Raw genomic sequence first — 57,671 nt, forward strand, 5'->3', positions numbered from 1 at the left:
GGTCGCCGGAAAACGTATGCAGCGCCGCGGATGCGGTGCGCCGCCAGTCGAGGCCGAAATGCTGATAGAAGCGGTGGTCTTCGGTCGCGATCAGCGCGCTCACCACGTTCGGCGAGATGTCCTTGAGCTTGACCCACTCGCGGTTGGACGGCTTGAACTCGGCGAGCAGCTTGCCGTCGGCCGAGAGAATTCGCGCCGGCTGCTCGATCTTCGCCTTGCGGATGTCGCCGATGCCCGGCGTGAACGGAATCAACAGCAGCACATACAGGAGCAGCAGCACCGGCAGTGCGGCGCACGCCCACGCCACGCCGCGGCGGGTAGGATGGCGCAGGTGCCACAGCGCCTGCGCGATGTGCGGGTTGATGAAGGTCAGCCCTTTGTCGAGGGCCGCCAGAAACGAGGGGATGAGGCGCTTCACGCTTGCTACCGTCTGCCGGGAAAGGCGCAATCCTACCAAGATGCGCGGCGGCGGCGGATTTTTGCGTGATGGACGGCAACCCGGGTCGGCCAAACCCGCACGGTGGCCCGCAACAATCGGGGGCCACTATAATGTCGCCAAATTCCGACAAGAGGTGCTTCATGATCATCAAACCGCGCGTGCGTGGCTTTATCTGCGTTTCCACCCATCCGACCGGCTGCGAAGCCAACGTCCGCGAACAGATCGAGTACGTCAACGCACGCGGCCCCATCGCCAATGGCCCGAAAAAGGTGCTCGTGATCGGCGCATCCACCGGCTACGGCCTCGCCGCGCGCATCAGCGCCGCGTTCGGCTGCGGCGCCGACACGCTCGGCGTGTTCTTCGAGCGCGCCGGCAGCGAAACCAAGGCGGGCACGGCGGGCTGGTACAACAGCGCCGCGTTCGAGAAATTCGCCACGGAAAAAGGGCTGTACGCGAGCAGCATCAACGGCGACGCGTTCTCCGACGAGGTCAAGCAGCGCACCATCGAGGTCATCAAGCGCGATCTCGGCCAGGTCGACCTCGTCGTCTACAGCCTTGCGGCGCCCAAGCGCACGCATCCGAAGAGCGGCGAAGTGTTCAGCTCGACGCTCAAGCCGGTCGGCCAGGCCGTGAACCTGCGCGGCATCGACACGGACAAGGAAGTCATCAAGGAAACGGTCCTCGAACCGGCGACGCAGACCGAGATCGACCACACCGTGGCGGTCATGGGCGGCGAAGACTGGCAGATGTGGATCGACGCGCTGCTGGAAGCCGGCGTGCTCGCGGACGGCGCGAAGACCACCGCGTTTACCTACCTCGGCGAGAAGATCACACACGACATCTACTGGAACGGTTCGATCGGCGCGGCCAAGAAAGACCTCGACCAGAAGGTGCTGGGCATCCGCTCGAAGCTCGCGGCCAAGGGCGGCGACGCGCGCGTGTCGGTGCTCAAGGCGGTGGTCACCCAGGCCAGCTCCGCGATTCCGATGATGCCGCTGTACCTGTCGCTGCTCTTCAAGGTCATGAAGGAGAAAGGCACGCACGAAGGCTGCATCGAGCAGGTGTACGGTCTGTACAAGGAGAGCCTCTATGGCGCGGCGCCGCATCTGGACGACGAAGGCCGTCTGCGCGCCGACTACAAGGAACTCGACCCCGAAGTGCAGGAGCGCGTGCAGGCGCTATGGAATCAGGTGACCAACGAGAATATCTACGAACTCACCGATTTCAGCGGCTACAAGACCGATTTCCTGCGGCTGTTCGGCTTCGAGATCTCGGGCGTGGATTACGAAGCGGACGTCAATCCCGACGTGCAGATTCCGAAGCTCGTGCAGGTTTGAGTGGCGTTTGAGGTTTGGTGTTTGACGCGCGGCGGGCTCGCTCGATGCGGGCTCGTCGCGTGGTTGCACTGTTGGTTTCGTCGCGGGCTGACGGCTGCCGTGACTCAAGTTGCGAGGACCTGCGTGCGATGCCATTCGAAGCCGCCGAAGCCACTATGTGGCAACTCGTCCAACGCCATACGGGCCGGGTCGGCTACCGGCGCGGCATGAAATCGGAAGGGTTGTCGGCGAGTCCGCCGGTCATCGACTGCTCCGGCTGGACCGCCCTGCTTCTGTCGCGAGCGCTGCAAGCGCACAACGTGGCGGCCGCCCGCACGGTGTTCGCCGACGACGACATCGCCGCGCTCCACACGTGGTCCGAGCGCATCATCCACGAGATCGGGCAGCGCACCGGCTTCGTCCTGCAAGGCACCGCCCTCACAGCCGATACGTTGCCGCGATGCGCGACCATCGGCCTGAAGATCGGCAATCCCGCCTGGGCGGCCAACCATCCCCGGCCGCGAGGCATCACGCATATCGTGCAGATCGTCCGCCGTCCGGACGACGACGCACCGTTCGTCTCCGAATCGTTCGATGGTTCCGTGGCCGGCATCCGGCTCACGCCTCTTGGGGAGTGGCTGGCGCGCGCCCAGCCGACGCTCGACGCGAACGAGGCGTGGGCCGTCGACGCCTTCCGGCTGGCCTCAGGCGCGGCGCGCTCGCATCAGCAGGGAAACGCCCCCTGAAGCGCACGCAGAATCGCGAGGCCGATCGGAAAATCGTCCGAAATGCCGGGGTGGTTGGCAAAAAACGCGTCGAGCAACGGATAGACGGTCTGATTGCCGATCGCGAGCGTTTGCGGCGGGCAGAACAACTGCGGCCGCTTCTTCGCGACCAGGTCGCCGTTCGCCCAACCGTACGCGTTGATCGTGCCGGTGATGTACGCGGCGTAGACCGAGTTGTTATCCGTATGAGCCCACTGTTTGTACTGGGCCGCCGTCATTTCGGCGTTCGCATTGAGAGCGAAGAACGCTGTCAGCAAAGCCAGCGCGAATTTCGATAACCGCATCGTTGAACCTTCAATCCGTGTCGCAAAAGCGGCCATTGTAGGGGAGTCGGGACGTGGTGCGCAGAAGCGTTGCGTACGTGCGAATCTGTAAGCTTTTCCGGTGGGTTTTTGTCAGTAGCGCGGACACGGAAAGGACGGGTGCGGCGCAGGACGCGCCGCGTCGGTCGCTCGGTTCGCCTCGGCGAAAACGGAGGTGTTCGCATGCCGTGCGAGGCGCGGCCGAGCGGCCGATTGCCTTATGGCGTGCCGTTGCGGCAGTAGTCGCGATAGCCTTCGCGCCCGGCCAGCCGAGCCATGTAAGCGCTAACGGCCGGAAAATCTTCGTGCTGCAGCGGCGTGTCGAGCCAGCGGTTGACCGACAGCGCGATCGGAATGTCCGCGAGCGAGAACGCCTGCCCCGCGATGAACGCGCCCGTGCGCTCCAGTTGTCCTTCGACGATCGCCATGTGCTTCGTCCAGTTCGCGCATGACAGCGCGATCTGCTGCTGATCCTGATGGGCGGGAGAATGCCGCACCAGCGCGAGAAATGCGTAACTCCACGAGCGATTCAGCTCACTCGCCTGCCAGTCGATCCATTGGTCGCAGCGCGCTCGCTCGCAAGGATCGCCCGGATAGATCGCCTCGCCGTGATAGCGGCCCGCCAGATAGCGGATGATCGAATTGGATTCCCACAGCACGAAGTCGCCGTCGCGGATCACGGGCACCATCGCGTTCGGATTGAGCGCGCGAAATTCCGCGACGTCCGTCGCGCGAAATCCCGAACCCCGGTCCTCCTGCTCGAAGGACAGCCCGAGTTCCGCGCAGGTCCAGAGCACCTTGCGGACGTTGATCGATGAGGTCTTGCCGAGTATCTGGAGCACGGCTCGTTCGTCGTGGATGGATGATCTGATGAAAAGGCTGGGACGGCTGACTCCCCCCTCACCCCTTCAGCGTCGCCTGCTCGCGAATCATGTCGTACAGTGCCTGCGCCGCCGGCGACAGTTGCGCGGTCTTCCGTGCGACCAGCACGAGCGTGCGCGACACCGCCGGCTGTGTCAACTCGATCATGCGAACCGTAGGGTACGCGCCCTTCTGCAGCGCGAGCGCCGGCACCACGGCCGCGCCGACGCCTTGCGCGACCAGCCCCACCGCCGTCGAGCTGCGCTGGACCTCGTAGAACGAGCGCAACGCGAGCCCGCTCGTTTCCAGTGCGCCATCGAGCAGCGCGCGATTGCCGCTAACCTCGCCCGCAAAGATCAGCGCATACGCGTGCAATTGCCGCCACGCCATGCGCCGCCGCTTCGCGAGCGGATGATCCTGGTCGCAGATCAGCACGTAACGGTCCACCGTCAACGGCACATTGACCAGATCCGGATGCGGATCGCGCGCGATACTGATGCCGAATTCGACCTCCCGCCGCAACACGGCCTCCTCCACCGCCGCCGACGCGTGATCGAGAATCTTGATGCGGTTATGCGGATAGCGCGCTGCATACGCCTGCAGAATGCGCGGCAGATACTGCACGCCCACGGTCGGTACGCAGGCCATCGACACGTCGCCGCGCCGGGCCGTCCCCGTCTCGCGGATTTCGACCAGCGCGTCGGCGAGTTCGCCGAGCAAGCGGCGCGCTTGCGGCAGGAAACTGCGGCCGATTTCGGTGAGCGCCATCGACCGGGTGGTCCGCTCGACCAGTGTGACGCCGAGAAACGCTTCGAGCTTTCGCAGCCGTTGCGTGATCGCCGTTTGCGTGACGTGCAGCGAATCGGCCGCGCCCTGAAAGCTGCCGCGATCCGCAATCGCGACGAAGGCCTGGACGCCGAGCGTGTCGATTTTCATTAGAAAAATGAAGGAATCGGAATGATAAATTCATTTTACTCCGGTGACGTATCGAGCCGAGAATGCGCTTTTTGAACGCAGCCGCAAACCGGCCGTTCAGCATGACCCGCACACAAAGGAGCATCAGATGACAGCGACAACGGCTTGGCAGGCGAAACAGTACATGCTGTTCGAAAACGAGCGCACCCGTCCGGTGAGGGATCTGCTCGCCGCGGTCCCCGCGACGCACGTGCGCCACGCGGTCGACCTCGGCTGCGGCCCCGGCAATTCCACCGAAACGCTCGCGGCGCACGCACCGGGCGCGGCGATCGTCGGTCTGGACAGCTCCGCCGACATGATCGCAGCGGCCCGCCAGCGCCTGCCGCAATTCCGGTTCGACGTGAGCGACATTTCGACGTGGGACGCGCCGGGACCGTACGACCTGATCCTCGCCAACGCGGTGCTGCAATGGGTGCCCGGCCACGAGCGACTGTTTCCTTCGCTCGCGCAAAAGCTCGCGCCGGGCGGCAGCCTCGCCGTGCAGATGCCCGACAATCTGGACGAACCCGCGCACTGTCTGCTGCGCGAGGTCGCCGCGCACGGCCCGTGGGCGCTCAAGCTCAAGGGCGTCGAGCGGACCATGCGCTTTGGCGCCGACTGGTACTACGGTTTGCTCAAGCCGCTGTGCACGCGAGTCGACGTGTGGCGCACCGTCTACCATCACCCGCTCGCAGGCGGGGCCGGCGCGGTGGTCGAATGGTTCAAGGGCAGCGCGTTGCGGCCGTTCCTCGCCGCGCTCGACGACGCCGAACAGCAGGCCTTCCTGCAACGCTACCAGGACGAAATCGCGAAGGCCTATCCGGCGCTCCCCGACGGCACGGTGCTGCTGCCGTTCCCGCGGCTTTTCATCGTCGCGACGCGTTAGCCGCGCCGGCCGCGCCCGAGCGGCGGCACCTGCGCCCGAGCAGGCGGAAAGCGTATGCCCGCCTGCCGCAAACAGTGCGCCAGGATACGCTGGAAATTGCCGCGCCTGAATTTTGCGTGATATTGTTGCTGAAAGCGGAGGACGACGTCCCGCCGTCCTCTCCGGGCAATTTACAGCAGCGAGCGTCGCCATGAGTGATGTACGCCATCATCTGAGTCCACGTGACCGTCTGGAGCTGTTGTGCTGGCTCACATGCGGCAGCCTTGGCGCCTATTACCTGAACGAAGACTGGCCCGACGCGGCGTTTCATGTGCAGTCCGCGCACAAGTGGCTCGACCGCCGCGCGCGCGAGGCCGACTGGCTGAGCATCGCGAAGCTGTCGGCCACGGCGCTCGACATCGCGCAGCGGCACGCCCGCTTCGTCGATACCGATTGGGCGCGTGACGCGGTCGAGGAAATTCTCGATACCGACGACCTCGACCCGCAAGCACGGCTGGTCAGGCAAGTACTGGCGGATTGCCAGAATGCGCTGGCGGATCGCCGGCTCGCGGATTGAGCCGGCGCGGGTGCGGCGCGTTCAGAAGTTGTGCCGCAACCCGACGATCACGGAAAGCTGCTTATCCGAGTCTGAGTTGACGATATTCGGAATCTGCGCGAGGTTCTGCGTCGCGCCCGTCGACGGATCGATCGCCAGCCCCGCGGCCGAAGACTTCTGCCCGATCGCCACCGCGTACACCGCGGTGCGCTTCGACAAGCTGTACACCGCCCCCAGATTCACCTGATGTACTCGCGTCGACGCGCTGCCCGACGGCCTGGCGTCGTTGAAAATATAGGCGAAGCCTAGCTGCAAATCGGGCGCCAGCGCGTACGTGGTATTCAATTCGGCGATATCGAACGAAATATCCGCGCCGTCGGGCCGCGCCGCACTCGCGAAGTACTGGCTCTGCGACAGCCGCGTATGCGTGTAAGTCAGCGCCACGTTCGCCTTGCCGAACGCATACGAGCCCCCTGCCCCGAATATCCGCACCTTGCTCGCGTCCTGCAGCAGGCAGTACGACGCGCCGGGGTTCGCGCAACTGAAGTCGCCGATATAACCGTTGGCGCCGCCCAATGCCGCGTCGAGCGGCTGGTTCAACTCCAGATACCCCGCGCTCAGCGACAACGGCCCATGCACGTAATTCGCCGCGAGCGCCCATCCCTTGTTGCGTGAAAAATCGCCCGCGACGCCGCCGAGACTGAACAGCCCGCCGAACGTGAAGCCGCCGAAGCTCGGGCTGATGTACTTGATCGAGTTGTTGAAGTTGAACGCCTCGTTCAGATTGTCGACGTCGCCGAAATGCGAGCCGTACAGCGTCGCCCAGTTATTGCTCGACACATAGGCGCCGAGGAAATCGGAGAACGGATCGTACTGGCGGCCGAAGGTGAGCGCGCCGTACGTGCTGTTGTTCAGACCGACCCACGCGTTGCGGTTGAACAGCGTGTTCGATTGCAGCATCGCGCCGTTGCCGATCAGGAAGCTGTTTTCCAACGTGAAATTGACCGTCGTGCCGCCGCCGATGTCCTCCGTGCCCATCAGGCCCCAGCGCGACGGCACCAGATTGCCGCCCGCCAGCTGATAGTTCGCGTGGCCGCTGGTACTGCCGTCGGCGTGCGTCGTCTGCTGGTTGTTCGTGTAGACGAGGCCGGCGTCGACCGTGCCGTACAGCGTGACTGAAGATTGCGCGTGTGCGCCCATCGCGAGGCCGAGCGCGGCCAGCGCAAGCGCCGAGCGCTTGACGAATTTGTCTGCCATGTTTTTGCCGGAAAGTGAGGTGAGCTGTGGTGAGCGTGGACCGATACGGAGAGACGCTTACTGGCCGAAGCCCGCGTAGATGTCCGGCCGCTTCTTGCGCAGGATGAGACCGATCAGCACGCCGACGAGCGCCACGGCGAACACGATCCAGGGGAAGGACCTGACGATCGGGCTATCGGAGCCGCTCAACGCATCGAGATTGCGCACGAGGATCACGCCGATATACAGCAGGCCGAGTCCGCCGAGCAGCGGCGCGAGGAACGAGTGCCACACGCGGGTATCCTTGCGCGTCTTGCGGAAGAATGCGATCACCGAAAAACTCGTCACCGCCTGCAGCATGACGATGCCGATCGTGCCGAGGGCCGAGCTCCAGCTGAACACGACGTTGAACACGTCGCTGCCCGACGCGATGAACAGTCCGAGCAACACGCACACGGACAGCGTTTGCAGATAGCTCGCGACATACGGCGAACGGTATTTTTCATGCACGCGGTTCAGCGCTTGCGGCAGGATGCCTTCGAGGCTCAACGCGTGGATATAGCGCACCAGCGTGTTATGAAACGACAGCAGACTCGCGAAAATACTGCTGAGCAGCAGGAAGCTCATCACCGTCGTGACCGCGCCACCGAGGTACTTGCCGGATTGAATGAACCAGAAATCGCCGGGCTGTTTGGTCGCGACGTCGACCACGTCGGCGAGACCGTACGCGCAGACGATGGTCCACGTGACGAACGCGAAGAACACGAGAATCAGCATGACCGACACGTACGTTGCGCGCGGCACGGTCACTTTCGGATCGCGGCATTCCTTGCCATAGATCGCGGTGGCTTCGAAACCGATGAACGACGCGAACGCGAACATCACGGCAATGCCGAGGTGGCCGCTGAAAACATGCTGCGGCGAGAACGGCGCGAGCGTGAGGCCGTTGGGCCCGCCGCCGTGGATCACGATCGCCATCGCGAGCAGCATGAGGATCCCGAGTTCGAGACACATCAGCACGCCGAGCAGGCGGCTATTCAGATCGATGCCGCGAATGCCGGTGAATTGCACCACCGCCACGCAGATCAGCGAATAGCCGTACCACGGCAGCGCGGTATGCAGCAGCGGCGACAGGATCACCGTGCAGAAGAATCCAAACAGACCGTATAGCGCGATCTGGATGAACGTGTACGACATCAGTGCGACGAGCGCGCCGGCCATGCCCAACGGCCGCCCGAGTCCTGCGGCGATGTAGGCGTAGAACGCACCGGCGCGCACCACGTGCCGGCTCATCGACGCAAAGCCGACGCTGAAGATCAGCAGCACGAGCCCGGCAATCACGAACGCGCCAGGAATGCCCGCGCCGTTGCCGAGACTGATCGCGGGCGGCACCGCGCCGAGCATGCCGGTCAGCGGCGCCGCCGCGGAAATCACGAGAAACACGATCTGCCACAAGCCCAGCGTATTGCCCTTCAATTCCACGGGGTTCTCCGCGTCGACCAGACTGGTCGGCGAATAGGGTTCATTCATCGCTGCCTCTATGTTATTGGCTAGTCTGAAACTCGCCAGAACCCTTGCACTACTTGGTTATGGCGCTCGCTTGACCGACCTCAAATGCTTCGGGGTGAGCGCATGGTAGGTAGCTAAAAAATAAAGCGACTTCGCCAACTGCGCCAAATTTTCGATAAAGCGCGCCAATGCGGGCGAACCCTGAATTCGCCAGCCTGCAGCAGATACTTAGGAAACCCGATGTTATTTTTCCGGTGTGGTCGGCGCGAGGTCGCACGATACTTTCAGAATGAAAGCAGCATGCGTGTGCGCCGCGCGACTATTTTTTCCAGCTGCGTGTGGCGCGCCATAACACGGTCGCGTCGGCATAACCGACTGCCCGTGCGATTGCCGCATTGGTGAGCCCGTCGCGTTCGAGCAAACCCGCGACGCTGCGCTGCCGCTCCTCGCGCAGAATCTGCCGCACGGACGTGCCTTCCTGCGCGAGATGCCGTTGCAGCGAGCGATGCGAGAGGCCGAGGTCTTTGGCAATGTCCGCGACGATCAGCTTTTCATGCGCAAGCCGCCGCGTAACCAGATCGCGCACCTGTTCGACGATGCTGTGCGGCATCGCATCGTTCGCAATCAGATCGGTTGCGTGGCGCTCCATCATGCGCGCCATTTGCGTATCGGCGCTTTTGAGCGAAGCGTCGAGATCCTGCGGCCGCAGAATCACGCCATTGAAAGGCTGCTGAAAGCGCACCGGTACGCGAAAGATGCGCGCATAGGGTTTGAGATCGGCCGGCGCCGCGTGTTCGAAATGCACTTCGACCGGATTCCATGCGGCGCCGCGCACGAGCCGGATCATGTTGCACATGGTCGACAGGCTGTACTCCGCGTCCTGGCGGCGCGGCCAGATTTGCGGACTGGCGATCTGGTAGGTCCAGATGGGCCACTCGTCGTCGCGCAGCACTTCACAGCTTGTCGTGTTCTGCCACGAGGCGAGCGCGAGCGTGAACTTGCGCATTGCCGCGTTCAGCGTGGGTGACGAAAGAAAGACGAGGCCCGCCGGCCCCAGTTCCGTCAACTGCAATTCGCTGCCGAGCCGCAAGCCGAGCGACGCTTCGCCGAGCACTTCGGCCGCGCGCTCGAAGGCCGCCACGTAACGCGTGAGCGGCAGGATTTCATAGGGATTGGACAATAGCCGCCGGCTCATGCCGAACGCTTCGAGCAGCGTGTCGCAATCGGCGCCCGATTGATCGAGTGCGCGCACGACCGGTCCCATCACCGCCGCGCGAATCATCGGGAAACTGCCATTGAGCGTGACTTTTTTCATGTTGAGCGTCTCCTCTCCAGTCTGCGCTGTCGTGTTGCCCGAGTCGTTTCCTCTGGCGCACTTTATCGCTCAATTGGCGCGATAAGCAAGCGCGAAAATATTATTGGGTTCCTACGATTTGCCATCGACTCAGCGTGCGCCGCGTGTCACCGGTGCCGATCGGCACGCTGTCCGGTCCAGCAAACATCTTTACGGGAATCTTATGAACACGAATGCCACGAAAGCTGCCCGCCCCCTCGTTCATCCGCTCGACCCATTGAGCGGCGACGAAATGCAACTTGCCTGCGATCTCGTGAAGGCCGCCGAAAAACTCGACTCGCACGCCCGTTTCCCGATGGTCGAATTGCGCGAGCCGCCCAAAGCCGAAGTGGTCGCGTTCAAGACCGGCGACTATTTTTCGCGCACCGCATTCGTGCTCGCGATCGACCGCTCGAATGGCGCGACGATCGAATTCGACGTGGACCTGAGAGAAAAACGCATCGCGTCGCGCCGGGTGTTGCCGTTCGACCAGGCGCCTTACGGTCAGCCGCCCATCATGATCGACGACTTCATGAACGCCGAGCAGATCGTCAAGAACGACGAAGCGTGGCGCGTAGCGATCATGAAGCGCGGCCTCAGCGAAAAGGACCTGGAGCGCGTGCAGGTCGATCCGTTCTCGGCCGGCTGCTTCGATCGCGAACACGAAAACGGCCGGCGTCTCGTGCGCTGCGTGAGCTACTACCGCGAGACGCTGACCGATAACGGCTACGCGCACCCGATCGAAGGCGTGCTTGCGGTGGTCGATCTGCTCGAAAAGAAAGTGATCGAACTGATCGACGACGGCCGCATCATTCCGATTCCGCGCGCCAAACACAACTACGACACGCCGAGCCTCGGCCAGCCGCGCAGCACGCTCAAGCCGCTGTCGATCGATCAGCCCGACGGCCCGAGCTTCACGATCGACGGCTGGCACGTGAGCTGGCAGAACTGGACCTTCCGCGTCGGCTTCACGCCGCGCGAAGGGCTCGTGCTGCATCAACTGTCGTGGGACGACGGCAAGCGCGCGCGGCCGATCATCTACCGCGCGAGCGTCACGGAAATGTGCGTGCCCTACTCCGATCCGAGCACCAACCATTACTGGAAAAGCGCGTTCGATGCGGGCGAATACGGGCTCGGCAAACTCGCGAACCAGCTCGAACTCGGATGCGATTGCCTCGGCACGATCCGCTATTTCGACATCCCTTCCGCCGACGACTTCGGCAACGCGTTCGTGATGAAGAACGCCGTATGCATGCACGAGGAAGACTACGGCACGCTGTGGAAGCACTATGAATTCCGCACCGGCGTGTTCGAAATGCGCCGCTCGCGCCGTCTCGTGATTTCGTTCTTTGCGACGGTCGGCAATTACGACTATGGCTTCTACTGGTATCTGTATCAGGACGGCACGATCCAGCTCGAATGCAAGCTGACCGGCATCGTGCAGACCTCGGCGGTGGCGGACGGCGACACCTATCCGTGGGGCGGCATGATCACGGAGAACCTCGGCGGCCCCACGCACCAGCACTTCTTCAATGCGCGCATGCACATGATGGTCGACGGCGAGCGCAATACCGTCACCGAACACGAATTCGTGCCGCGTCCGATGGGCGATACGAATCCGTACGGCAATGTGTTCGATACGACGAAGCAGGTGCTCAAAACGGAGAGCGAAGCCGCGCGCCTCGCGAATGGTCGCACGGGTCGCTACTGGAAAGTCATCAACCCGAACGTGAAGAACGCCGTGGGGGCAAATCCGGGCTACAAGCTGATTGTCAACGACTCGCCGCTGATGCTCGCCGACGAGCGTTCGAAGGTGCGTCAACGCGGCGGCTTCGCGACGCGTCACGTGTGGGTCACGCCGTTCGATCCGGCCGAGCGCTATGCCAGCGGCGACTATCCGAACCAGCATTCGGGCGGCGACGGCTTGCCGCGTTATATCGAGGCGAACCGCAACATCGAGAACGAAGACCTCGTGTTGTGGCACAGCTTCGGCCACACGCACGTGTGCAAGCCCGAAGACTTTCCGGTGATGCCCGTCGAGTACGCCGGCTTCATGCTCAAGCCGAACAACTTCTTCGCCGGCAATCCGACGATGGATCTGCCGGCCGAGCGCGATCTCAACAGCGTCGAAGACGGCAAGCCGACGGATCATGGCTGCTGCAAGCACTGATCCGGCGCTGCGCGGCGCGCGGCGCGTCGGCGATACGGCAAGCGTGCTTGCCGTGTGCGCGGCCGGCTCGGCTTGCGTGCTGATCGCTGGCGGCGCCGCTGCGTTGTCGATGCGCGCGGGCCTCCATCCACACACCAGCGCGCTGTGGATGAGCGCGCTGGCGCTGGCGACGATGATGGGCGCGCCGCTGCTGATAGCGCGCTCGACTCGCCGCACCACCGTCGCAACCGCCGCAACATTGATCGTCACGATGAGCGCGATGAATGCGCTACCGGCGTATCTGAGCGGATTGCAGCAAGGCGGCCTGCTCGCCGCGTTGATGATCGCGGCGGGCGGCGCCCTGCTGTTTTACTGGCGGCAATTGAGCGGCACGGTCCCCAATGAGCGTCATCACACGAATGAGCCTACGCAATCGACGCGCGCAGCAAGCACGACAGCGCTGCTCGCGTTACTTGCGGGCATGTCGAGCGGCAGTCTCGCGCGCTTCCAGTTGTTTGCTGTATGCGGCGCGGGCGACGTGCAACCGCTCTGGCACATTGCGCTCCTGCTGGCGGCGGTATGCGCGCTGGCCTGCTACGCCGACCGCTCGCGCAACGACCGGATGCTCACGGCGTTGTACGTTGCACGCGCGCTGCTGATCGGGACGCTCGCCACCGTCGATAACCCCGCGCTCGCCCCGCTCGCGGCAAAGCTATTTCTGTTGCTCGACTGCCTGACGATCCCAGCCCTCGCGAATCTGCAAGGCAACGCGAAGCGCGCGCTGAGCGCGAGTTGCCCCGGCATCGCGCATCACGTCGGCATGCTGGCAGGCGCCGCCTTGTCGACCACCCCCTACTTTTTCGGCGACGGATTCGTCGTGCTGTTCGGCATCAGCGCGGCCGCGAACCTGCTTTGCGCCGCGTCGCTCGCCACCCATTGGCGCGGCACGAAACCGTTCCACTTGCGCGCACACCGGTATCACAGCGAGGCTCACTCATCCGGATAGCGTCGCACCGCTTGCACCCACGGACCACCGACCCACGGACTCAAGACGCACTCAACGGAGACGAAGCACCATGCGCGAACACCACGAACACCACGAACACCATCAAGCAGCGGCGGCGTTGCCGCAGACCATGTTCATCAACGGCGAGAAAACCCGCAGCGCCGCAGGTAAAACCTTTCCGGTCTTCAATCCGGCTACGGCCGAAGAACTCGCGCAGATTCCCGATGCCTCGGACTCGGACATCGATCACGCGGTGAGAACCTCGAAAGCCGCGTTCGAATCCGATGCGTGGCGCAGAATGCCGCCGGCCGCGCGCGAGCGTCTGCTGCTCAAACTCGCCGACCTCGTCGAACAGCACACCGACGAACTCGCCGAGCTGGAAACGCTGAACCAGGGCAAGCTGATCGGCTTCTCGAAGATGCTCGAAGTGTCGGGCAGCGTTCAATGGCTGCGCTACATGGCTGGCTGGGCAACCAAAATCGAGGGCACCACCTTCGATCTGTCGATTCCGTTTCCGCCGGGCACGCGCTACAACGCGTCGACCCGCCGCGTGCCGGCCGGTGTCGTTGCCGCTATCGTGCCGTGGAATTTCCCGCTGCTGATGGCGGTGTGGAAAATCGCGCCGGCGCTCGCGTGCGGCTGCACCGTCGTGCTCAAGCCCGCGGAAGAAACGCCGCTGACCGCGATCCGCCTCGCCGAACTCGCGCATGAAGCGGGCTTCCCGCCGGGCGTGTTCAACGTGGTCACCGGCCGCGGCGAAACAGCTGGTGCGGCGTTGGTTAGGCATCCTCTGGTCAACAAGGTCACGTTCACGGGATCGACCGAGGTGGGCCGCATCATCGGCCGCCAATGTGCCGGCGATCTGAAGCGCGCGTCGCTGGAACTGGGCGGCAAGAGCCCGGTGATCGTGCTCGACGACTGCGACCCGCGCAAGGCGGTCGAAGGCGCGGCCGGTGCGATCTTCTTCAATCACGGGCAGGTGTGCACGGCGGGTTCGCGCCTCTATGTGGCGCGCTCGATCTACGATGAAGTCGTGCAAGGCGTCGCGGCGGTGGCCGACGGCATCGTACTCGGCTCGGGCTTCGATGCGGCGACGCAGATGGGACCGATGGTGTCCGCACGGCATCGCGACAAGGTGGTCGGCATGATCGCCCAAGGCAGGCAGGAAGGCGGCGAGATCCTGTCACGCGAGGCGCGCGTGGCCGGCGACGGCTACTTCGTGCGCCCGACCGTGATTGCCAACCGCGCGTGCAAGCCGCTGTCCGTCGTCACCGAAGAAGTGTTCGGGCCGGTGCTCGTCGCGATGCCTTATGACGATCTCGACGACGTGCTGGCGCAGGCGAACGCGTCCGAATACGGACTCGGTGCGAGCGTCTGGACCAATCAGCTCGACAAGGCACTGCGGCTCGTGGATGGGATCGAAGCAGGCACCGTATGGGTCAATACGCACAACATGGTCGACCCGGCGATGCCGTTCGGCGGCTTCAAGGCTTCGGGCATCGGTCGCGAACATGGCAAGGCGATCATCGACGCGTATACCGAGAGCAAGTCGGTTTGCATCGCGTATTGATCGGACATGGCCCGCGCACCGCTTCGTCTGCGTGGCGAATGCCATAGCGCAAACAGATGAAATGTCGGGACCTTGCGCCACCGCGCATCATGTCCCGGTCGAATATTTCGAACCGCGAAATGCCCGCGCCCACGCGGTGATACACCCGGCGCAGAGGAAGTCCCTCACCCCTCCACCATCGCCTTCAACCTCGACAATGCGTGATCCCACTGCTGCGAAATCGCATCGAGCGCGCGGCGCGCTTCGTCGAGATGGGCCGGCTCGAACGCCCACAGGCGCTCACGACCCACCTTCACGTCGCGCACGAGGCCCGCGTTCGCGAGCACCTGCAGATGCTGCGTGACCGACTGCCGCGTGATCTCCGTGCCCGCGGTCAGTTGCGCGATCGACATCGCACTGCCCGCACATAACACCGCGATCAGCCGCAGGCGCGTTTCGTCGCCGAGCGCCGCGAAAATCGGCGCGGAGTTCTTCAGCGCCGACGTTTTCAGACTCGCATTGGCCGACGTGGTCCTAGCCCTTGGCGACATGCTTTTCGATGTTGACCAGCTGATGATCCCACCCGCCGCTGTTCATGCGGAACGCCTCGTCGCGGCGCGCGGCCGGAATCCGGTCGAAGCCCGATTCGACGACACGCAGCAAGGTGCCCGCCTCGACCTCGCTCAACTCGAATACGACGAGCGTGGTCGGCTCCGACGAGTAGTCGACCGCAGCGTCGATCGCGGCCGGATGCCAGCGCCACGACAGATGATGCTCGGGCTCGACGCGCTCGATCAGCAGGTCGATCACGAGATGCTCATAGCCAGGGTAAGTCAGATTGGCTTGCACGGTCTGGCCGGCGATGAACTGCTTGCCGGCCAGATTCATGCCGAACCATGTGCCGAATTCCTCGGCATTGGATAGCGCACGCCAGACCCGCGAGCGCGGCGCCTTCAGCAGAATCTGCTTTTCGATGCGATCGGTCGATGTGTTCATATGCAGCCTCCTGACTGCATATTAGAAAGCCGCCGCGCAATATGCAAGGAGGTGACTGCGTATTTTTCAAGCGGATTGTCGTAGGATCTTCACGGTTCGTCGCGCTCCTTCTGCCCGTGAAGCAGCGTGCATCCGGCAAATTCATGAGCATGACCTGTGCGGCTGGATACGCCGGGCGTTTGCGCCGCGGCACTGCCGCGACGCGTGCGTCCCCATCCACGTCCACGCCCGGCGGCCGCCCTGTCTGAATCGTGAGAGCCCACGCGGCGCTCGGGCGCCGCCGCGTCCCGTCTTTCCCGTGGCATCACTCGGTGGCGTGGGCGTGCATCACACCGGCTTGCATCGACCACGCCATCCACGGACGGCGCAGCGCGACGATCGCGACAAACGCGCAGGCGGCCAGTGCGCCGAACGTCGCAAAGCCCATCTGATAGCTGCCCGTGCTTTCCTTGGCAATGCCCATCACGACCGGCAGATAGAAGCCACCGATACCGCCCGCCGCGCCGACGATGCCCGACATCAGACCCGTGCGGCCCGCCCAGCGATGCGGCACCAACTGGAAGGTCGCACCGTTGCCGAGACCAAAGGCCACGTACAGGCACAACAGCAGCGCGATGCCGCCGGAGAGCGAAGGCATCGCCGCGGCAAACACGAAGTCGCACAACGAAATGATAGCCAGCAGCACGGTCAACGCGCGCACGCCGGACACCTTGTCGGCGATCAGCCCGCCGAGCGGCCGCACCATGGCGCCGGTGGCGGCGAGCAACGCCATGAACAGACCGGCGTCGATCTTCGACAACTGATACAGGTTGGTGAGCAGCAGCGACACATACGAGGACATGCCGACGAAACCGCCGAACGTGATGCTGTACACGAGCATGATGACCCACGTATCGCGTTCGCCGAGCACCGAGCGATAGCGTTTCGGCAGCACGGAGATCGCGAGCAGCGCGCCGATCACCGGCAACAGCAGCACACCGGTCTTGCCCGCACCGAACAGCCCGGCTTCGACCAGCAGCACCAGCACGATCAAGCCGCCCAGCGTCACCGCGAAGCTGCCAAATGCGCGCAGCACGCTGCCGGATTTCACCCCCGCGTCGTTGGCCCAGAAATACAGCGTGATCGCGGCAATCGCGAGCAGCGGCAGTGCACCGCCGGCGGCCATCTGCCAACCGTAGTGCGTCGCCAGTTGCGGGAACAGGAAGCCGTCGAGCACCGCGCCGATATTGCCGGCCGCGGCGAGGCCCAGCACCAGGCCCTGTACTTTCGGCGGATAGTTGCTGCCGGCCATCGGCAGCGCCACCGCGAAGCTCGCACCGCCGACGCCGAGGAACACGCCGAGCACGAGCAGCATTTCGTACGACGGCACGGACTGCAGCAGCGGCAGCACGATGGTCGGCACCGCCGACAGCAGCACGCCCATCAACGCAATGCGCTTGCCATGCGCCGATTGATACAGATTGCCGAGCGTCACGCGCAGAATCGCCGCCGACAGCACCGGCACCGCAACCAGCAAGCCCTGTTGCGCGGGCGTCATCGCAATGCTCTTGCTGATGAACGGCGCGAGCGGTCCATACAGCACCCACACGGTAAAGCCGGTGTCGAAATAGAGAAAACACGCCACCAGCGCGCGCCAGTCTCCGCTCTTAAGGGAGCTCATCACGTTGTTCATCAGGCATCCTCATAAAACTGATTTTTCGACTATCCGGCAACGGCGTCGCTCGCCATGCACCAGCCAGTCACACTATTGAAAACCGATCTGAACATGCAACGTCCATGCCATCCGGGTCCGTCTTCTAAAACTTTCCTGCTTACTTTTCCTGAAACCTTGCGCGCCTGGTCGACCCCGCGTCGGTGCAGTGCGCAGGTTCAATAAACGTCGCGTGCATAGCGCTTTTCGCGCGCGAGACGGCTTACGTATTCAGCCGCCTTCTCGTCGCTCATGCCGCCGTGCGTGGCGACCACCTCCTTGAGCGCCGCATCCACATCGCGCGCCATCCGGTTCGCGTCGCCGCACACGTAGAAATGCGCACCGTCTTCGAGCCAGGCCCACAGTTGCGCACCTTGCTCGCGCATGCGGTCCTGCACATAGATCTTGTCGGCCTGATCGCGCGAGAACGCGAGGTCGAGCCGGGTCAGCACGCCGCTGTCGCGCATCGCTTCGAGTTCGTCGCGATAGTAGAAATCGGTGGCCGCATGCTGCTCGCCGAAGAACAGCCAGTTGCGGCCCTTGTCGCCACGTGCGCGGCGCTCGTGCAGGAAGCCGCGAAACGGTGCGATGCCGGTGCCGGGGCCGACCATGATCATCGGCGTGCCGGCGCTGTGAGGCGGACGAAAATGCGCTGACTTCTGCACGAATACAGGCACGTCGGTCTCGCTCGCGCGGTCGGCGAGAAAGGTCGACGACACGCCCTTGCGATGACGCCGCGCGTTGTTGTAACGCACCGCCGAAACGGTCAGATGCACTTCGCCCGGATGCGCTTTCGGGCTCGAAGCGATCGAGTACAGACGCGGTTGCAAACGCTTGAGCATGCCGGTCAATTCGGCGGCCGAAAGGCTCACTGGAAATTCGTGCAGCACGTCGGCAAGCTGCTGACCCCACAACCATTGCTTCAGATCCGCCTTGCGTTCGAGCGTCAGCAGATCGCGCAGCGCGCCGTTGCTGCTGCGCGCGGCGATGAACGCGAGCGCGTCCGCCCCCGGCCGCGCGATTTCGTAGTGCTTGCCGAGCGCATCGGCAAGCCGCATGTCGCCCGCGCCCGCCACGTTCACCGGCGCATCCGCGCTCAGGCCGCTCAGCGTGAGTAATTCGTCGACCAGTTCGGGGCAGTTGCTCGGCCAGACGCCGAGCGCATCGCCCGCTTCGTATTCGAGGCCCGAATCGCTGGTATTCAGTGAGAAATAACGCGTGTCCTTCGCCGCGCCCTGGCGGTTCAGGCGCAGATTGCTGACGAGCCGCGACGCGGCCGGGCGCGCTTTGGTCGGCACCGCGCCGGGCACCACCGCGTTGATCATGCCGCCCGGCGGCACCGCATGCAGCGCCGCGTCTTCTTCGTTGATGCGCACGATGATGCGTTCGAGCCACGCATCGGCGCTCTGCTGATGTTCGCCGTCGCAATCCACGCGGTCCATCAGACGAAGCGCGCCTTGCGCGGCGAGGCGTTCGTCGAGACGGCGGCCGTATCCGCAGAACTGATCGTAGTTGCGGTCGCCGAGCGCGAGCACCGCGAAGCGCACGCCGTCCAGACGCGGCGCGTCGCCAGCGCTCAATTGCGTCCAGAAGCTCTGCGCGTTATCGGGCGGATCGCCGTCGCCGAACGTGCTCGTCATCAGCAACACGTATTGCGCCTTGGCAAGGGCCGAGACCGGATAGTCCGCCATGCACGCGGTGCGAATTTCGAAGCGCGACTCCATCAGACGCGTCGCATAGCGCTCGGTCAGCGATTCGGTGTTGCCGGTTTGCGAAGCCCACAGCAAGGTCACCTTCGGACGCACGCGCACGATCCGTACGCCGGATGCCTGCGCCGAGGCGGTATCCGCTTGTGCAGACGTGAGTGCCGATACGGCCGCAGGCACCGCTGCGCTGCGGCTGTAGAGACCGGCCAGCAGACCGTCCACGTGAAGGCGGTTGGCCGTCTCGAACGGTGCGCTGCGCGGCAGAACCGGCACGCTGTCGATCCCCTGCGCTTCGGCCGAACGCAGGCCGCTGACGAAGCCAGCCAGATAGGCGCGCTCGGCGTCGCTCAGCGACGGCGCGGGCGCCGGCGGCAATTGCAGAAGGCTGGTGAGTGCATCGATACGGGGCATGTCCTGATCCTTGATGCTGGCGGTAACGGCAACCTCGTCGGCGGGTACTTCGTCATGGTCTTGCGCAACCGGCTCGACGGCATCGAGCGGCACCGGACTCAGCGCGACCGCGCAGAACTTCAGTTCGGGCTGCTGAGAAACTGGATCGATCGCGTCGCTCGTCACCGCGTTGATGCACAGGTCGTCGCCGAATACATCGTTCCAGTGCATCGGCGCGAAGCAGTTGCCCTCGCTCACGCGTTCGGTGACGACCGCAGGCAGCACCGCGCGGCCACGGCGCGAACGGATCTCGACCGGGTCGTTAGCCTTGATGCCGAGCGTGGCGGCGTCTTCGGGATGAATCTCGACGAACGGCCCCGGGTTCAGCTTGTTGAGCATCGCGACCTTGCCGGTCTTGGTCATGGTGTGCCACTGATGCTGCAGGCGGCCCGTGTTCAGCACGATCGGGAATTCGCGGTCGGGCAATTCGGCGGGAGCCGCATAAGCGCGGGCGAAAAACATCGCCTTGCCGCTCGCGGTCGGAAACACGAGCCGCGGACGGCTGCCGTCGGGCAGCTCCTTCAGTGTCTGGCTCACGCCGTCGTTGAGGTAGCGAACCGGATTGCGCCCGGCCGAACCGGCGGACGCCAGCGGCCATTGCAACGGCGTTTCCTTCAGGCGGCGATGGCTCGCACCCCGCAGGTCATAGCCGGTTTTCGGATTCGACGCGCGCGTGATCTCGGCGAACACCTCGTCGGCGCTCGCGTAGCCGAACGCGTCGGCAAAGCCCATTTCACATGCGACGCGCGCGATGATCTGCCAGTCGGGCAACGCGGCGCCGGGCGGCTCGATGCCCTTTTGCATCAGCGTGAGGTTGCGCTCGGAGTTGATCATCACGCCTTCGGCTTCGGCCCACAGCGCGCCGGGCAACAACACGTCGGCGTAGCGGTTGGTCTCGGTGTCGAGGAACGCGTCCTGCGCGATCACGAGTTCCGCCGCGCGCAAACCGGCGATGGCGTTCTGGCGGTTGGCGACGCTCGCCACCGGATTCGTGCAGATGATCCAGCACGCCTTGATCTCGCCCGCGGCCATGCGCGCGAACATGTCGATCGTGCCGTTGCCGACTTCCGTCTTCAGCGTGCCGGGCGCAATGCCCCACAGGTCTTCGACGAACGCGCGGTCCGCGTCGACCAGCACCGAACGCTGGCCCGGCAAACCGGGCCCCATGTAGCCCATTTCGCGGCCGCCCATCGCATTCGGCTGGCCCGTCAGCGAAAACGGCCCGCTGCCGCGCCGGCAGATCGTGCCGGTCGCCAGATGCAGGTTGCAGATCGCGTTGGTGTGCCACGTGCCGTGCGTGCTTTGATTCAGGCCCATGGTCCAGCAGCTGATCCACTCCTTCGCGGTGCCGATCATCTGGGCAGCGCGGCGGATGTCGTCGGCGGCGAGGCCCGTGATGTCGGCCACCCGCTCGGGTGTGTAGTCAGCGAGAAACGCGGGCAGCGCGTCCCAGCCTTCGGTGGCCTCGGCGATGAAAGCGGCATCCGTCTGCCCGTTTTCGTGCAGCAGATGCAACAGGCCGTTGAGCAGTGCGAGGTCGGTGCCGGGTTTGATCTGCAGGAACAGATCGGCCTTGTCCGCGGTCGCGTTGCGGCGCGGGTCGACCACGATCAGTTTCGCGCCGGCCTTCACGCGGTCCATCATGCGCAGGAACAGAATCGGATGACAGTCGGCCATATTCGCGCCGATCACGAAGAACAGGTCGGCGTGGTCGATGTCCTCGTACGACCCCGGCGGGCCGTCCGCGCCCAGCGAGAGCTTGTAGCCGCTGCCCGCGCTCGCCATGCACAGGCGCGAATTCGATTCGATGTTGTTGGTGCCGACAAAACCCTTCGCGAGCTTGTTGACGAGGTACTGCGCCTCGATCGACATCTGACCGGACACGTAGAACGACAACGCGTCCGGTCCGTGTTCGTCGAGCAGGCCTCGCAAACGCGCGGCGGTGGTGCTGATCGCCTGGGCCATCGGCAGCGGCACCGGGTCTTCGTCGCGTGCATGACGAACGAACGCGCTTTCCAGACGACCGGACTTGCGCAACGCGACATGCGCGGACTGCCCCTTCGTGCACAGCCGTCCGAAGTTCGACGGATGCTCCTTGTCGCCGGAGATCTTCACGACCTGGCCGCCCTCGACGTGCAGCACCATTCCGCAGCCGACGCCGCAGTAGGGGCAAACCGTTTTTACGCTAGTGGAGGACATGGCGGGCTGCATCGTTCGAAGAAGGCGTTGGCGGAAATTCAATGGCTTAAACAGCGACCCACACGTGGCCGTCTTCCAGGCGGGTAGCGAACGCACCGACGGAATACGACGGGGTCTCCAGGCATTCGCCCGTGCGCAGATCGAAGTGATGCTTGTAGATCGGCGAGGCGACCACGACGCGCTCGCCGAGACTGCCGATCAGGCCGCGCGAGAGCACCGCCGCCTGCGAGCCCGGATCGAAGTTCTCGATCGCGTACACCGTGTTGGCGCCGCCCTCGTCCACGTGGAAAACCGCCACCTGTTCTCCGTTGACCAGCGCGCAGACGCCCGTGTTGGGCACGATGTCGTCGAGCGGGCAGATGGCGGTCCAGGGGCGTGGTACGCGATCGTTGTTCATGGCGAAAGTCCTCGCTAGGTGAGCAATGAGTGGTACTGCAAAAAGTCAGACGGTCTCGACGACCACGGGAATCGCCGCCAATGCCGCTTGCCGCTCGACGGGCGTCGCCGGGCGGATCTGCCCGCGCTCCTCGACGAAGCGCACGTTGCTGTCGGGCTCGCCGCTGTTGACGAAATGACGGAAGCGCTTGCGCGTGGCGGGATCGGTGACGGCCTTCTTCCATTCGCACTCGTAGGTGTCGATCACGTGGCGCATCTCCGCTTCGAGTTCGGCGGCCACTTCCAGGCGATCGTTGATCACCACGTCGATCAGATAGTCCAGCCCGCCTTCGAGGTTGTCGCGCCAGACGCTGGTGCGTTGCAGACGGTCGGCGGTGCGCACGTAGAACATCAGGAAGCGGTCGATGTAGCGGATCAGCGTGTCCTTATCGAGGTCCGACGCGAGCAGTTCGGCATGACGCGGTTTCATGCCGCCGTTGCCGCACACGTAGAGATTCCAGCCCTTCTCGGTAGCGATGACGCCGACGTCCTTGCCCTGTGCTTCCGCGCATTCGCGCGTGCAGCCCGATACGCCGAACTTGATCTTGTGCGGCGTGCGCAGGCCCTTGTAGCGGTTTTCGAGTTCGACCGCGAGGCCCACCGAATCGCCGACGCCGTAGCGGCACCATGTCGAACCGACGCACGACTTCACCGTGCGCAGCGACTTGCCGTACGCGTGGCCGGATTCGAAGCCCGCCGCGATCAGCTCTTCCCAGATGAGCGGCAGTTGTTCGACACGCGCGCCGAACAGATCGACCCGCTGACCGCCCGTGATCTTGGTGTAGAGGCCGTATTTCTTCGCGATCTGGCCGACCGCGATCAGGCCGTCGGGCGTCACTTCACCGCCCGCCATGCGCGGCACGACCGAGTACGTGCCGTCGCGTTGAATGTTGGCGAGGTAGTAGTCGTTGGTGTCCTGCAGCGACGCGTGCTCTTTCTTCAGCACGAAATCATTCCAGCACGACGCGAGAATGCTCGCCACCACCGGCTTGCAGATATCGCAGCCGAGGCCATGCCCGTGCTTCGCAAGCAGTTCGCCGAAGCTGCGCACGCCCTCGACACGCACGATGTGATACAGCTCCTGACGCGAATACGCGAAGTGCTCGCAGACGTGGTTGTTGACCGCGAGCCCCTGCTTCTTCATCTCGGCCTTCATCACCTGCGTGACGAGCGGCACGCAACCGCCGCACGAGGTGCCCGCGCCGGTCGCGCATTTGAGCGCGCCGATGTCGGTCGCGCCCGCGCAAACGGCCGCGCACAGATCGCCCTTCGAGACGTTGTTGCACGAGCAGATTTGCGCGGCGGCGGGCAAGGCCTCGACGCCGAGCGCGGGCTTCGCGTTGCCGTCCGCTTGCGGCAGGATCAGGAATTCAGGCGCTTCCGGCAGTTCGATGCGGTTCAACATCATCTGCAGCAACGTGCCGTATTCGCTCGCGTCGCCCACCATCACGCCGCCCAGCAGATACTTGCCGCATTCGGACACCACGAGCTTCTTGTAGACCTGCTTGCGTTCGTCGCTGAACTGGTAGGAACGGCTGCCCGGCGTATTGCCATGCGCGTCACCGATGCTCGCCACGTCGACGCCCATTAGCTTGAGCTTGGTGCTCAAGTCGGCGCCGGCGAATTCGGCCGTGGGCCCGGCTGCGGGTTCGGCTGAACCTGCGAGCAATTGCTTCGCGACCGTGCGCGCCATGTCGTAACCCGGCGCGACGAGACCGAACAACTGGCCGTTCCACAGCGCGCATTCGCCGATCGCATAGATGTGCGGGTCGCTGGTGCGGCACGCGTTGTCGATCACGATGCCGCCGCGCGCGCCGAGCGTCAGGCCGCATTCGCGCGCGAGGTCATCGCGCGGACGGATGCCTGCGGAGAACACGATCATGTCGGTGTCGAGATGGCTGCCGTCCGCGAACTGCATGCGGTGCGTGCCCGTTTCGCCGTCCACGATCACCGAGGTGTTCTTCTGCGTGTGAACCGTCACGCCGAGTGCTTCGATTTTGGTGCGCAACACGCGGCCACCGCCCTCGTCCACTTGCACGGCCATCAGGCGCGGGGCGAATTCGACCACGTGCGTTTGCAGGCCCATGTCGCGCAGCGCCTTCGCGCATTCGAGACCCAGCAGGCCACCGCCAACCACCGTGCCGGTTTTCGAACGCGTGCCGCATTCCTGCATCGCTTCGAGGTCGTCGATGGTTCGGTACACGAAACAATCGGCGCGCTTGCGGCCAGGCACCGGCGGCACGAACGGATAGGAGCCCGTGGCGAACACGAGCTTGTCGTACGGCAGCGTCTCGCCGGTCGAGACCGTCACGGTGCGCGCATCGCGGTCGACCGCCACCGCCTTCGCGTTCAGCTTGAGCATCACGTTCTGGCGCTCGAAGAACCCCGGTGCGACGAGCGACAGGTCGTCCGCGTTCTTGCCCGCGAAGAATTCGGACAGATGCACGCGATCGTAGGCCGGCCGCGATTCCTCGCACAGGACCGTGATGTCGAGACCGTGCGCGGCATCTTGCGCCAGGCTCTCGACCAGTTTGTGGCCGACCATCCCGTGACCGATAACGATGATTTTCATGAGCGCGGTGTCCTCAATGTGCTGAGCGTCGGGCGTCGCCGTCTGCATCGGGCGAAGCGATTGCGAAAATAAAAACGGCGTCCCGCGAATCCAGTCGATGACTGAATCCGGGGGACGCCGTTGTCCTGATCGGTCCTGCAGGCGAATGCTCTGTGTTGCGCTCGCGCCGGATCGTCGTTGATCCGATGACGACGCTTAATGCAAAGCCCATGCCAATCGTGCGAAATGCGCCGGAAAAGGCCGTCGTGCAGGGCTCGACGGCATATGGAAGGGCGTGACAGCGAGCCCGGCGCGCGGCGCGTTTTGATGCGCAGAGGCACATGGATGGTGCGACGCAGCACCTTGTGCGTGCGGGAGCGGGGCACGTGCGCGGTGCGCTCACGGCGCTTTTTCAGCGCGGCGGGCAAGACGTGGTGTGGGATCGGGCGAGCAACCTGCCTGTCTGGCGCAGTCCTTGCGTTGACCGTTGCGAAGTCATTGCGGCGACGCAGTCGCAATGAGAAGACGAAGCGCAGTGGCGTGCTTCGTTTTGCATGCGCTGGACCCGAACCGGATTTGAACCCGGCTCGAACCGGCGACGAAAACAGATCGCAGTAACGGACAACGGCGTCCCCTCGTGAACATCACGAGCGGACGCCGTTTTTATTTGACGCCGACGGTACGTTCACCGCCGGCGGAGCCACCAGGACAGAAAGCTAAGGATACCGTGATGAATACGAACACCGGCAAAGTCACGCTATTGAGCGCCGGCCCGGGCGACCTCGACCTGCTCACGCTCAAAGCCGCCAAGGCGCTCGCGGCCGCCGACGTCGTGCTGCTCGACGATCTCGCGAATTCGGGAATCGCGACGCTCGCGCCGCAAGCTCGCGTGATTCGCGTCGGCAAGCGCGGCGGCTGCCGCTCGACGCCGCAAGCGTTCATCGAACGCCTGATGCGGCGCTACGCGCTCAAGGGCTTGCACGTGGTGCGGGTCAAAGGCGGCGAAGCGCTGCTGTTCGGCCGCGCCGGCGAGGAACTGGCGGGGTTGCGCGGCGCAGGCATCGCGGTGGAGATCATCAACGGCATCTCGTCGGGCTTTGCGGCCGCGGCGGGCCTCGGCATTTCGCTCACGCATCGGCGTCACTGCCACGGTGTGAGCTTCGTCACCGCCCATACGGAGGATCACGGCGAACCGGATTGGGCCGCGCTCGCCGCGACCCGCACGACGCTGGCGATCTATATGGGAATGCGGCGTATCGCCAGCATCGCGAGCGCGTTGCTGGCGAGTCTGCCCGCCGATACCCCCGCTGCGGTCGTGCAATGGGCGGGCGGTGTCGACGAGCGGCGGCTGGTGACGCGGCTCGACCGCCTCGCCACCGACGCGACGAGTGCGGGCTTCGCCAGTCCGGCGGTGATTCTGGTGGGCGCCGCCATCGGCGAGAGCGTGGAGCGCGTGTGGGTCGAAGGTGAGCCCATGCAAGGCGAGCCGCTCGCGCACGAGGTCATCGCGCATGCCGCGTGAAGCCACGCGCGAGCCGCCTCGACGCCCCCGGCGTCATACCTTCACACCTTCATACCCCGATAGGCAGTCTCGCGACAAAACACGTGCCCTCTTCTACCGACGAGCTGACCTCCAGCGTGCCGCCATGCGCGAGCACGATCTGCCTGCAGATATAAAGGCCCAGCCCCAGACCGCCGCCGGGCTTGCTGGTGGGCGGCCGCCAGTAAGGCTCAAAGACCTTGCTCAAGGTATCCGGCGCGATCGCGTTGCCGCCGTTCGTGACGCTGAGCACCAGCTCCGCCTGCTCGACGTGCGCCCACACCCGCACCGGAAAGTCCGGCGCGCCATGCGTCATCGCGTTGCCGAGCAGGTTCGACAGCAACTGCTGCACACGCGCACGGTCGCAGCGCACCGGTAGGTCGAGGGCGATATCGTCGGCGAGGATTCGCTCCGGATTGGCCATGCGCACCTCGGCGATCACCACGCGCAACGCGGCGGCCAGATCGTCGACCGCGTCGATCGACACACCGATGCCGGAGCCGAGCCGGCCGCGCGCGAAGTCCATCACGTCGTCGATCAGGCGCGCCATGCGCGACGTGGTGGTTTTCAAACGCTGGCCGATGCTCACGAGATCGGGCTCGTTGCCGCGCAGCGACAGCAACTCGGCCGTCGCGCTGATCGCCGAGAGCGGATTGCGCAGGTCATGCCCGAGCACGGCGATGAACTGCTCGCGCAGGCCGGCGGTTTCCCGCTCGCGCGACAGCTCCGCTTCGGCCGCCTGCTGGCGTCCTTCGGCGGCGAGCTGGGTCGCGATCAGCTCGGCGAACACTTCGAACATGCCGAGCGTGCGCGGGTTCGAGGGTTCGGCCGGCGCCGGACCGATCGCGCAGAGATTACCGAAGTAGCTGCCGTCGGGAAGAATGATCGGCACGGAAATATAGCTGCCGAGCTTGTAGATTCGCGCAGTGTGATGGCCGCGATAGACCGGATCGTTGTCGAAATCGTCGATCACGATCGACGCGCGCGCGGCGCGCGATTCGAAACACAGCGTGGTGTGCAGATCGAGCTGGCCGCCGGCCGCGAGCCCGAAGTTCAGTTCGTCCCGAACCGCGCAGGCGGTCCACGCGTGTTCCGTGACCCGGGCCACGGCCGCAAAGCCCATCCCGGTGTGCTTGCAGATCAGGCGCAGGATGGACGGCACGGCGTCGATGCGCTGGACCGCCTCGATGTCGCGTGCAAGGCCGGCGTCGAGGCCGGTTCCGAACGGTAATTTATTCATAGACCGGCGCAGCCGGAGTTCCTTGCGTAGATGGCCTGAAAACCGAAATGGCGACGCCAGATTCTAGCGGGACTTCAAATTGCTCACTGGTTGATACCCACCAGGAGAAGCCGGATGTCCCTTCGCCACAGCGCCCGCCTGCTGATCGCCGACGACGACGCGGATCTGCTCGCCGCCTACGCGCTCTATTTCAGTGCGCATGGCTTCGACATCCGCACCGCGCACAACGGCCTCGATGCGCTCGCCGAGTACTGCGCGTGGCACCCGCAAGCCGCGCTGCTCGACGTCGAGATGCCGCGGCTCGACGGCCGCGCGGTGGCGCGGCGCATCCGCTACGTGGCTGACACGCCGGCGCCGACGCTGGTCGCTGTCAGCGGTCTCGAACAGACGGAGGAAAAGAGCGAGTCGCTGCGTTCGGGGTTCAATCATCACTTCGTCAAACCGGCGCCGATGGATGTGATTCTCGCGGCGTTGACGAAGCGTTTCAGACGAACCGGCGATTGAACCGGGGCGGCATGCGCCGGGGTGACGGTGTGGGTACTGCCGTTGCCCGAGCGGCCTGCCCGCACAGCGCGTGAATCAATCGCCGAAGGCCAGTTCCGCTTCGACCGTTTGCCCGACCCGCAGCCACGCGCCGGCCCCGCTCGCGACCAGCGCGTTGTTGCCGAACGTGATCGCGCCGTCACGCTGCGGCTGGGCCCGGTAGACGCTCATCGTGTCGCTCGGTTCGTTCGGCCAGTCGGGGTTGGGCGCGCCCTTCGCCTGGTCGATGGTCGGCATCGGGCAGCGTGCGCACAGCTTGACCAGTTGCAGTTGCACGGGCGGCTCGGCATCGGTATCGCTCGCGATGCTCAGCGTTTCGACATAGTCCTCTTCGTATGCGTCGAGCCCCGTCAGCACGAGATTCGGACGGAAGCGGTCAATTGGCACGGCCGGCGCGCCCTTGCCGGTGAGACGCGTGTTCAGATCGTCGAGCGAAGCCTGGCCGATCACCAGCAGCGGGAAACCGTCGGCGAACAGCGTCGTGGCGCCGCCGGTGCTGTCGGTGTAGTCGGGGTCGACCGTCCGCTCGCGCTCGGGATTGAAGCGCAGGAGCCGCGCCGGCATGCCGAGAAACTCGGAGAACCAGGCCGCGCTCGCATCGCCGGTATCGATGCCGTAGGCGGCGTCGTGCCAGACCTTCGTCTCGACTTTGCGCGACGCGTCGAGCCGCGCGGCGTCCAGCGGCGTGCGCAGCTCGCTCATGCCGGGCGCGCGCAGCACCAGTTCCTCTGCACCGAGTTCGGTCTTGATGAGTGCCATGCGCGGATACGCGCGCTGCGTGAACATCGCGCCGTCCGGATCGGTGACCATCCAGCTTCGATCGTATTCAAGGCCGGTCGCGAAGAGGCGCGCTTCGCGCAGCGCAATTCCCGCGCAGGATTTGACCGGATAGATGAACAGTTCGCTGATTGTAGGCATGGTGTAGGGGACGTGTAGTGCGCACGGGGCCTGTGCGCAAGGCTCGATTGTAAAGCCCCTTGCTCGCAGGCTTCCAGTCGGCGTGCGGCGTGCGTCGGCCGCTGGGTTTGCAGTTCGATGCGCCGTGGCTTCGCGCACACCTTTCTGGATTAAAAGGCGTGCCCGTCCCGGCGGTGCCGACTAAATCCTGTCGCTTGCGGACGAAGGCCAGTTCCAGCGGCGCGTTTGACCGCCTGTTGCACGAGGGTTGATGGGGTTTGATTTCGGCGCATCGATCGCGCCTCCCGCTGTGTTCGCCGCGCCGTTGAAAGCCGGCCGCGTGCCGCCGCCGTTTCGTCCAGCCTCGCTTGGACGTAGAATCCCCCAAGCATGGCGCGCCTCGCCTGGCCCGATGCGCGGCCAGAGAGCTGGCGGCCCGAAGCATCCCGGCGATGTACGCGCACGCCGCCGCATCACCGGATAGAACTTGTAGAAGCATCCTTACCATCACCGAGACAGGAATTTCATTATGCTGAGCAAACCCGTGTTGACCGTTGCCGAAACGACCCGCATCCTCGAAGCCGCGCGTGCGGAGGCCGAGAAGAACAAATGGGCCGTCGCGATCGTGGTGGTCGACGACGGCGGTCATCCGCTCGGAATGTTGCGGCTCGACGGCGGTGCGCCGGCCAGCTCGTACATCGCGACGGAAAAAGCGCGCACCGCGGCGATCGGCCGTCGTGAGACCAAGGTCTACGAAGACATGATCAACAACGGCCGCACCGCATTCCTGAGCGCGCCGCTGCAAGGCACGCTGGAAGGCGGCGTGCCGGTGATCGTCGACGGCCAGGTGGTCGGCGCGGTCGGCGTGTCCGGCGTCAAGTCGGATCAGGACGTGCAGGTCGCCAAGGCCGGCATCGCGGCTCTCGCGGCCTGAAGCGTGAAGGCGTCGGCAACGGTGCGCCCGCCTCGATCGAATTGAAGTACCCCGTGGCATCACTCTGGCAATAACTGGCAATCACGCGGACCGATGCCCCCTCATCGGTCCCATTCAGACAGATGGAGCAGTCGATGACTCAGATGAACCCGCGCGGCGGATTGCAGGTCGCCGCCAACCTCGACCAGTTTGTCGAAACCGAAGCCCTGCCCGGCACCGGAATCGACAGCGCCGCATTCTGGTCGGGTTTCGACGCCCTCGTGCACGAACTGGCGCCCAAAAATCGGGCGCTGCTCGCCGAGCGCGACCGCCTGCAAGCCGAACTCGATAGCTGGCATCGCACGAATCCGGGTCCGGTGCGCGATCTGCGCGCGTACCGTGCGTTCCTCGAAGGCATCGGCTATATCGTGCCGGCACCTTCGCGCGTCAAAGCCACGACCGACCAGGTGGACACCGAAATCGCCGAACAGGCCGGCCCGCAACTCGTCGTGCCGCTGTCGAATCAGCGCTATGCGCTGAACGCGGCGAACGCGCGCTGGGGCAGCCTGTATGACGCGCTGTACGGCACCGATGCGATCCCCGAGACCAATGGCGCGCAAAAGCAGCAGGCCTTCAATCCGGTGCGCGGCGCCGCGGTGATCGCCTATGCGCGCAAGTTTCTCGATCAGGCCGCCCCGCTCGCGAACGGCTCGCATGCCGACGCGACGCGCTATCACGTGGAAAGCGGCAAGCTGGTCGTCACGTTGAAGAGCGGCACGAGCGAGTTGGCCAAACCCGCGCAGTTCATCGGTTATCAGGGCGATGAAAGCGCGCCGTCCTCCGTGCTGCTCAAGCACAACGGCCTGCACTTCGACATCCAGATCGACGCGAACGATTCGATCGGCAAGACCGATGCGGCGCATGTGAAGGACGTGGTGGTCGAAGCGGCGGTGAGCACGATCATCGATTGCGAAGACTCGGTCGCGGCCGTGGATGCGGACGACAAGGTGCAGCTCTATCGCAACTGGCTCGGTCTGATGACCGGCGATCTGACCGAACAGGTGACGAAGAACGGCAAGACCTTCACGCGGCGTCTGAACGAAGATCGCGTGTACGTCGCCGCGAATGGCACCGCGCCCGTCGTGCTGCATGGCCGCTCGCTGCTGTTCATCCGCAACGTCGGTCATTTGATGACCAATCCGGCGGTGCTGACGAAGGACGGCCACGAAATTCCGGAAGGCATTCTCGACGCCGTGATCACGACGCTGTGCGCGCTGCACGACCGCAAGCACAAGCTGAATTCGCGCACCGGCTCGATCTACATCGTCAAGCCGAAGATGCACGGCCCGGCCGAAGTCGCGTTCGCGAGCGAGCTGTTCGCGCGCGTCGAAGACCTGCTGCAGCTGCCGCGCAACACGATCAAGATGGGCATCATGGACGAGGAGCGCCGCACCAGCGTGAACCTGCTCGCCTGTATCGCCGAAGCGTCGGAGCGGGTTGCGTTCATCAACACGGGCTTTCTCGATCGCACCGGCGACGAGATGCACTCGGTCATGGAAGCCGGCCCGATGATGCGCAAGGGCGACATGAAGTCGAGCGCGTGGATCGCCGCGTATGAGCGCAGCAACGTGCTGGCCGGTTTGAGCGCGGGCCTGCGCGGCCGCTCGCAGATCGGCAAGGGCATGTGGGCGATGCCCGACCTGATGCACGCGATGCTCGAACAGAAGATCGCGCATCCGAAGGCCGGTGCGAATACCGCATGGGTGCCCTCGCCGACCGCCGCGACGCTGCATGCGCTGCACTATCACCAGGTCGACGTGCAGGCGGTTCAGCAGCAGTTGGAGCGCACCGACTACGCGACGGTGCGCGACGAACTGCTCGACGGCCTGCTGACGATTCCGGTGGTCGAATCCGCGAAGTGGAGCGACGACGAGATTCGCAGCGAGATCGACAACAACGCGCAAGGCATTCTCGGCTACGTGGTGCGCTGGATCGACCAGGGCGTGGGCTGCTCGAAGGTGCCGGACATTCACGACGTCGGCCTGATGGAAGACCGCGCGACGCTGCGCATTTCGAGCCAGCACATCGCCAACTGGCTGCATCACGGCGTGGTGAAGCGCGAGCTGGTCGAAGAGACGTTCAGGCGCATGGCCAAGGTGGTCGACGAACAGAACGCCGGCGACCCGCATTACAAACCGATGGCGCCGGGCTTCGACACCATCGCGTTCAAGGCCGCGCAGGCGCTGGTGTTCGAAGGGCGCCAGCAGCCGAGCGGTTATACGGAACCGCTGCTGCACAAGTTCCGGCTGGAAGTGAAGCAGCAGGGCTAAAGCTGTAGTGGCCTGGCCTCTTCGCTTTCAGTGACGGGCGAAGAGGCCGAAACGACAACGGGCGCCGCGTGATGCGGCGCCCGTTTTCATTTGCGCAGAGCTTTCGTGCGGCGCTGGCGCTCAGCGCGACTGCATGTAACCCGCGCGGTTCAGCAGCGGATCAACCCATCCGCTGAACGACTCAGGCCGCTTCCGCCGTGTACTGCGCCGGCACGCCCGCCGGCTGGTTGTTCTGCATATACGCCTGCAGATACGCTTCGAAATCGGCCTTCACTTCCGGATGGCGCAGTGCGAATTCCACCGTCGCCTTCAGATAGCCGAGCTTGCTGCCACAATCGAAACGCGTGCCGAAATAGCGGTACGCGAGCACCTGCTCTTCGGTCAGCAGCGACTGCACCGCGTCGGTCAGTTGCAGTTCGCCGCCCGCGCCCGGCTTCAACGCGCGGATATGCTTGAAGATGGTCGGCATCAGTACGTAGCGGCCCACCACGCCGAGATTCGACGGCGCATCGTCCGGCGCCGGCTTTTCGACGATGCCCGACAGCTTGATCACGTTGTCTTCCCACTCGCGGCCGTCGACGACGCCATACGAACGGCTGTCTTCGCGCGCAATGGTTTCGACGCCGATCACCGAGCTGTGGTAGTGATTGAAGGTGTCGACGAGCTGGCTCATCACCGGCTTGGAGCTGTGCAGCAGGTCGTCCGCGAGAATGACGGCGAACGGGCTGTCGCCCACCAGTTTTTCGGCGCACAGCACCGCGTGACCCAGGCCGAGCGCTTCGGCCTGGCGCACGTAGAAGCAGTCGACGTTGGCCGGCTTGATGCTGCGCACGAGGTCGAGCAGCTTCTGCTTGTTGCGTGCTTCGAGTTCGGACTCGATCTCATAGGACTTGTCGAAGTGATCTTCGATCGCGCGCTTGCTGCGGCCCGTCACGAAGATCATCTCGGTGATGCCGGCGGCAATCGCTTCCTCGACCGCGTACTGGATCAGCGGCTTGTCCACGATCGGCAGCATTTCCTTAGGACTTGCTTTGGTAGCCGGCAGGAATCGTGTCCCGAGGCCCGCTACGGGAAACACGGCTTTGGTGACTTTCAGCATGGTAGGCATTCCCACATCGGTTAGAAGTTAGTGTGTTCGCGGACCTGGCGGCCAATCGATGTCGCCGGAAAGACTAGCAAAAAAACCCGCGCGTTTCACGTGCGATTTTTTTATCGAATCAACAAAATAAATCGGTTTGCTTTCGTTATGCCGAATAGCAATAAGCACCAGGAAATAATTACATATATCAATTGAATTATTTCCGGTAATTCCGAAAATTTTACGTCTCGAACCAACCGGCCGGCAATGCGCCGGGCGGCGTCGGCACGGCGATGAAGCGCGCCACTGTCACACGCGTTTCATCGATTGTCGTTCCACGTCATTCGTTTTCGTCGACGGGCGGCAGCTTGCCCGGATTCATCCGGTAACGGCGGATCGGCTCGTTGCGCAAGGCCTCGCGGTAAGCGGAGGCGGCGACGAGGATCAGCAGCACGGCAATGCCGGCGAGTAAATGCAGGTTCATGACTTCACCTCTGGTCAAGAAAATCCGTGCTTTAAATTAGCACGACAAAAGCGGTAAATAATTCGTCGCCGCATCTGTTTATGCTCAATTACAATTCGTCACAAAATCGCCGTTCAATTCAATCAAACAGGTAATTTTTTATCGATTTTTTACGGCCGCGGTGCTCTAGCATGTGATCCATCGCGGGCGCGTACGGCGCCCGGCACTTCGCTTTTTCCCGTTCAGCTTCAGAATAAGGACCGCGCATGAGCGACTCAGCACTGGATGCCGCCGGCTCATCCCTGCCCCTTTCCCCGTCTGGCCCTGCTCGTGCGGCCAGCGCCGCCGCGCGTGCATCGGCCGAAGCGCGCGCGGCCAGCGCCGGCAAGGAGCACGTGATCGACGCGATGCGCGGCTTCGCCGCGTTGCTGGTCGCGTATTTTCATTGCCGCCAGGTCGCGTGGGTCGGCATGCAGGCGTTTCATCAGAGCGTCGGCCATTCGTTCAGCTTGAGCGCGATCGCCGCCTATCTGACGTTCCCGATCGCGTGGGGCTCGGCGGGCGTGCCGATTTTCTTCGTGATCAGCGGCTATTGCATTCATCGCGGCGGCGCGCTGCGCCTCGCGGCCAATCCCGCTTACCGGCTCGACGCCGCCAATTTCTGGGTACGCCGTTTCGCGCGCATTTACCCGGTGCTGCTCGCGGCGCTGGTGCTGACCTTCGCGCTCGACTGGTTCAGCCTGCAACTGCCGCCCGTCAGCCACAAGATCCGCGAGATCGGCCTGCAGGCGTTTCTCGTCAACCTGTTCTCGCTGCAAGGCGTGGCCGGCAAGACCTATGGATCGAACGGCGCACTCTGGACGCTGTCGCTCGAGGTGCAGTTCTACGCGATCTATCCGCTGCTCTTCGCCGTGCGCCGGCGCATCGGCATGACGTCGGTGCTGGCGCTCGTCGCCGTGGTCAACGTGGCGTCGGCCTATGTGCTCGAACGCCATGACCTCCAGTTCTTCACGTCGTACTGGTTCTCGTGGACGCTCGGCGCGTGGATTGCCGATGCCAAGGTTCGCAGCGCGCCGCAAGCCCGCTCGTCGACGTGGCTCTATGCGCTGGCCGCGGGCTTTATCGCGCTCGGCTGCGTGGCCTTTCATTTCGGGCAGTACGGTGCGTTCCAGTTGTGGGCGCTCGGCTTCGCGTTCTATCTGTACAAGGCGCTTGCGCGCCGCAACGGGCCGCCGCGCGCAAGCTTCGCCACGCGGCTGCTGTCCCGGTTCGGCGATTTCAGCTTTTCGCTGTACCTGATCCATCTGCCGATTTTCGTGCTGCTGTCGTCGCTGCTGTTCCGCTCGGCGTTGCAGATGTCGATCTGGCCGTCGTTCGGCTATATGCTCGTGGCCGTGCCGGCCGCCTACGTGTTCTACCGGCTGGTCGAACTGCCCGCCATGAAGTGGTCGGCCAGCTTCAAACCGAAAGCCGTGAAGCCGTGAAGCCGTGAAGCCGTGAAGCCGTGAAGCCGCAGCAATAAGTCACGGCACGGCAAAACAGCGATAAAAAAACGGAGCGAAAGCTGCTGACTTTCGCTCCGCTACGCCAACGACAGGAACCGGCCGAGTCCCTGCCTACCCCCGCGTCAAATCTGTGCGCGCCGCAGCGCATCGAACCTGCCTGAACCCGCATCGACAGCGGCGGCCTGAGGGATCGATCCTCCCAGGCCGCCCTGACCCGTTTAACGCCCCGCCACGCGCTTCAGAATTCGCGCGACACCATCGACATAGGTCGCGGTGCCGAAGCGGCTCAGCGCCGTCTGGTAGCCGTTTCTGACCAGCTTGTTGCGCAGGTCGTCGTTCGAGCGCAATTCCGCAAGCGTGTCGGCGAGACTGTGCGCATCGCCGGGCGTGCACATCACGCCGTTCTCGTAGTCGTCGATGATCTCCAGTACGCCGCCCGCGCGGGCCGCCACCACCGGCCGCTGCGCGAGCATCCCCTCGACGATCACTCGGCCGAACGGCTCCGGCGTGATCGACGTATGGACGACCGCGTCGACCGCGCACATGCAGGCCGGAATGTCGTGCTGGAAGCCGAGAAAATGCACCCGGTCGCCGAGGTCGTGCGCGGCGACGAACGCATGCAATTCGCTCTCGTACTGGTCCTCGCCGAACAGTGGCGCGCCGACCAGCACCGCGTGCATCTGCGGATTGAGCACCATCGCTTCGAGCAGCACGTGCTGCCCTTTCCAGCGCGCGAGGCGGCTGAACGAGCCCACGAGGAACGCGTCGCGCGGCAGGTTCAGCCGCTCGCGCAGCGCCGCTTGCGGCACCGCGCGCAACGCGTCGAACGGCTCGGCGGAGATGCCGTTGAAGACGACGTCGATACGCTTGTCGTCGAATTGCGTGAGCTTCGCGAACGCTTGCGCCGATGCCGCCGAGTTGGCGATCACGTGCGTGAGGCCGAACCGCGCGCACCACTTGATGATCGCGAGCTGCTTGCCGCCGAAATGCTCGGGACTCACGATGTCGCGCAGATGCCAGACCACCGGCCGCCTCGCGAGCTTGCCGGCGATCGCGCCGATCACCATCGCGCGCTGCGTGTTCGCGTAGATCACGTGCGCCTTGCGCGCGCGCCTGGCGGTGGCGCGCACGAGCGACAGCAAGCCCTTGAGCGCCGCGCCCTTCGGCAACGAACCGCCCTGCTTCTTCACATGACGCAGCGCGCCGGCATTGAGCACCTCGACCGTCACGCCCGCCTGGTCGAGTGCCGTGCGGAACGGACCGTCGTCGAACAGCACGACCTCGATGCGCGAGCGCAGCGCCTTGACGATCTCCAGCAGCGACAGCTCGGCGCCGCCGAGCACACCGCTTTGATCGACGGCGAGGATGCGCGGCGCGCTCGCGGCGGCGTTTGCCTTGTAGGGGACGTAGGCCGGCAGTTGCGCACTGCGCAAGGCCGGCACCGCCGCGCGCACATGCGCGAAGAAACGTTCGCGGAAATGCGCGGCGGAGAACTGTTCGGCGTTGGCCCGGCAGTCCATCGGCGAAAACCGCTTGATGTGCGTGTCGAAACGCTCGACCGCGGCGATGATCGATTCGGTATCCTGCTCATCGAAGAACATGCCGGTGGGCCGCGGCTCCGACAGATCGCGCACGGTTTCGAGCGCCCCGCCCTTGCCGTAGGCAATCACCGGCGTGCCGCACGCCTGCGCTTCGACCACCGAGATGCCGAAGTCTTCCTCGGCGGCGAACACGAAGGCCTTCGCGCGGCTCATCCGGTCCTTGAGCACCTTGAACGGCTGGTAGCCCATGATCTCGACGTTCGGCCCCGCCTTCGCGCGGATCTTCTCCATGTCGGGACCGTCGCCGATCACGACCAGCTTGCGCTCGGGCATGCGCGCAAACGCCTCGACGATCAGGTCGATCTTCTTGTACGGCACCATCCGCGATGCGGTCAGATAGAAGTCTTCTTTCTCGGTGCACAACGAAAAAGCGTCGACGTCGACCGGCGGAAAGATCACCTGCGCCTCGCGCTGATAGACCTTCTTGATGCGCCGGGCAATGAACTCCGAGTTCGCGACGAAGCCGTCCACCGAGTTCGACGTGCGGATATCCCAGTTGCGGATGTAATGCAGAATCAGCCGCGCGAGCGCCGACTTCGGACCGTTGGTCAGCTTCGACTGCTGCAGGTATTGATGCTGCAGATCCCACGCGTAGCGGATCGGCGAATGCACGTAGCTGATATGCACCTGGTCGGGGCCGGTCAGAATGCCCTTGGCGACCGCATGGCTGCTGGAAATCACGACGTCGTACGCGGACACGTCGAGCTGCTCGATCGCAAGCGGCATCAGCGGCAGATACGAGCGGTACTTGCTGCGCGCGAGCGGCAGCTTCTGGATGAACGACGTCGTCACGGACTTGCCGCGCAGAAAGCTGCGGTCGTCGAGAAAGTCGACGAGACTGAACAGGTCCGCGTCCGGAAAGCACGCGACGATCTGCTCGAGCACTTTCTCCGCGCCCGCATAGGTGACGAGCCAGTCATGCACGATCGCGATGCGCACCGTTTTATCGGCGCGCATCGCGGCGCGGCGCGGCGTGGCCTGCACGCCGGGCACGCTGGTGAGTTCGTCGAGCGCGCTGCGCTTCGCGGGCCGCAGCACGGCTTCTTCAAGGAGGTCCTGGTTCATGCGCTTTTCCTCGGATTCAGTCGCAACAGCAGTGAACGCGCAAGATTGCGCAAGGCGGGGGTCATCGTGATCGACCAGGCGAGATTCGCGCCGACCATCAGTACGCCGGCGGCGATCGCCAGCGCGAGACCCGGCAGGAAGCTCGCGAGCCACAGGCTCGCGAGCAGGAAAGCGAGGTGGGCGAGCATGTCGAGCGCGATCTGGCGGGCGCGGATCGCCGAGAAATGCAGCAGCACCGCGTAGTCGAACAGCGCGCGGCCGGCCACGGCCACCGCCGCGCCGGTCAGCCCGAAATGGGTGATGCCGAGCCACAGAGCCCCTGCAAACAGGGGCAATTCGACGAGACCGACGCGCGCGGCCGTAGCCGGACTGACCTGCGACTGGATCAGGATCCGCGTGACATTCGCCTGGCCGACCAGCCACACGGCGACGATCATGATGCGGCCCACCGGCGCGGCGACCGTGGCGATCTCATTGCCGACCCACAGATGCAGGAACGGTTCGAGCACCAGCATCGCGACCAGCGCGACCGGCGTGAACACGCCATTGAGAAATTCGAGCGACTGCTGCGTGATGGAGTCGGCATCCGCACGGCCTACCGCTGACAAACGCGGAAACAGCGTGCGCACCAGCGCGGTCGGCACGATGTTCAGCCGCGTCACGAGGTTCTGCGGCACCGTGTAGTACGTGACGAAACGCGCGCCGAGACGCGAGCCGAGCATCACGCGATCGAGCGAGTCGGCGATCATCGTGGTGACGCTGGCAATCAGCATCCAGCCGCCGAAATTGAACAACCCCTTGGCCACGCCGAATTGCGGCGGCAGAACGCGGCGGATTTCCAGCACCTTCAGCGCAGAGCGGCCCAGCAGAAGCGCCGCGAGAATCCGCGCGAACACCGCCGCGGCGAGCACGTTCTGCAACGTCGCACCGAGCCACCACGCGGCGCCGAGCGGCAGCAGCTGGAACAGGAACGTGCCGATGGTCTGGTTGGTGTTGTAGACGCCGAAGCGCTCCGCGCCGTTGATTGCGCCGGCGAACACCCACGACACGTTCGCAATCGGAATCGCCACCGCGAGCCACGGCAGCGCCATGTAGACCTCATGCTGCAACTCGGGCGACACCTTGGTGAAATACGCGGTGTAGAGAAACGCGCCGAAATAAATGATCAATCCGCCGATGACCCCGGTCGCGAGATTGAGCCACGTCGCGCTCCAGAACACGCTCGCGCTTTCGTCCTTGTCGCCGGATGCGCGCGCCTTCGAGATGTGATTCTGCGCGGCCATGCTCATGCCGAGATCGAGAATCCCGAAGTAGCCGATCAGCGTCCACACGAGACTGATCACGCCGTAGCGCTCGACGCCGAGCAGCTTGATATACGACGGCACGGTGACGAGCGAGACGAAGGTCGGCAGCACCAGCCCGACGAAATTGATCGTTACGTTCCTGAGAATGCCTTTGTCCATCGGATGCCTTGGGTTGACTGCGTTTGCGTTTGTGGTTGCGTTTGCGTTTGTAGTTGCGTTTGTGGTCACGGTTTCCAGCGGTACATCAACACCTTGCCGCGCGCGTCTTCCTCGACGAATACCAGGTACTCGCCGTCGGCGCGCTTCGCCGCGCTGATGCCGTTGGGCACGTCGACCCAGCCCGACGCGCGCCCCACTTCCGCGCCCGGCCGGATTACGCCGAGTTCGCGCCCGCTGTCCTTGTCCCACACGTGCACCGCGCCGACCGGTTCGACGCCGAAGATGTATTGCCCCTCGACGGTCAGGCCGATGATCGTCGCGATGGGTTTGCTCTGCGTCTGCCACGGCAGCGTGATCACATAGCGCTGCACCGGATTGCCGCTCGACCACTTGTCGTAGCGCACCAGCACGCGCCCCACCTCTTTCCAGAAACCGCGATCGACTGGCGTGTCGGGCGTGTAGCCGGTCACGTACATCGTGTCGGTGGCAGGGTCGTAGATCGCGCGGTGCAGTTCGGTGAACGGCTGGGGCACCGGGTATTGCGTGAGATTCGAATATGAGTAGACGGGATTGCCCTTCGCGTCCAGGCCGCCGAAACGGAAGCGGTAGATGCCCTTCGTGTCGCGCGTGCGCCAGATGTCGCCGTTGGTGTCGACCCACCAGCCCCAGCCGCCCGCGAGCTTCGTGCCCGTCGTGTTGAGCGTGAATTCGTCGCTATCGAAGCGGCCGTTGCCGTTCGTGTCGCGCCAGATCCAGTCGCCGCCCGGCGGCGCATTCGGCACCTTCGCGACCGCGCGCTCGCGGCCCGCGATGAAGCCCGAAGGAATCGCGCTTTCGCCGTCATGCTGAGGATCGAAGCGATAGATCTTCAGATGGTCCGCATACATGTCCGTCAGATAGAGGAAGGTGCGGCCCTTGAGCTTGCGGGCGATCGGCAGGCCCGGGTATTGATCCGTGTGAAAGACCGGGTCGTCGGGATATTTGAAACGGTTAGACAGGAAGCCTACGTATTTCCAATCCTGTCCGGCGGGCTTCGACAGATCGAGCTCGAAGCGCTTGTTGCCGGTGTAGACGCTGTCCGGCCGCGACGGATCGATCCACGCACCATCGACGAACAGCAGCCCCTGCACCTGCCAGTTCTGCTTGCCGTCGGGCGCATAGCTTTCGAGCGTCGCGCCGAGGCCCGCGCCGATCGGCGCGTAGCGCGGGCCGATGCCGTTGGTCGACACGTAGACGTTGCCGCGCGCATCCACGCCGACGCCGGTGAGTCCGTTGAAACGGCGCGGGCCCGGCTTGCCGGCCACGCCGCTGAAAATGCCGCCTTTCTCGCCGAGCGCACCCGACTCCGCATAGCGGCCGTTGCTCTTCGTGAAGAACAGCACCTGCTGGCGCGGACCGTTGTCGGCGATCAGGATGCGGCCTTGCGCGTCGACGGCGAGATCGACCGCGACCGTGTCGGCGGGCAGCGTGAAGTTTTCTTCGATGCGCTGACCGGTGGCCGTGTAATGCTCGATGCGCGCATGTTCGCCGCGCGTGCCGCTCAGCACCCACAGCGTGCCGTCGGGCGCGAGCGCGAGGCGGCCGGGTTCGTGCACGTCCCACGCGGCCTTCTTCTGCATCGATTCGGCGTCGTACACCTCGATGCGGTCGCGCGCGGTATTCGCCGCGTAAAGCGTGGTGTCGTTCGCCGCGAGACCGCCGATTTCAGCGCTCGTACCGGTCGGCACTTCGTTCATCATCAGGAAGCCGGCGGCGAGTTGCGCGTGCGGGTCGGCGGATTTCGCGGCGGGCTGGAACGGTGCGGCGCGTTTCGGATCGGCGATCTGCCGGCGCGAAATGCCGAACCATTGCTTGCCCTTCCCGGGCCACACGCCCTGCTCGACCAGATGACCCTTTTCGTTGCCGACCGCGATCGCCACGAACGCGTATTTGCGATTCACCGCGACCGCGTTGCCGCCGCCATTGCCCCAGCCGTGCGTGCCGCCCGCGAAGCCGAGCATCTTGCCGTTCTGATAGACGCTTGCTTCGGCGCCGCTCTCGTCCCATGGCGCGTTCGTATACACCTTGCCGTCGGGCGCGACGGCGATCGCGGTGATATCGATCTGTGCCCACGTGCCGTCGCCGAAGCCGAAGCTGTTGCCGATCCATGACGTTTTCGCGTTCAACGCGGTCTCCGCGCGCGCCGCGACACTGACCAATCCTGCGGCCAGTGCGGCGGCGCATGCCAATACGGCGAACCAGCTTTTGAACGTGAAACGGGGCAAGGTAGGTCCTCCAGTCAACGCCGCGCTCGGGCACGAGCCCGCGCGACGATACAAAAGTCAGTGATGTGACGGGCCGGGCCGCCGAAAGCCACACAGGAACGTGCGACCGATTCGTGCAGGAAGGACGGCTGCGAAGCAGCGCGCTGATGCGACATTCATTCAGGCGACATTCAGACAACGGCCGGACCCGCCCGCTAGCGCGGCGGCCCACGCACCGTCCTGGACATGCCAGTGCGCACGGCTCCCCGCATGGGTCACCGCCCTGGCCACATTACGCGGAAAAAACACCGCGACGAAAATCGAAAATAATTCAAAAATATTCGACACTTTAAGCATCGTGAAAGAAATCGATTTAAAAATAGATTAAAACGGAACGCATGAACGGCGCGCGTCGCGCGGCACGGTTTCACCCATCCTTACCGATGCCAGGCTGCACTCGCTGCATTTATTACATATTTCCCGTTCGCTACACGGCTCACAAGACAAGCATATAAATCCCGTGGAAATGAATAACGAAACACCCTGTTGCAATCTGATTCATTTATCCAATTCATTCCCGTTTTTTCGCGATTTTCTTTTCCCTAGAATCGATTGCACTTCCGTTGCGACGCGAAGCGAGCGCGCCTGCCCCTTGTGGACTCTCGCGCGACGCTTCGCCCGGCCCATCCGCTACACACCATGGACGGTTCATGACTGCCAGCGCATTGCCCCTCGCGCCCTCCCATTCCCGCATCGTGCAGCTCGACGGCTTGCGCGCCATCGCCGTGCTCGCGGTGTTCGCGCAGCACGCATTGAAAGCGCCGCTGTGGATGGGCGTCGATCTGTTTTTTGTCCTGAGCGGCTTTCTGATCAGCGGCATCCTGCTCGATCGCAAGGACCGCGGGCAATCCTATTTCCGCTACTTTTACGCACGCCGCGCGCGGCGCATCCTGCCGCCGTATCTGTTGCTGATGGTGGTGTCGTCGCTGCTGTTCGGCCTCGCGTGGGCGCAGCATTGGTACTGGTATGCGTTTTTCGCGACCAATATCGGCGACGCGCTCAATCAGAGCGGTCACGACAGCCTCAACGTGCTGTGGTCGCTCGCGGTCGAAGAGCAGTTCTATATCTTCTGGCCGTTCGTGATCCTGCTTGTGCCCGAGCGTCTGCTCGGCTACGTGGCGGCCGCGCTCATCGTACTGGTGCCGGTGCTGCGCGCGGTGGCCACGCCCTGGTTCGACTCGTTCTGGCCCATCTATTACCTGACGCCGTTCCGCATGGACCTGCTCGCGGCCGGCGCGCTGCTCGCGGTGGCGGTGCGGCGCGACCGCCACGCGCTCGAGCCGTTCAAATGGCTCGCGGTGCTCGGTTTCTTCGCCGCGCTGGCCGTGCTGGCGTGGCTGCATCTGCACTTTCCGCGGTTTCGCGCGGCCAATACGCCGTTGTCGAATGCCGGGCTCTACAGCGTTTCGTTGGTGCTTTGTACTTCCGTCGTGGTCATCGCCCTTCAAAGCAAGGGCATCGTCAAACGGCTGCTGTGCAATCCCGTGCTGGTCTATATCGGCACCATCAGCTACACGATTTACCTGATTCACCTGAGCGTGCTGTACGTGCTGTGGCCGCTGCATCTGAACCGTTATCTGACCGCCGGGTGCGCCCTCGCGATCACGCTCGCCTACGCGAGCATCACATGGTTCGCGTTCGAGAAGCGGTTGATTTTCGGTGCACGCGGCAAGAAACAGGCGCATGTGCCAGGCCATGCGTCGGCTCAGACGCAGACGCATGCGCCGTCCGGCAGCAGTGTCGCGCGAGCGGGCACTGCGCCGCAAAGCCGCGCATGAGACGCCGTGGAGACCTTGCCGCGAGCCTGAGGGCCGCGGCTCCCATGTCGAGTGCACGTGTTGGCTTGCCCGTGCGCGCATGGACCGCTGCGCTGACCGGCTCGCTGGCGATGGCACTCGCATGCGGGCCCATGACCTGCGCAGCCGGCACAAACGCGGCGCAAACGCCGCAAACGCCGCAAACGCCGCAGACACAAGCGCAAGAGCAAGAGCAAGAGCAAACGCAACGGCAAGTCCAGATCGACGCCTACGGCGATTCGACCACGCTCGGTATCACCTGCAACGACGGCCACTGCGGCCCACAGCCGCAAAACGCCGTGTCCTATCTGCAGGAAGAACTGAACGCGCATCACGGCGATCGCGTACGCGTCACGAATTTCGGCGTAGGCGGCACGATGGCCGTGCAACTGCGCGACGGCACCGGCAATCGCCGCGCCGGGCCGACCGCCGGTCTGCCATGGCGCGAACGCCTCGCGGCCTCGCCCGCGCAGATCGTGTTGATCAACTACGGCATCAACGAAGTGATGCAGAACCAGACGCCCGAGCAGTTTTACGCGGCTGAAACGGAGCTTGTGAAAACCGCCCGCGCGCTCGGCAAGCAGGCGGTTCTGCAAACGTCGAACCCGATGCCGGACAACCGGCTCAACGCGCGGCTCGCCGCGATGGTCCCGATGACGCGCCGCGTGGCCGCCGAACAGCAGGTGCCGCTCGTCGATCAGTTCGCTTACGTCAGCAGTCTGCCCGACTGGAAGACGCTGATGTCGGATGGCGCGCATCCGAAGCCGGGGCTCTACCGGCTCAAGGCCGAACAGGATTATCAGGTCGTCGACCCGCTGGTGCGGCGGCTGCTGGACGACACGCTCTGAAGCGCTTTTTTCAGGCGCGCTTCACGAGGTCCGCTTCATGACGCAGATGAATCGTGCTTCCGAAATGCGCTTCCGAGTGTGCCGATGAAATGCGCCCTGGCGGGTGCGAATGCTTCTTCCTTTTTTCTTTTACCAATATCGAAGGCAAGCCATGAGCCAACCACACAGCCAACCACGCAAAGCGATCATCACCGGCGTATCCGGACAGGACGGCGCCTATCTGACCAAACTGCTGCTCGAAAAGGGCTATCACGTGACCGGCACGTACCGGCGCACGAGCTCGGTCAATTTCTGGCGCATGCGTGAGCTCGGCGTGCTCGATCATCCGAATCTGCGTCTGGTCGAACACGATCTGACCGATCTCGGCTCGACGTTGCGCCTGCTCGAAGGCGCGCAGGCCGACGAGCTGTACAACCTCGCCGCGCAGAGCTTCGTGGGTGTCTCGTTCGATCAGCCCGTGACCACCGCGGAAGTGACCGGCGTCGGTGCGCTGAATCTGCTCGAAGGCCTGCGCATTCTGAGCCCGAAGACGCGCTTCTACCAGGCGTCGACGTCCGAGATGTTCGGCCTCGTGCAGGCGGTCCCGCAGCGCGAGAGCACGCCCTTCTATCCGCGCAGCCCGTATGGCGTCGCCAAGCTGTTCGCGCACTGGTCGACCATCAACTATCGCGAGTCGTACAACCTGTTTGCCAGCAGCGGGATTCTGTTCAATCACGAATCGCCGCTGCGTGGCCGCGAATTCGTCACGCGCAAGATCACCGACACGGTCGCGAAGATCAAGCTAGGAAAAGCGGACGTACTGGAACTCGGCAATCTGAGCGCGCAGCGCGACTGGGGCTTTGCGCTCGAATACGTCGAAGGTATGTGGCGCATGCTGCAGGCCGACACGCCGGATACCTTCGTGCTCGCCACCGGCCGCACGGAGACGGTTCGCGATTTCGTGCGCATGGCGTTCAACGCCGCGGGTTATCAGATCGAATGGTCGGGTAAGGACGAGCGCGAGACCGGTATCGATGTCGCGACCGGCAAGACGCTGGTGCGCGTGAATCCGAAGTTCTACCGCCCGGCCGAAGTCGATTTGCTGATCGGCAGCGCGGACAAGGCGCGCGACACGCTCGGCTGGCAGCCGCAGACCACGCTCGAACAGTTGTGCCACATGATGGTTCATGCGGATATTGGGCGCAATGAGCATCACGAGACGTTCTGAGCCGATGTAAGGATGCGCGGCCGCAGCGCCGGCCGCGTGCAGCGGCGCAAGGATCGTCGGTAAAGAACGTCCATGCAAAAGACGCGAGGCTTGATCGTCATGATTCAAGCCTCGCGTCTTTTTGCTTCCTGGGCGAAGCGAGCAGCGCTGCGCCACGTTCTTCGGGCCGCACGCGCGTGATGCGCGCGAGCCACAAGTGGGGCGAGGGGCCGCCGCGTCAGCGCACGAGCGGCAAGCTCATCGCCCCATCAACTCAATGCACCCCACCCGCCCCAATCGCCTCGCTGTACACCGACGCCACACGCTTCGCGATCACCGAGTTATCGAAGTTCTCACGCGCATAACGGCGGCACGCATCCGCATCCGGCAACTTGAGCGAGCCGTTCAACGCACCTGCAAGACCATCTGCAATTGCCTGCGCGCCCGTCTCCGGCAGCACCAGATTCGGCGACAACCCCGCCACCGCTTCAGGCAAGCCACCGACCGGCGTCACCAGCACCGGCGTACCCGATGCGAGCGATTCGACGGTGATGAGACCGAAGCCTTCGAGCGCGACCGTCGGCACCACGCTGATGTTCGCCGCCCGATACAACGCAGCCAGATGCTGATCGGGCACGAAACCCAGCAGCTTGACGTTGTCCTCCAGCCCAGCTTCGCTGATGCGCGCCTGCAACTCGCCTTCGAGCCGCCCCTTGCCCGCAATCAGCAGCAGCACGTCCGGCGCGCTGCGCTTGAGCAGCTTCACCGCGTCGATCAGATCTTCGAGACCCATACGGCGCACGAGGCGCCGCACCGCCAGCACGATCGGCCGGTCCTGCGGCAGTTGCAGCCGCAGGCGCGCCTCGGCCGGCGTGATCGGCAGATTGAACTGCTCGACGTCGACGCAACCGGGCACCACGCGCACGCGATCCGGCGCGATCCGGTAGCGCGAGGTCAGAATCTTGCCGAACGCCTCCGACAGCACGATCAGCCGCGACGAGCGCGCATACACCGACTGCTCCAGATAGCGCTTCGCGCGCTGGCCGAGCGAATCGGCGCCTTCGACGTGGCTCTCGTCGGCCCACGGCCCCTGAAAATGCGACACCTGCGGAATGCCGCGCGTCACGTCGAGTCCCGGAAACGTGTACAGCGCGAAGTGCGAGGAGATGACGTCCGGGCGCGAAGTGCTGATTTCCTGGCGCAGCGCACGGCGTGCCGCCATCAGCCGCAACGGCAGCGATTGCGCGGCCGAGCCGAAGCCGTTGATGGCGCCGCCGGTGTCCGCCGCCACTTTCGGCGAGCCGGCCACCACGCCGCGCACCGCGACGCCCGCGCCCGGCAGCGCGCCGACCAGCGAGTAGTACATGCGGTCGAGGCCGCCCGCGCGTTCGGGAAACCAGTGCATCCCGATCTGCAGCGATTTGATTGAGCTCGTCGTCATGGTTATTGCCCCTGTGCGTTCTGAGAGTTGTGTCGATGAAGCGCTGAATGCAGCGAATGCGTGGCGTGGCGCAACACGCGCCGTGCCGCTGCGGCATCCGTCATTCCGCGCTCTTCTGTCCAGCCAGCGTGTTCAGCGTCAGCGCGTCGGTCTTCGCGACCACCGCCGCTTCCGCTTCGCTGCGCCGGCGGTTTTCCTGCTGGCCGGCCAGTTGCCGGTACAGCGCGATGTATTGTTCGGCCATGCGCGCCCAGCCGAAGCCGGTGGCGAGCTGGTTGGCGGCGACACCCATCGCGCGGCGCGCATCGTCGTTATCCGCGAGACGCGCGACCGCCCCGGCGAGCGCCTTGGGATCGTCCGGATCGTCGAGCACGATCCCGCAATCGGGCGTGATGATTTCGGCGCCGCCCGCGGTGCGCGCGGTGACCACCGGCAAGCCGGCCGCCATCGCTTCGAGCAGCGACAGACTCATCGCTTCGTAGCGCGAAGGAAACACGAACGCGTCGACCGAATGCATCAGCACCGGCATCTCCTTCACGAGGCCGAGAAAATGCACGCGGTGCGCGATGCCGAGCGCCTTCGCCTGTTCCGGGTACGGACTGCCCGGCAAAAAACCGGCCACCGCGATCTGCACGTGCTCCGGCAAGTGCTTCAAAGCGGCCAGCACGGTGCCGAGATTCTTGCGCGGCGTGCGCAGATCGCCGACGAATAGCAACAGGAACGCATCCTTCGGCAAGCCGAATTTCTCGCGGTTACCCGTGGCCGCCGCGAAACCTTGCGTGTCGACGCCGTTGTAGATCACGTCGACGCGGTTATGCGGCGTGAGCCCGATCGCGCGGATTTCGTCGGCGACCTTTTGCGACACCGCCGTGATCACCTTCGAGCGCCGGTAGGCCCAGCGTTCGAGCAGCGCATTGCAGCGCGTATACACCGACTGATACGCGGACCACATCCCCTTCGTGAGACCGAACGGATAGTACTTGCTGCCGAACCAGCCGCTATGCACGAAGTGCGACGTGTTGACGTCGGCGGGCATCCACGTGATGAAGCCGTTCACGTGCAGCACGTCGTATTCGCGGCGATGCGCGCGCAGCCACATCGCGCTCTTGAACGCGAACACCTGCTGGCGCAGCAGATTGGTGGGCCACCAGCGGCCGATCTTCACCGGCGCCCAGCGGACGTTCGGATGCGCGAGCAGCTCGGGCGCGACGTGCGACGCGACCAGCGTGACGCCGATGTTCTCGTCGAGGGCGGCACGCGCGATCTCGTGGTTGACGCGCCCCTGGCCGTCGTTATGGCGCACTACGTGCGTGACAATGGCGACTCTCAATCCGTGCCTCCGTGGAGAAATAACGTGCGTCGGCGGTTCATCTTGTCGTGATGGACCGCGGAAAGAATCGAAAAAACACTCATGAAAAGCAGCAGACCGCCGGTGCCGACCAGCGAGTTGGTGAACACCAGCATCGCGAAGGTCGCGAGGCTCAGGCTCAGGCACGCGGACACGAACTTGTCGTCGCGCAACCTGAACGACGCGAGTACCGCGCGCATGAGCAGCCAGACGATGCCGGACATGTACAGCAGCGTGCCGGGCCAGCCGAGCACGAACGGGATGTTCATCACGCCGCTGTCGAAGTTGCCGTACTGGCCCAACTGGCCGCCGTCGTTCGACAGCTTGGTCGAGGTGCCGGTCGCGCCCATGCCCTCGCCGGCCACGTCGGTGAACGCGGTCTTCGCGAAGGTCGCGTAGAACTCGTTGCGCGCGGCGTAGCTCTGGTCGTCGTTCAGGTTGACGATGGTGGTCAGGCGCGCCTGCATCCGCTCGGCCACCGGGCCGACCGCCAGCAGCGGTACGCACAATCCGGCCAGCAGCACCGCGCTCGCGACGATGCGCAAGCGCACCTTGTTGTTCGACTTGACGAGCTGGATCAGGAGCGCGATGACCCAGCCGCCCCAGGTCGAGCGCACGAGGCTCAGCGCGAACGAGAAGAAGCCGAGCGCCGCGGCGATCCAGCGCACGCGGTGGGTGGCCGCCATCACGAAGACCATCGCGCCCATCATCGCGAACGCGAACGGTCCCGACGAATTCATCGTGCTGAACACGCGCACGCCCATCGGCACCGGGTCGCCTTGCGAGTTCATCTGCGAGCCGAGCATCCACAGCGCGTCCCACTGCGGCATGATGAAGAACTGGATCAGGCCGTAGCCGCCCATCACGAGCATGCCCCAGATGAACGTGTTGACGATCGTGTCGCGGTACTGCGGATACTGGCGCGTGTGCGCCATGATGTGAAAGCCGATCAGGATCGGATACAGCCAGTTGGCGAGGTCATAGGTGGCCGCGAGCGGCCCGCTCGACATCACGCCGACCATGAACGCATAAGCGAGCCCCAGGAGGACCAGCAGCACCGGCAGGCCGCGCCGCTGCGCGAGCAGCTTGTAGTAACGCAGCAGCGACAGCGCGCTGATCATCGTGACCGCGAGCGGCGCGACCTGGATCAGGCTGGTCGGCGTGAACGAGCCCTTGGACCAGTCGGCCAGACGCCGCACTTCCGGGCTCAGGAACCACAGCCACCACATGAAGCCGATGTAGCGCGCCGGGCTCTTGAAGTACAGCCACAGGCCCGTCAGGATCGCGAGCACCGGGAACGCGAGCGTGAGCACCGTGCCCTGATGCGCGACGATCAGCACCGCCGTGATCAGCCACAGCAACAGCGGCGGCAGCCATTCCTGCGGGCCGCCGGACAGCAGCCGCGCCGTCCCTTTTGGGGCGGCGTCGGTGGCGTGGGCTCGCGCAATCGTGGACATCGTTCAGAGGCCTCCGCGTGATTCGCGCGCGGCAGCGCGAGCGGGTTGTGCCTGCTGCGGTGCCTGGGCCTGCCTGGGCGCGCGCGCCTGGGCCGCTTGCGTGTGCTCTTGTGCCCGTGCCTGGGTTTGCGTCTGACCCTGCGCACGCGCACGCAGCATGTCGCGCGTGATCCGCACGTGCTGCATCGCGTAGTGCTGCGTCGTCAGATCCCGCGACAGCAATCCGGCAGCCGCCGCCTGCGCCTGGCGCAACGCTTCGGCTGGCGACGCGACGAGCCGGTCCACCGCCTCGCGCAGTGCCTGCGGATCGAACGGCGGGATATAGGCCGCTTCGTCCGCCGGAAAATAATCCTGCAGCGCGCCGACGTTCGTCACCACCATCGGCTTGCCGACGGCCGCCGCTTCCAGCATCACGGTGATGCCCGACGCGTGCGAATTCGGCCGCAGCGGCACGACGATCACGTCGGCCCACTCGTACAGCTCATGCTGCTTCCTGATGCCCGAGAACAGCGCGATCTCGACATTCGGCGCGCGCAGCGACGCGGGAATTCGGCGCCGCGTCGCGAGCTTCACCGTGTAGCGCGAGTCGTTGCCGAACGCCTTGATGAGCGTCTCCCAGTCGCGGTCGCGATCGTTGCCGATCGCAGCGATGCGCAGCGGCGTATGCGGCATCCATTGCGCCGGCGCGCTGACCGGAAAGTCCTGCGTGTTCAGGCCGTACAGCAGCGGCCGCGCGTCGCGGCCGAAATAGCGCTGGCATAGCTCGGCGTTTTCGCTCGCGAGCGTGGTCAACTGATCGGCGCGGCGCATCAGCTTGCGATACAGCCAGCTACGAAAAATCCCATACGAAGGCCACTTGTCGAGCAACCACACGCTTTGTGCGAGCAGCAGCGGCGATGCGGCGGGGCCTGGCTTGCGGCCGCTCAGCAGCAGCATCAGCGCGGCCGACAGCCATTCCTGCTCGGTGTGCGTCCAGATCACGTCGGAGCGCAGCATCTCGGCGCGATTGCGCCACGTGTGGATGAAGTCGAAGCCCAGCAGCGCCTTCAGCGCGCGGCGCGCGAGGCGCACCGGCTTGCCTTCGCGCGCGTCCTGCGAATAGGTCAGCCTGAACTCGTCGGACTCCGCGTGGTGATAGCCGTACAGGCAGCCGATGTTGTCGCCCGGCCGGTAAAAACGCGGGTCCGCGCCGTAAAACAGATGAACGTGAACTTTCGTACTCATGCAGACACTCCGCTCTGCCGGTGGAAAGAGGCATCGGCGGCCCTGACGTTGGTCTGGGGCCAATGCGCGAACATGGGGGACGCGGTGGCGCTTGCGGGGCTGCTCACGAGAGCGCCCGGCGCGCTTCATGCGCGCCCGTGCGCACCGCGCGCCAGCGCGAGAGCTTCAGCCCCGCCTGCTTCGACACCAGCGCGAGCGCCGCATGCGTGAGTCCCGGATAGACCCGCGTGCCGACCAGCGTCCACCACCACCACGCGGCCTCGCGGCGCAGCGGCGGCAACTGGTCGCGCAGGATCAGATGGAAGTTGAACGCGGCGTTGCGCAACGCCGTCATGGTTTGCGCGTCGCGGCGGTCTTCGTCGAAACGTTCGGCGGGAAAGTGATCGACCGCCACGCGCGGGTCGTACATCAGCTTCCAGCCGGCATTTCTCACCGCGAGGCTGAACGCCATGTCGTTGTGGACCTGCGCGCCCGCGCCGCGCAAGCGCGCGTCGAAGCGGATCGTGCGCACCGCGTCGCGCCGGTAGCTCATGTTGGCGCCCTTCAGGATGTCGACTTCGCGTGCGCCGCCGACCCCGAGATGATGATTGCCGATGATCTTGCCGTGCGCGGTGACCTTGCCCACCAGTTCCCGCTCGCCGTCGAGCACGCGGCCCTTCTCGTGCACCCAGTCGCGCCCGCCGAGCGCGCCGAGACGCGCGTCGCTCTCGAATGCGGCCGCGATCCGTGCGACCCAGTCGACGTGCGGCGCGGCGTCGTCGTCGGTGATCGCGATCACGTCGCCGCTCGCGGCATCGAGCCCGCGATTGAGCGCCGCGACCTGGCCCGGCACTTCGATCGGCGCGATCACGAGCGCCAGCTTGCCCGGCACGGCCGGATCGCGCAGACACCTATGCGTCGCGTCGTCGTCGGCGCGCGCCACCACCACCACTTCGTCGGGCGCGCGCGACTGCCGTTGCAGCGCCGCGAGGCAGCGCACCAGATCGGCCGGGCGGCGGTATGTCGGAACCAGTACCGTCACTTTCATCGTCATGTCCTTTTTATCTTCGTTGCGCTGGAGACTGAGCAGGCGGAGCGCGGGCTGCGCTCAGGTGCTCAGATATTCCTGAACCGCCGCGTAGCTGCGGTCGTAGCCGCCGCGCGAGCGCGCCGGCATGCCGTTGAAAATGCCGCCCTGCACGTGCACGCCGGCGGCGCGCAGGCGCTTCAGCGCATCGGCGATCTCGCCTTCGCTGTGCACGCCCGAGCGCATCACGAAGAAGGTCGAGCCGGCATACGCGCCGATGATCGACGCATCGGTCACGGCCAGCACCGGCGGTGTGTCGATCAGGATCACGTCGTAGCGCTTGGCGAGCCCGTCGAGGTATTGCGGCAGACGCGGCGACATCAGCAGCTCCGACGGATTCGGCGGACGGCGGCCGCACGCGATGAAGCTCAGGTTCTCCACGTTCGAACTGCGGATCGCTTCTTCGAGTGAGATCTGGCCGCTCAGCAATTCGGACAGGCCGTTATCCTGCGGGCCGCCCAGGCAGCGTTCGAGCACGCCGCGCCGCATGTCGCCGTCGATCAGCAGCACACGCTTGCCCGAGTGCGCGAGCAGCACTGCGAGGTTGACCGTCAGGAAGCTCTTGCCGACCCCGGCCATCGGACCGGTCAGCATGACAATGCTGTTGCGCGCGTCCATCATCGTGAACTGCATCGAGGTGCGCAGGCTGCGCAGGCTTTCGATCGTCACGTCCTTCGGACGCGCGTTCGCCAGCACCGAGCGCAGACGCTCGCCGCCGCGCTGGAACGCGCTTTCGAGTTGCGCCTGCTCGGCGCTTTGCGGCACGAGCCCGAACACCGGCAGATGGAACGCACGCTCGATGTGATCCGGGTCGTCGATGCCCTTGAACATATTGCGGCGCAGGAACACGAAACCGGTGCCCGCGATCAGCCCGAGAATCACCGCGGCCGACAGGATCAGCATCTTCTTCGGCTTGACCGGTGCGCCCGGACGCAGCGCCGCGTCGACGATATGCACGTTGCCGCCCGTGCCCGCCTTCTGCACCGACAACTCCTGCACGCGGTTGAGCAGCAGCACGTAGATGTCTTCAGCGACCTTCGCGTCGCGCTGCAACTGCACCGCCTTCACTTCGGTGGCCGGCAGATCGCGGAAACGGTCCGCGTATTTGGCGCGCTGAGCCTGCAGCTCGGCCATCTGCTCACGCGCGGCCTTGAGCAGCGGATGGTCGTCGCCGTAACGCTCGGTCAGCTGTGCCATCTGCAGACGCAGGCCGGCGATCTGCTGTTCGTACTGCACGCTGCCTTCGAGGTACACCTTGGCCTCGTCGCTCGCGTTGATCGAGCCGGACTGGCGCTGATACGCGGTCAATGCCGCTTCGGCGCGCTCCAGATCGGACTTCAGGCGCGGCTCCTCGCTCTTCAGGAAGTCGAGCATGCGGATCGCGTCTTCCTGCTTGTTCGAGACGTGCTGGCGCACGTACGATTGCGCGAGCGCGTTGGCGACCAGCGCCGCGTGTTCGGGGCTCTTGTCTTCCAGCGAGATCTGGATCACGCCGGTCTGCTTGCCCTGCTCCTGCACGGTGATGGCCGACTGGAACGCGGTGATCGCGTCGAGGTCGTTGGCGCGCATCACCGTGAATTCCTGGCCCGGACGCGCGACCAGACTGTTCACGAGCATCGTCACGCCGCCGCCTTGCGCCTGTTGCCCGACCTGACCGCGCAGCAGCAGCGCGCCGTTGGGTGCGAACAACTCGTAGTGCTGCTCGTCGATCACGCGCAGATTCAGCTTCTGGCCTTCGAGCGCGGGCGTCACGTCGATGGAATCGAGGTCGACGGATTCGCCGCCCCATGCGTACGACGTCAGCCCCAGCCACGGCCGCGCCGGCTGGCCGGGCGTAGCGAGGCGCGCGGCGATGCTGCCGAGCAGCGGCACCGTCTTCGGCGTGACGCTGAAGTTCAGCTTCAATTGCTGCACCACCGGACCGACCACGCCGCGGCTCTTGATGATTTCGATTTCGGCGTCGGTCGGCAGCGAGGTCGAGCCGCTCGTGATCGCGGCGCCCGTCTGCGTCTGCGTGAGCGCCTGCGACGTGTTGTCGGACTGCTCGACGCGCACGTGCGCATCGGCCGAATAGATCGGCTTCGCGAGGTAGCAGTACGCGACGGCCATCGCGATGATCACGCCGGCGATTGCAAGCAGCCACCAGATGTCGTCGATGATCACCTGCACCAGTTGCCCGAGGACGATGTCCTCTTCTTCGGTCTTGATCGGACCGGCCATGTGTGGAGAGATTTGATTGCTCACAATTCGATCCCGTATCGGTTGCTTCGGCGTTTTTGCTTCGGTCCCGCGCCGCGCCCATGAAGAGAGCGGCGCGGCGCGGGCCTGTCTACGGCTCAGAGGTTCAGCGCGTCAACTGCTTCAGATAGAACAGCGTCTGCACGCTCGGCAGGACCTGCTGCAACACACGGTTGAAGGTGGTCGAAGCGGCGGTGCCCACATACACGACATCGAGCGGCTGCAACTGGAACTGCGAGGACAGCATGATCGAGTCCGGCTGCGTCATGTCGAGGCGGAACACCTCCGGCGTGGTCGGATGGTCCTTCATGCCGCGCATCACGAAAATCTGGCGCGGATTGGCGTCGGTGTTCAGGATGCCGCCGCCTTGCGTCAGCGCATCGGCGATCGTCATGCGGCCGCGCACGATCGGCACCTGGATCGGCGTCTTCACTTCACCCAGCACGAAGATGCGGCTGTCGGTGCGGTCCGGCACGTTGATCACGTCGCCGTTTTGCAGCATCACGTTCTGCGTGGTGTCGCCGCGATCGAGCATGCGGTCGGCGTCGAGCGTGTAGAGCTTGTTGTTGCGCGTGAGGCGCACGCGCTGGATATCGGCGTCCGAGTTCGTGCCGCCCGAGCGCGTGATCGCGTCGACCAGCGAGAGCGGCACGTCGCTGATGGCGAGCGGTCCCGGCGTCTTCACTTCGCCGGTCACCTGGACTTTCTGGCCGCGATACGACAGCACGCGCACGTCGACCTGCGGATTGCGGATATAGCGCACGAGGCCGCTCGCGAGCTGCTCGCGCAACTCGCCGGTGGTTTTGCCCGCGGCCTTGATGCGGCCGACGAACGGGAAAAAGATCGTGCCGTCGGCGGCGATGGTCTGGCCGTACGGGTCGGCCTGGCCCGGCAGCGCGGCCGTATACGGCTGCTGCAACGCACCGCCGATCGACTGCGTGGTGTTGCCGCCCGAGGACAGCGTGCTGCCCTGCGGCGTGGTCAATTCAGGGTGATCCCACACGGTGATGCCGAGAATGTCCTGCGGCGAGAGACGGTACACGTACTGCGACGGGTCGCTCAGAGCCGAGGTCGGCAGCACCTGGGTTTTCGAAGCGGCCGCCTGCGCCTGCGCGGCGATCAGGTTGCCGTCGATCAGATGGACCGGATAGGTTTCGGTGGGCCGGTTCTGGTCGTCCTCTTTCAGGCGCGACGTGTCGAGATAATTGCCCGGTGCGGTGGCGCAGGCCGACAGAAAAGACGTCAGCAAAAGTGTCGCGGCGAACTTCGTACTGAAGCCGGCCTTGACGTTCGCGAATGAGTTTGCAGTGAGTTTTTGCATCAGCATATTTTTTTCAGCCATCCCATGACCAGATGTTCGATGAGCACGAGACTCTCCCTGTAAGCGGTTTCCTCGCCGCCGTGCGGATCGGCGACGTCGGAATCGTCTTCCCATTTGCCGAGCGGATAGACCTTGCCGCGCGAGGCCGGATCGAGCGCTTCGACGTCGCTCACCTGCGCGCGCTCCGTGACCAGCACCAGATCCGCGGCTCGCACGAGCTTGCGGTCCAGCCGGCGCGAGTAATGGATGCCGGAGGCAACGCCCTGCTCGGCGAGCAGGCGTTGCATGACCGGGTCCATCGCGTGGCCGTTCATCGCGCGCAGGCCCGCCGAATGAAACGCGATCGGCGCGGCGGAGCGCCCTGCTTCCGACGCCGCCCGCTGCCTCGCCTTGAACAGCATTTCGGCGGCGGGCGAACGGCAGACGTTGGCGTGGCAAACGATCAGAACGTTGGCGAACATGGCAGGCTCCTTGACGAGGCGCGTGGTGAGCGGGTGGCCCGGCGGCCTAGAGGCTCGCGGCGGCGGCGTTCACCGCGCGTGTATCGACATCCGCGTGCGCGACGGGCAGGCCGTTCGCGCCGACCCGCGCCGGCGCATTGCGCAGCGCGTGCTGACGGCCGATCGCGTGATACTCGATGCCGAGTTCGAGCAGCGCATCCGGCTCGTAGAGATTGCGGCCGTCGAAAATCAGCGGCATCTTCAGCATCTCCTTGAGCGCGTCGAAGTCCGGGCTCTTGAACACCTTCCATTCGGTGAGGATCACCAGCGCGTCGACGCCCTCGGCCGCTTCCATTTCTTCCTTCACGAACGTGAGGCGCGCGTGCTGCTGCGGCACGTCCTTCAGATCGAGCGCGAACACGCGCTTCGATTCGTCGATCGCGACCGGGTCGTAGGCCTTCACGCGCGCGCCGCGGCGCAGCAGTTCGGCGATCAGCGGACGGCTCGGCGCTTCACGCATGTCGTCGGTGTTCGGCTTGAACGCGAGGCCCCACACGCCGAACGTGCGGTCCGACAGGTCTTCGCCCAGACGTGCGACGATCTTCTGCGCGAGGATGCGCTTTTGCGTGTCGTTGACCGCTTCCACCGCTTCGAGAATGCGCAGGTTCGCTTTGTGGTCCGCGGCCGTGCGGATCAGCGCCTGCACGTCCTTCGGGAAGCACGAGCCGCCGTAGCCGCAACCGGCATACAGGAAGTCGTAGCCGATGCGCGGATCGGAGCCGATGCCACGGCGCACCGCTTCGATATCCGCGCCGACACGGTCGGCCAGATTGGCCAGTTCGTTCATGTACGAGATGCGCGTGGCGAGCATCGCGTTGGCCGCGTACTTGGTGAATTCGGCCGAGCGCACGTCCATGTACAGCGTGCGTTCGCGGTTGCGGTTGAACGGCGCGTAGAGACGCTTCATCAGTTCGCGCGCTTTTTCGCCGGGCACGTCCTCGTCGCAGCCGAGCACGATGCGATCGGGTCGCGTGAAGTCTTCGACCGCCGCGCCCTCTTTCAGGAACTCCGGATTCGACACCACCGAGAACATGTGCGCGGCGTTGCGCGCGGCCAGTTCGGCCGCGACCACGTCACGCACGCGCGAGGCCGTGCCGACCGGCACCGTCGATTTGTCGACGATCACCTTGAAGCCCGTCATATGCCGGCCGATATTGCGCGCGGCGGCGAGCACGTATTGCAGGTCGGCGGAACCGTCCTCGTCGGAGGGCGTGCCGACCGCGATGAACTGGATGTCGCCGTGCGCGACTGCGGCCTCGACGTCGGTCGAGAACTTCAGGCGCCCGGCCTTGCGATTGCGCGCGATGATGTCCTGCAGACCCGGTTCATGGATCGGCACGCCGCCGTTGTTGAGCACGTCGATCTTGCGCTGATCGACGTCGAGACAGAACACGTCGTGGCCGATGTCGGCCAGACAA

44 protein-coding genes (2 of these 44 cut by a window edge) are annotated in these 57,671 nt (G+C 64.7%); 15 read left to right on the forward strand and 29 right to left on the reverse strand.

Going from position 1 to position 57,671, the window contains the following annotated elements; translation table 11 throughout:
- On the reverse strand, nucleotides 1-418 hold the start of the coding sequence (locus ACZ9H4_RS08275) for a penicillin-binding protein 1A (protein WP_476118724.1). 2,078 nt of this gene lie to the left of the window's left edge; 418 of the gene's 2,496 nt are visible here — the first part of the coding sequence; it begins with the start codon at nucleotides 416-418; its stop codon lies beyond the left edge, outside the window.
- Nucleotides 419-579: 161 nt separating this feature from the next.
- On the opposite strand from ACZ9H4_RS08275, the gene fabV reads away from it, so the two are divergent.
- On the forward strand, nucleotides 580-1,776 hold the full coding sequence (fabV, locus tag ACZ9H4_RS08280) for an enoyl-ACP reductase FabV (protein WP_408142234.1): 1,197 nt from the start codon (nucleotides 580-582) through the stop codon (nucleotides 1,774-1,776).
- Between the two features lie 128 nt (nucleotides 1,777-1,904).
- On the forward strand, nucleotides 1,905-2,501 hold the full coding sequence (locus ACZ9H4_RS08285; RefSeq protein WP_476118726.1) for a hypothetical protein: 597 nt from the start codon (nucleotides 1,905-1,907) through the stop codon (nucleotides 2,499-2,501).
- Here the strand turns inward: ACZ9H4_RS08285 and ACZ9H4_RS08290 are convergent.
- The 3 genes from ACZ9H4_RS08290 to ACZ9H4_RS08300 form a co-directional block, all read right to left on the reverse strand.
- Entirely contained in the window at nucleotides 2,480-2,824 is a 345-nt protein-coding gene (locus ACZ9H4_RS08290; protein WP_408142238.1) for a Rap1a family protein, read from the reverse strand. The genes ACZ9H4_RS08285 and ACZ9H4_RS08290 overlap by 22 nt on opposite strands.
- Before the next feature lie 236 nt (nucleotides 2,825-3,060).
- Nucleotides 3,061-3,684, reverse strand: coding sequence for a glutathione S-transferase family protein (locus ACZ9H4_RS08295; RefSeq protein ID WP_476118727.1), 624 nt, complete (start codon nucleotides 3,682-3,684; stop codon nucleotides 3,061-3,063).
- A 58-nt stretch (nucleotides 3,685-3,742) separates the two neighbouring features.
- The gene (locus ACZ9H4_RS08300) at nucleotides 3,743-4,639 is read right to left on the reverse strand and encodes a LysR substrate-binding domain-containing protein (protein WP_476118728.1); all 897 of its coding nucleotides are present in this window, start codon (nucleotides 4,637-4,639) and stop codon (nucleotides 3,743-3,745) included.
- A gap of 127 nt (nucleotides 4,640-4,766) precedes the next feature.
- Here ACZ9H4_RS08300 and tam point away from each other — a divergent pair, with 127 nt between their 5' ends.
- Both tam and ACZ9H4_RS08310 read left to right on the forward strand, forming a co-directional pair.
- A complete protein-coding gene (gene tam, locus ACZ9H4_RS08305) occupies nucleotides 4,767-5,543 on the forward strand; it encodes a trans-aconitate 2-methyltransferase (protein WP_476118729.1) in 777 nt (258 codons plus the stop codon).
- A 190-nt stretch (nucleotides 5,544-5,733) separates the two neighbouring features.
- Nucleotides 5,734-6,099 (forward strand): hypothetical protein, encoded by a 366-nt coding sequence (locus ACZ9H4_RS08310; RefSeq protein WP_175157603.1) that lies wholly within the window; start codon nucleotides 5,734-5,736, stop codon nucleotides 6,097-6,099.
- 21 nt (nucleotides 6,100-6,120) lie between these two features.
- On the opposite strand, the gene ACZ9H4_RS08315 is transcribed toward ACZ9H4_RS08310, so the two are convergent.
- The 3 genes from ACZ9H4_RS08315 to ACZ9H4_RS08325 all read right to left on the reverse strand — a co-directional run bounded on the left by ACZ9H4_RS08315 (nucleotide 6,121) and on the right by ACZ9H4_RS08325 (nucleotide 10,138).
- Nucleotides 6,121-7,335, reverse strand: a complete 1,215-nt coding sequence (locus ACZ9H4_RS08315; RefSeq protein ID WP_476118730.1) for a porin — start codon at nucleotides 7,333-7,335, stop codon at nucleotides 6,121-6,123.
- 57 nt (nucleotides 7,336-7,392) lie between these two features.
- Nucleotides 7,393-8,844 (reverse strand): APC family permease, encoded by a 1,452-nt coding sequence (locus ACZ9H4_RS08320; protein ID WP_476118731.1) that lies wholly within the window; start codon nucleotides 8,842-8,844, stop codon nucleotides 7,393-7,395.
- A 298-nt stretch (nucleotides 8,845-9,142) separates the two neighbouring features.
- Nucleotides 9,143-10,138 carry an AraC family transcriptional regulator gene (locus ACZ9H4_RS08325; protein ID WP_408142251.1) on the reverse strand — a complete coding sequence of 332 codons (996 nt, stop codon included), beginning with the start codon at nucleotides 10,136-10,138 and terminating at the stop codon, nucleotides 9,143-9,145.
- Between the two features lie 202 nt (nucleotides 10,139-10,340).
- On the opposite strand from ACZ9H4_RS08325, the gene ACZ9H4_RS08330 reads away from it, so the two are divergent.
- From ACZ9H4_RS08330 to styD, 3 genes are all read left to right on the forward strand, one after another.
- Nucleotides 10,341-12,326: a primary-amine oxidase gene (locus ACZ9H4_RS08330; protein WP_408142253.1), complete on the forward strand. Its 1,986-nt coding sequence runs from the start codon at nucleotides 10,341-10,343 to the stop codon at nucleotides 12,324-12,326.
- A complete protein-coding gene (locus ACZ9H4_RS08335) occupies nucleotides 12,307-13,311 on the forward strand; it encodes a hypothetical protein (RefSeq protein WP_476118733.1) in 1,005 nt (334 codons plus the stop codon). Before ACZ9H4_RS08330 ends, ACZ9H4_RS08335 begins: the two co-directional genes overlap by 20 nt.
- A gap of 70 nt (nucleotides 13,312-13,381) precedes the next feature.
- The gene (gene styD, locus ACZ9H4_RS08340; RefSeq protein WP_476118734.1) at nucleotides 13,382-14,881 is read left to right on the forward strand and encodes a phenylacetaldehyde dehydrogenase StyD; all 1,500 of its coding nucleotides are present in this window, start codon (nucleotides 13,382-13,384) and stop codon (nucleotides 14,879-14,881) included.
- Between the two features lie 164 nt (nucleotides 14,882-15,045).
- On the opposite strand, the gene ACZ9H4_RS08345 is transcribed toward styD, so the two are convergent.
- The 6 genes from ACZ9H4_RS08345 to nirB all read right to left on the reverse strand — a co-directional run bounded on the left by ACZ9H4_RS08345 (nucleotide 15,046) and on the right by nirB (nucleotide 24,908).
- Complete coding sequence (locus ACZ9H4_RS08345) at nucleotides 15,046-15,411, reverse strand: ArsR/SmtB family transcription factor (protein WP_408142257.1); 366 nt, start codon at nucleotides 15,409-15,411, stop codon at nucleotides 15,046-15,048.
- Entirely contained in the window at nucleotides 15,395-15,856 is a 462-nt protein-coding gene (locus ACZ9H4_RS08350) for an SRPBCC family protein (protein WP_408142259.1), read from the reverse strand. Before ACZ9H4_RS08350 ends, ACZ9H4_RS08345 begins: the two co-directional genes overlap by 17 nt.
- A gap of 304 nt (nucleotides 15,857-16,160) precedes the next feature.
- A complete protein-coding gene (locus ACZ9H4_RS08355; protein ID WP_408142261.1) occupies nucleotides 16,161-17,528 on the reverse strand; it encodes an MFS transporter in 1,368 nt (455 codons plus the stop codon).
- Nucleotides 17,529-17,725: 197 nt separating this feature from the next.
- Nucleotides 17,726-21,901 carry a molybdopterin-dependent oxidoreductase gene (locus tag ACZ9H4_RS08360; RefSeq protein ID WP_476118735.1) on the reverse strand — a complete coding sequence of 1,392 codons (4,176 nt, stop codon included), beginning with the start codon at nucleotides 21,899-21,901 and terminating at the stop codon, nucleotides 17,726-17,728.
- A gap of 46 nt (nucleotides 21,902-21,947) precedes the next feature.
- Nucleotides 21,948-22,298: a nitrite reductase small subunit NirD gene (gene nirD, locus ACZ9H4_RS08365; protein ID WP_476118736.1), complete on the reverse strand. Its 351-nt coding sequence runs from the start codon at nucleotides 22,296-22,298 to the stop codon at nucleotides 21,948-21,950.
- 45 nt (nucleotides 22,299-22,343) lie between these two features.
- Nucleotides 22,344-24,908 (reverse strand): nitrite reductase large subunit NirB, encoded by a 2,565-nt coding sequence (gene nirB, locus ACZ9H4_RS08370; RefSeq protein WP_476118737.1) that lies wholly within the window; start codon nucleotides 24,906-24,908, stop codon nucleotides 22,344-22,346.
- Nucleotides 24,909-25,617: 709 nt separating this feature from the next.
- Here nirB and cobA point away from each other — a divergent pair.
- Complete coding sequence (gene cobA / locus ACZ9H4_RS08375; RefSeq protein ID WP_476118738.1) at nucleotides 25,618-26,409, forward strand: uroporphyrinogen-III C-methyltransferase; 792 nt, start codon at nucleotides 25,618-25,620, stop codon at nucleotides 26,407-26,409.
- A 49-nt stretch (nucleotides 26,410-26,458) separates the two neighbouring features.
- Here cobA and ACZ9H4_RS08380 read toward each other — a convergent pair whose 3' ends face one another.
- Complete coding sequence (locus ACZ9H4_RS08380; RefSeq protein ID WP_476118739.1) at nucleotides 26,459-27,667, reverse strand: GAF domain-containing sensor histidine kinase; 1,209 nt, start codon at nucleotides 27,665-27,667, stop codon at nucleotides 26,459-26,461.
- Nucleotides 27,668-27,781: 114 nt separating this feature from the next.
- Between ACZ9H4_RS08380 and ACZ9H4_RS08385 the strand changes: the two genes are divergently transcribed.
- Nucleotides 27,782-28,171, forward strand: coding sequence for a response regulator (locus tag ACZ9H4_RS08385; protein ID WP_408324382.1), 390 nt, complete (start codon nucleotides 27,782-27,784; stop codon nucleotides 28,169-28,171).
- Nucleotides 28,172-28,246: 75 nt separating this feature from the next.
- On the opposite strand, the gene ACZ9H4_RS08390 is transcribed toward ACZ9H4_RS08385, so the two are convergent.
- Nucleotides 28,247-29,128, reverse strand: coding sequence for an MOSC domain-containing protein (locus ACZ9H4_RS08390; protein ID WP_408142276.1), 882 nt, complete (start codon nucleotides 29,126-29,128; stop codon nucleotides 28,247-28,249).
- Nucleotides 29,129-29,636: 508 nt separating this feature from the next.
- Here ACZ9H4_RS08390 and ACZ9H4_RS08395 point away from each other — a divergent pair.
- Together ACZ9H4_RS08395 and ACZ9H4_RS08400 are read left to right on the forward strand one after the other, a co-directional pair.
- Nucleotides 29,637-30,041 carry a heme-binding protein gene (locus ACZ9H4_RS08395; protein WP_408142278.1) on the forward strand — a complete coding sequence of 135 codons (405 nt, stop codon included), beginning with the start codon at nucleotides 29,637-29,639 and terminating at the stop codon, nucleotides 30,039-30,041.
- Nucleotides 30,042-30,175: 134 nt separating this feature from the next.
- Nucleotides 30,176-32,350, forward strand: coding sequence for a malate synthase G (locus ACZ9H4_RS08400; protein WP_476118740.1), 2,175 nt, complete (start codon nucleotides 30,176-30,178; stop codon nucleotides 32,348-32,350).
- 181 nt (nucleotides 32,351-32,531) lie between these two features.
- On the opposite strand, the gene galU is transcribed toward ACZ9H4_RS08400, so the two are convergent.
- Nucleotides 32,532-33,449, reverse strand: coding sequence for a UTP--glucose-1-phosphate uridylyltransferase GalU (gene galU, locus ACZ9H4_RS08405; protein ID WP_408142282.1), 918 nt, complete (start codon nucleotides 33,447-33,449; stop codon nucleotides 32,532-32,534).
- A gap of 319 nt (nucleotides 33,450-33,768) precedes the next feature.
- Entirely contained in the window at nucleotides 33,769-33,912 is a 144-nt protein-coding gene (locus ACZ9H4_RS08410; protein WP_175157622.1) for a hypothetical protein, read from the reverse strand.
- A 245-nt stretch (nucleotides 33,913-34,157) separates the two neighbouring features.
- On the opposite strand from ACZ9H4_RS08410, the gene ACZ9H4_RS08415 reads away from it, so the two are divergent.
- The gene (locus ACZ9H4_RS08415; RefSeq protein WP_476118741.1) at nucleotides 34,158-35,375 is read left to right on the forward strand and encodes an acyltransferase family protein; all 1,218 of its coding nucleotides are present in this window, start codon (nucleotides 34,158-34,160) and stop codon (nucleotides 35,373-35,375) included.
- A gap of 239 nt (nucleotides 35,376-35,614) precedes the next feature.
- Here ACZ9H4_RS08415 and ACZ9H4_RS08420 read toward each other — a convergent pair whose 3' ends face one another.
- From ACZ9H4_RS08420 to ACZ9H4_RS08430, 3 genes are all read right to left on the reverse strand, one after another.
- The gene (locus ACZ9H4_RS08420) at nucleotides 35,615-38,062 is read right to left on the reverse strand and encodes a glycosyltransferase family 4 protein (RefSeq protein ID WP_476118742.1); all 2,448 of its coding nucleotides are present in this window, start codon (nucleotides 38,060-38,062) and stop codon (nucleotides 35,615-35,617) included.
- A complete protein-coding gene (locus tag ACZ9H4_RS08425; RefSeq protein ID WP_476118743.1) occupies nucleotides 38,059-39,525 on the reverse strand; it encodes a flippase in 1,467 nt (488 codons plus the stop codon). The genes ACZ9H4_RS08420 and ACZ9H4_RS08425 overlap by 4 nt, the downstream gene beginning before the upstream one ends.
- 65 nt (nucleotides 39,526-39,590) lie before the next feature.
- Nucleotides 39,591-41,789, reverse strand: coding sequence for an NHL repeat-containing protein (locus tag ACZ9H4_RS08430; RefSeq protein ID WP_476118744.1), 2,199 nt, complete (start codon nucleotides 41,787-41,789; stop codon nucleotides 39,591-39,593).
- Between the two features lie 689 nt (nucleotides 41,790-42,478).
- On the opposite strand from ACZ9H4_RS08430, the gene ACZ9H4_RS08435 reads away from it, so the two are divergent.
- From ACZ9H4_RS08435 to gmd, 3 genes are all read left to right on the forward strand, one after another.
- Nucleotides 42,479-43,606: an acyltransferase family protein gene (locus ACZ9H4_RS08435; protein ID WP_408152616.1), complete on the forward strand. Its 1,128-nt coding sequence runs from the start codon at nucleotides 42,479-42,481 to the stop codon at nucleotides 43,604-43,606.
- Between the two features lie 44 nt (nucleotides 43,607-43,650).
- A complete protein-coding gene (locus tag ACZ9H4_RS08440) occupies nucleotides 43,651-44,472 on the forward strand; it encodes an SGNH/GDSL hydrolase family protein (protein ID WP_476118745.1) in 822 nt (273 codons plus the stop codon).
- 151 nt (nucleotides 44,473-44,623) lie between these two features.
- Nucleotides 44,624-45,679: a GDP-mannose 4,6-dehydratase gene (gmd, locus tag ACZ9H4_RS08445; RefSeq protein ID WP_408152614.1), complete on the forward strand. Its 1,056-nt coding sequence runs from the start codon at nucleotides 44,624-44,626 to the stop codon at nucleotides 45,677-45,679.
- A 253-nt stretch (nucleotides 45,680-45,932) separates the two neighbouring features.
- Here the strand turns inward: gmd and ACZ9H4_RS08450 are convergent, their stop codons facing one another.
- From ACZ9H4_RS08450 to ACZ9H4_RS08490, 9 genes are all read right to left on the reverse strand, one after another.
- The gene (locus ACZ9H4_RS08450) at nucleotides 45,933-47,099 is read right to left on the reverse strand and encodes a glycosyltransferase family 4 protein (RefSeq protein WP_408142300.1); all 1,167 of its coding nucleotides are present in this window, start codon (nucleotides 47,097-47,099) and stop codon (nucleotides 45,933-45,935) included.
- A gap of 100 nt (nucleotides 47,100-47,199) precedes the next feature.
- Nucleotides 47,200-48,429 carry a glycosyltransferase family 4 protein gene (locus ACZ9H4_RS08455; protein ID WP_408142302.1) on the reverse strand — a complete coding sequence of 410 codons (1,230 nt, stop codon included), beginning with the start codon at nucleotides 48,427-48,429 and terminating at the stop codon, nucleotides 47,200-47,202.
- Nucleotides 48,426-49,904: a glucose-6-phosphate isomerase gene (locus ACZ9H4_RS08460; protein WP_408152612.1), complete on the reverse strand. Its 1,479-nt coding sequence runs from the start codon at nucleotides 49,902-49,904 to the stop codon at nucleotides 48,426-48,428. Before ACZ9H4_RS08460 ends, ACZ9H4_RS08455 begins: the two co-directional genes overlap by 4 nt.
- A 3-nt stretch (nucleotides 49,905-49,907) precedes the next feature.
- Nucleotides 49,908-51,128: a glycosyltransferase gene (locus ACZ9H4_RS08465; protein WP_476118746.1), complete on the reverse strand. Its 1,221-nt coding sequence runs from the start codon at nucleotides 51,126-51,128 to the stop codon at nucleotides 49,908-49,910.
- Nucleotides 51,129-51,231: 103 nt separating this feature from the next.
- The gene (locus tag ACZ9H4_RS08470; RefSeq protein WP_408142307.1) at nucleotides 51,232-52,155 is read right to left on the reverse strand and encodes a glycosyltransferase family 2 protein; all 924 of its coding nucleotides are present in this window, start codon (nucleotides 52,153-52,155) and stop codon (nucleotides 51,232-51,234) included.
- A gap of 60 nt (nucleotides 52,156-52,215) precedes the next feature.
- The gene (locus tag ACZ9H4_RS08475; RefSeq protein ID WP_408152687.1) at nucleotides 52,216-54,414 is read right to left on the reverse strand and encodes a polysaccharide biosynthesis tyrosine autokinase; all 2,199 of its coding nucleotides are present in this window, start codon (nucleotides 54,412-54,414) and stop codon (nucleotides 52,216-52,218) included.
- Between the two features lie 124 nt (nucleotides 54,415-54,538).
- Nucleotides 54,539-55,753 carry a polysaccharide biosynthesis/export family protein gene (locus ACZ9H4_RS08480; protein WP_408142309.1) on the reverse strand — a complete coding sequence of 405 codons (1,215 nt, stop codon included), beginning with the start codon at nucleotides 55,751-55,753 and terminating at the stop codon, nucleotides 54,539-54,541.
- Nucleotides 55,753-56,214 carry an arsenate reductase/protein-tyrosine-phosphatase family protein gene (locus ACZ9H4_RS08485; protein WP_408142311.1) on the reverse strand — a complete coding sequence of 154 codons (462 nt, stop codon included), beginning with the start codon at nucleotides 56,212-56,214 and terminating at the stop codon, nucleotides 55,753-55,755. The genes ACZ9H4_RS08480 and ACZ9H4_RS08485 overlap by 1 nt, the downstream gene beginning before the upstream one ends.
- 46 nt (nucleotides 56,215-56,260) lie before the next feature.
- Nucleotides 56,261-57,671: the 3' portion of a UDP-glucose dehydrogenase family protein gene (locus tag ACZ9H4_RS08490; protein WP_408142313.1), read on the reverse strand. It continues 50 nt past the right edge of the window; 1,411 of the gene's 1,461 nt are visible here — the last part of the coding sequence; its start codon lies off the right edge, out of view; its stop codon occupies nucleotides 56,261-56,263.

It is taken from the genome of Paraburkholderia sp. TE9906, from assembly GCF_056279605.1.

Coding starts and splice junctions, on each gene's coding strand:
- fabV (WP_408142234.1), top strand. CDS start 580: ATGATCATCAAACCGCGCGTGCGTGGCTTTATCTGCGTTTCCACCCAT.
- ACZ9H4_RS08285 (WP_476118726.1), top strand. CDS start 1,905: ATGCCATTCGAAGCCGCCGAAGCCACTATGTGGCAACTCGTCCAACGC.
- ACZ9H4_RS08290 (WP_408142238.1), bottom strand. CDS start 2,824: ATGCGGTTATCGAAATTCGCGCTGGCTTTGCTGACAGCGTTCTTCGCT.
- ACZ9H4_RS08300 (WP_476118728.1), bottom strand. CDS start 4,639: ATGAAAATCGACACGCTCGGCGTCCAGGCCTTCGTCGCGATTGCGGAT.
- tam (WP_476118729.1), top strand. CDS start 4,767: ATGACAGCGACAACGGCTTGGCAGGCGAAACAGTACATGCTGTTCGAA.
- ACZ9H4_RS08310 (WP_175157603.1), top strand. CDS start 5,734: ATGAGTGATGTACGCCATCATCTGAGTCCACGTGACCGTCTGGAGCTG.
- ACZ9H4_RS08315 (WP_476118730.1), bottom strand. CDS start 7,335: ATGGCAGACAAATTCGTCAAGCGCTCGGCGCTTGCGCTGGCCGCGCTC.
- ACZ9H4_RS08320 (WP_476118731.1), bottom strand. CDS start 8,844: ATGAATGAACCCTATTCGCCGACCAGTCTGGTCGACGCGGAGAACCCC.
- ACZ9H4_RS08325 (WP_408142251.1), bottom strand. CDS start 10,138: ATGAAAAAAGTCACGCTCAATGGCAGTTTCCCGATGATTCGCGCGGCG.
- ACZ9H4_RS08330 (WP_408142253.1), top strand. CDS start 10,341: ATGAACACGAATGCCACGAAAGCTGCCCGCCCCCTCGTTCATCCGCTC.
- ACZ9H4_RS08335 (WP_476118733.1), top strand. CDS start 12,307: ATGGCTGCTGCAAGCACTGATCCGGCGCTGCGCGGCGCGCGGCGCGTC.
- styD (WP_476118734.1), top strand. CDS start 13,382: ATGCGCGAACACCACGAACACCACGAACACCATCAAGCAGCGGCGGCG.
- ACZ9H4_RS08345 (WP_408142257.1), bottom strand. CDS start 15,411: ATGTCGCCAAGGGCTAGGACCACGTCGGCCAATGCGAGTCTGAAAACG.
- ACZ9H4_RS08350 (WP_408142259.1), bottom strand. CDS start 15,856: ATGAACACATCGACCGATCGCATCGAAAAGCAGATTCTGCTGAAGGCG.
- ACZ9H4_RS08355 (WP_408142261.1), bottom strand. CDS start 17,528: ATGAACAACGTGATGAGCTCCCTTAAGAGCGGAGACTGGCGCGCGCTG.
- ACZ9H4_RS08360 (WP_476118735.1), bottom strand. CDS start 21,901: ATGTCCTCCACTAGCGTAAAAACGGTTTGCCCCTACTGCGGCGTCGGC.
- nirD (WP_476118736.1), bottom strand. CDS start 22,298: ATGAACAACGATCGCGTACCACGCCCCTGGACCGCCATCTGCCCGCTC.
- nirB (WP_476118737.1), bottom strand. CDS start 24,908: ATGAAAATCATCGTTATCGGTCACGGGATGGTCGGCCACAAACTGGTC.
- cobA (WP_476118738.1), top strand. CDS start 25,618: ATGAATACGAACACCGGCAAAGTCACGCTATTGAGCGCCGGCCCGGGC.
- ACZ9H4_RS08380 (WP_476118739.1), bottom strand. CDS start 27,667: ATGAATAAATTACCGTTCGGAACCGGCCTCGACGCCGGCCTTGCACGC.
- ACZ9H4_RS08385 (WP_408324382.1), top strand. CDS start 27,782: ATGTCCCTTCGCCACAGCGCCCGCCTGCTGATCGCCGACGACGACGCG.
- ACZ9H4_RS08390 (WP_408142276.1), bottom strand. CDS start 29,128: ATGCCTACAATCAGCGAACTGTTCATCTATCCGGTCAAATCCTGCGCG.
- ACZ9H4_RS08395 (WP_408142278.1), top strand. CDS start 29,637: ATGCTGAGCAAACCCGTGTTGACCGTTGCCGAAACGACCCGCATCCTC.
- ACZ9H4_RS08400 (WP_476118740.1), top strand. CDS start 30,176: ATGACTCAGATGAACCCGCGCGGCGGATTGCAGGTCGCCGCCAACCTC.
- galU (WP_408142282.1), bottom strand. CDS start 33,449: ATGCTGAAAGTCACCAAAGCCGTGTTTCCCGTAGCGGGCCTCGGGACA.
- ACZ9H4_RS08410 (WP_175157622.1), bottom strand. CDS start 33,912: ATGAACCTGCATTTACTCGCCGGCATTGCCGTGCTGCTGATCCTCGTC.
- ACZ9H4_RS08415 (WP_476118741.1), top strand. CDS start 34,158: ATGAGCGACTCAGCACTGGATGCCGCCGGCTCATCCCTGCCCCTTTCC.
- ACZ9H4_RS08420 (WP_476118742.1), bottom strand. CDS start 38,062: ATGAACCAGGACCTCCTTGAAGAAGCCGTGCTGCGGCCCGCGAAGCGC.
- ACZ9H4_RS08425 (WP_476118743.1), bottom strand. CDS start 39,525: ATGGACAAAGGCATTCTCAGGAACGTAACGATCAATTTCGTCGGGCTG.
- ACZ9H4_RS08435 (WP_408152616.1), top strand. CDS start 42,479: ATGACTGCCAGCGCATTGCCCCTCGCGCCCTCCCATTCCCGCATCGTG.
- ACZ9H4_RS08440 (WP_476118745.1), top strand. CDS start 43,651: ATGTCGAGTGCACGTGTTGGCTTGCCCGTGCGCGCATGGACCGCTGCG.
- gmd (WP_408152614.1), top strand. CDS start 44,624: ATGAGCCAACCACACAGCCAACCACGCAAAGCGATCATCACCGGCGTA.
- ACZ9H4_RS08450 (WP_408142300.1), bottom strand. CDS start 47,099: ATGACGACGAGCTCAATCAAATCGCTGCAGATCGGGATGCACTGGTTT.
- ACZ9H4_RS08460 (WP_408152612.1), bottom strand. CDS start 49,904: ATGTCCACGATTGCGCGAGCCCACGCCACCGACGCCGCCCCAAAAGGG.
- ACZ9H4_RS08465 (WP_476118746.1), bottom strand. CDS start 51,128: ATGAGTACGAAAGTTCACGTTCATCTGTTTTACGGCGCGGACCCGCGT.
- ACZ9H4_RS08470 (WP_408142307.1), bottom strand. CDS start 52,155: ATGAAAGTGACGGTACTGGTTCCGACATACCGCCGCCCGGCCGATCTG.
- ACZ9H4_RS08475 (WP_408152687.1), bottom strand. CDS start 54,414: ATGGCCGGTCCGATCAAGACCGAAGAAGAGGACATCGTCCTCGGGCAA.
- ACZ9H4_RS08480 (WP_408142309.1), bottom strand. CDS start 55,753: ATGCAAAAACTCACTGCAAACTCATTCGCGAACGTCAAGGCCGGCTTC.
- ACZ9H4_RS08485 (WP_408142311.1), bottom strand. CDS start 56,214: ATGTTCGCCAACGTTCTGATCGTTTGCCACGCCAACGTCTGCCGTTCG.